Source organism: Nocardia sp. NPDC004718 (assembly GCF_053601535.1).
In genome coordinates this window covers 1-56,381 of sequence record NZ_JBSGCA010000035.1, presented here as the reverse complement: position 1 = coordinate 56,381, position 56,381 = coordinate 1, and the positions used below count along the sequence as shown (strand labels likewise).

The 56,381-nt window shown below is 68.5% G+C and carries 55 protein-coding genes and 1 pseudogene (1 of these 56 running past the window's edge); 30 read left to right on the top strand and 26 right to left on the bottom strand.

Annotated features, from left to right (window positions below):
• Together tal and tkt are read right to left on the bottom strand one after the other, a co-directional pair.
• Window positions 1–370 carry the beginning of a transaldolase gene (gene tal / locus ACWEH3_RS24705; protein ID WP_450014968.1) on the bottom strand. The gene continues 767 nt to the left of window position 1, outside the view, so the window shows 370 of its 1,137 coding nt (coding positions 1–370); the start codon lies at window positions 368–370; its stop codon lies beyond the left edge, outside the window.
• Window positions 371–376: 6 nt separating this feature from the next.
• A complete protein-coding gene (tkt, locus tag ACWEH3_RS24700; protein WP_450014967.1) occupies window positions 377–2,518 on the bottom strand; it encodes a transketolase in 2,142 nt (713 codons plus the stop codon).
• Between the two features lie 786 nt (window positions 2,519–3,304).
• Between tkt and ACWEH3_RS24695 the strand changes: the two genes are divergently transcribed.
• Complete coding sequence (locus ACWEH3_RS24695) at window positions 3,305–4,294, top strand: heme o synthase (RefSeq protein ID WP_450014966.1); 990 nt, start codon at window positions 3,305–3,307, stop codon at window positions 4,292–4,294.
• On the opposite strand, the gene ACWEH3_RS24690 is transcribed toward ACWEH3_RS24695, so the two are convergent.
• Complete coding sequence (locus ACWEH3_RS24690; protein ID WP_450014965.1) at window positions 4,287–5,702, bottom strand: FAD-dependent monooxygenase; 1,416 nt, start codon at window positions 5,700–5,702, stop codon at window positions 4,287–4,289. The two genes, ACWEH3_RS24695 and ACWEH3_RS24690, sit on opposite strands and share 8 nt — an antisense overlap.
• An 84-nt stretch (window positions 5,703–5,786) precedes the next feature.
• On the opposite strand from ACWEH3_RS24690, the gene ACWEH3_RS24685 reads away from it, so the two are divergent.
• Window positions 5,787–6,389 (top strand): TetR/AcrR family transcriptional regulator, encoded by a 603-nt coding sequence (locus ACWEH3_RS24685; RefSeq protein WP_450014964.1) that lies wholly within the window; start codon window positions 5,787–5,789, stop codon window positions 6,387–6,389.
• A 42-nt stretch (window positions 6,390–6,431) separates the two neighbouring features.
• Here ACWEH3_RS24685 and ACWEH3_RS24680 read toward each other — a convergent pair whose 3' ends face one another.
• The gene (locus ACWEH3_RS24680) at window positions 6,432–7,397 is read right to left on the bottom strand and encodes a quinone oxidoreductase family protein (protein WP_450014963.1); all 966 of its coding nucleotides are present in this window, start codon (window positions 7,395–7,397) and stop codon (window positions 6,432–6,434) included.
• Between the two features lie 61 nt (window positions 7,398–7,458).
• On the opposite strand from ACWEH3_RS24680, the gene ACWEH3_RS24675 reads away from it, so the two are divergent.
• Window positions 7,459–7,809 (top strand): hypothetical protein, encoded by a 351-nt coding sequence (locus tag ACWEH3_RS24675; protein ID WP_450014962.1) that lies wholly within the window; start codon window positions 7,459–7,461, stop codon window positions 7,807–7,809.
• 3 nt (window positions 7,810–7,812) lie between these two features.
• Window positions 7,813–8,616, top strand: a complete 804-nt coding sequence (locus ACWEH3_RS24670) for a transporter substrate-binding domain-containing protein (RefSeq protein WP_450014961.1) — start codon at window positions 7,813–7,815, stop codon at window positions 8,614–8,616.
• Window positions 8,617–8,862: 246 nt separating this feature from the next.
• On the opposite strand, the gene ACWEH3_RS24665 is transcribed toward ACWEH3_RS24670, so the two are convergent.
• The 3 genes from ACWEH3_RS24665 to ACWEH3_RS24655 form a co-directional block, all read right to left on the bottom strand.
• Entirely contained in the window at window positions 8,863–9,399 is a 537-nt protein-coding gene (locus ACWEH3_RS24665) for a flavoprotein (RefSeq protein WP_450014960.1), read from the bottom strand.
• 87 nt (window positions 9,400–9,486) lie between these two features.
• The gene (locus ACWEH3_RS24660) at window positions 9,487–9,705 is read right to left on the bottom strand and encodes a hypothetical protein (protein ID WP_450014959.1); all 219 of its coding nucleotides are present in this window, start codon (window positions 9,703–9,705) and stop codon (window positions 9,487–9,489) included.
• 128 nt (window positions 9,706–9,833) lie between these two features.
• The gene (locus ACWEH3_RS24655; RefSeq protein ID WP_450014958.1) at window positions 9,834–11,066 is read right to left on the bottom strand and encodes a helix-turn-helix domain-containing protein; all 1,233 of its coding nucleotides are present in this window, start codon (window positions 11,064–11,066) and stop codon (window positions 9,834–9,836) included.
• 52 nt (window positions 11,067–11,118) lie between these two features.
• On the opposite strand from ACWEH3_RS24655, the gene ACWEH3_RS24650 reads away from it, so the two are divergent.
• The 5 genes from ACWEH3_RS24650 (at window position 11,119) to ACWEH3_RS24630 (ending at window position 15,025) form a co-directional block, all read left to right on the top strand.
• The gene (locus tag ACWEH3_RS24650) at window positions 11,119–11,244 is read left to right on the top strand and encodes a hypothetical protein (protein ID WP_450014957.1); all 126 of its coding nucleotides are present in this window, start codon (window positions 11,119–11,121) and stop codon (window positions 11,242–11,244) included.
• A gap of 22 nt (window positions 11,245–11,266) precedes the next feature.
• Window positions 11,267–11,641 (top strand): hypothetical protein, encoded by a 375-nt coding sequence (locus ACWEH3_RS24645; protein ID WP_450014956.1) that lies wholly within the window; start codon window positions 11,267–11,269, stop codon window positions 11,639–11,641.
• Window positions 11,638–12,096 carry a DNA-directed RNA polymerase subunit beta gene (locus ACWEH3_RS24640; protein WP_450014955.1) on the top strand — a complete coding sequence of 153 codons (459 nt, stop codon included), beginning with the start codon at window positions 11,638–11,640 and terminating at the stop codon, window positions 12,094–12,096. Before ACWEH3_RS24645 ends, ACWEH3_RS24640 begins: the two co-directional genes overlap by 4 nt.
• Window positions 12,093–12,317: a hypothetical protein gene (locus ACWEH3_RS24635; protein ID WP_450014954.1), complete on the top strand. Its 225-nt coding sequence runs from the start codon at window positions 12,093–12,095 to the stop codon at window positions 12,315–12,317. The genes ACWEH3_RS24640 and ACWEH3_RS24635 overlap by 4 nt, the downstream gene beginning before the upstream one ends.
• 470 nt (window positions 12,318–12,787) lie before the next feature.
• Window positions 12,788–15,025 (top strand): serine/threonine-protein kinase, encoded by a 2,238-nt coding sequence (locus tag ACWEH3_RS24630; RefSeq protein WP_450014953.1) that lies wholly within the window; start codon window positions 12,788–12,790, stop codon window positions 15,023–15,025.
• Between the two features lie 164 nt (window positions 15,026–15,189).
• Here the strand turns inward: ACWEH3_RS24630 and ACWEH3_RS24625 are convergent, their stop codons facing one another.
• Both ACWEH3_RS24625 and pip read right to left on the bottom strand, forming a co-directional pair.
• On the bottom strand, window positions 15,190–16,074 hold the full coding sequence (locus ACWEH3_RS24625; protein WP_450014952.1) for a universal stress protein: 885 nt from the start codon (window positions 16,072–16,074) through the stop codon (window positions 15,190–15,192).
• 137 nt (window positions 16,075–16,211) lie between these two features.
• Window positions 16,212–17,195 carry a prolyl aminopeptidase gene (gene pip / locus ACWEH3_RS24620; protein ID WP_450014951.1) on the bottom strand — a complete coding sequence of 328 codons (984 nt, stop codon included), beginning with the start codon at window positions 17,193–17,195 and terminating at the stop codon, window positions 16,212–16,214.
• 308 nt (window positions 17,196–17,503) lie between these two features.
• On the opposite strand from pip, the gene ACWEH3_RS24615 reads away from it, so the two are divergent.
• Window positions 17,504–18,334: an SDR family NAD(P)-dependent oxidoreductase gene (locus ACWEH3_RS24615; protein WP_450014992.1), complete on the top strand. Its 831-nt coding sequence runs from the start codon at window positions 17,504–17,506 to the stop codon at window positions 18,332–18,334.
• Between the two features lie 132 nt (window positions 18,335–18,466).
• Here ACWEH3_RS24615 and tsaA read toward each other — a convergent pair whose 3' ends face one another.
• The 6 genes from tsaA to mptB all read right to left on the bottom strand — a co-directional run bounded on the left by tsaA (window position 18,467) and on the right by mptB (window position 23,862).
• Window positions 18,467–18,871, bottom strand: coding sequence for a tRNA (N6-threonylcarbamoyladenosine(37)-N6)-methyltransferase TrmO (tsaA, locus tag ACWEH3_RS24610; protein ID WP_450014950.1), 405 nt, complete (start codon window positions 18,869–18,871; stop codon window positions 18,467–18,469).
• Window positions 18,868–19,221, bottom strand: coding sequence for a YceI family protein (locus tag ACWEH3_RS24605; protein WP_450014991.1), 354 nt, complete (start codon window positions 19,219–19,221; stop codon window positions 18,868–18,870). Before ACWEH3_RS24605 ends, tsaA begins: the two co-directional genes overlap by 4 nt.
• A 123-nt stretch (window positions 19,222–19,344) precedes the next feature.
• Window positions 19,345–20,319, bottom strand: coding sequence for a COX15/CtaA family protein (locus tag ACWEH3_RS24600; RefSeq protein WP_450014949.1), 975 nt, complete (start codon window positions 20,317–20,319; stop codon window positions 19,345–19,347).
• 66 nt (window positions 20,320–20,385) lie between these two features.
• A complete protein-coding gene (locus ACWEH3_RS24595; RefSeq protein ID WP_450014948.1) occupies window positions 20,386–21,177 on the bottom strand; it encodes an ABC transporter permease in 792 nt (263 codons plus the stop codon).
• The gene (locus tag ACWEH3_RS24590; protein ID WP_450014947.1) at window positions 21,174–22,106 is read right to left on the bottom strand and encodes an ABC transporter ATP-binding protein; all 933 of its coding nucleotides are present in this window, start codon (window positions 22,104–22,106) and stop codon (window positions 21,174–21,176) included. Before ACWEH3_RS24590 ends, ACWEH3_RS24595 begins: the two co-directional genes overlap by 4 nt.
• 73 nt (window positions 22,107–22,179) lie before the next feature.
• Window positions 22,180–23,862 carry a polyprenol phosphomannose-dependent alpha 1,6 mannosyltransferase MptB gene (gene mptB / locus ACWEH3_RS24585; protein ID WP_450014946.1) on the bottom strand — a complete coding sequence of 561 codons (1,683 nt, stop codon included), beginning with the start codon at window positions 23,860–23,862 and terminating at the stop codon, window positions 22,180–22,182.
• 94 nt (window positions 23,863–23,956) lie between these two features.
• On the opposite strand from mptB, the gene ACWEH3_RS24580 reads away from it, so the two are divergent.
• From ACWEH3_RS24580 to ACWEH3_RS24535, 10 genes are all read left to right on the top strand, one after another.
• Complete coding sequence (locus ACWEH3_RS24580; RefSeq protein ID WP_450014945.1) at window positions 23,957–24,637, top strand: TetR/AcrR family transcriptional regulator; 681 nt, start codon at window positions 23,957–23,959, stop codon at window positions 24,635–24,637.
• A gap of 39 nt (window positions 24,638–24,676) precedes the next feature.
• Complete coding sequence (locus tag ACWEH3_RS24575) at window positions 24,677–25,696, top strand: zinc-dependent alcohol dehydrogenase (RefSeq protein ID WP_450014944.1); 1,020 nt, start codon at window positions 24,677–24,679, stop codon at window positions 25,694–25,696.
• A 306-nt stretch (window positions 25,697–26,002) separates the two neighbouring features.
• Complete coding sequence (locus tag ACWEH3_RS24570; RefSeq protein ID WP_450014943.1) at window positions 26,003–26,812, top strand: helix-turn-helix transcriptional regulator; 810 nt, start codon at window positions 26,003–26,005, stop codon at window positions 26,810–26,812.
• Window positions 26,809–28,245 (top strand): Fe-S cluster assembly protein SufB, encoded by a 1,437-nt coding sequence (sufB, locus tag ACWEH3_RS24565; protein WP_067801810.1) that lies wholly within the window; start codon window positions 26,809–26,811, stop codon window positions 28,243–28,245. Before ACWEH3_RS24570 ends, sufB begins: the two co-directional genes overlap by 4 nt.
• Window positions 28,245–29,423, top strand: a complete 1,179-nt coding sequence (sufD, locus tag ACWEH3_RS24560) for a Fe-S cluster assembly protein SufD (RefSeq protein WP_450014942.1) — start codon at window positions 28,245–28,247, stop codon at window positions 29,421–29,423. Before sufB ends, sufD begins: the two co-directional genes overlap by 1 nt.
• Window positions 29,424–29,460: 37 nt before the next feature.
• Window positions 29,461–30,246 (top strand): Fe-S cluster assembly ATPase SufC, encoded by a 786-nt coding sequence (gene sufC, locus ACWEH3_RS24555; protein ID WP_450014941.1) that lies wholly within the window; start codon window positions 29,461–29,463, stop codon window positions 30,244–30,246.
• 1 nt (window position 30,247) lies between these two features.
• Complete coding sequence (locus ACWEH3_RS24550; protein ID WP_450014940.1) at window positions 30,248–31,501, top strand: cysteine desulfurase; 1,254 nt, start codon at window positions 30,248–30,250, stop codon at window positions 31,499–31,501.
• 3 nt (window positions 31,502–31,504) lie between these two features.
• Window positions 31,505–31,972: a Fe-S cluster assembly sulfur transfer protein SufU gene (sufU, locus tag ACWEH3_RS24545; protein ID WP_379251864.1), complete on the top strand. Its 468-nt coding sequence runs from the start codon at window positions 31,505–31,507 to the stop codon at window positions 31,970–31,972.
• Between the two features lie 82 nt (window positions 31,973–32,054).
• The gene (locus ACWEH3_RS24540) at window positions 32,055–32,393 is read left to right on the top strand and encodes a metal-sulfur cluster assembly factor (RefSeq protein WP_355071057.1); all 339 of its coding nucleotides are present in this window, start codon (window positions 32,055–32,057) and stop codon (window positions 32,391–32,393) included.
• A gap of 303 nt (window positions 32,394–32,696) precedes the next feature.
• Entirely contained in the window at window positions 32,697–33,125 is a 429-nt protein-coding gene (locus ACWEH3_RS24535; protein WP_355070838.1) for a DUF4189 domain-containing protein, read from the top strand.
• A 1-nt stretch (window position 33,126) separates the two neighbouring features.
• On the opposite strand, the gene ACWEH3_RS24530 is transcribed toward ACWEH3_RS24535, so the two are convergent.
• Genes ACWEH3_RS24530 through ACWEH3_RS24520 form a run of 3 tightly spaced genes read right to left on the bottom strand, consistent with a single transcriptional unit; the run spans window position 33,127 to window position 35,686 of the window.
• Window positions 33,127–33,789, bottom strand: a complete 663-nt coding sequence (locus ACWEH3_RS24530; RefSeq protein WP_195042705.1) for a methionine ABC transporter permease — start codon at window positions 33,787–33,789, stop codon at window positions 33,127–33,129.
• An 11-nt stretch (window positions 33,790–33,800) separates the two neighbouring features.
• Entirely contained in the window at window positions 33,801–34,817 is a 1,017-nt protein-coding gene (locus ACWEH3_RS24525; protein WP_450014939.1) for a methionine ABC transporter ATP-binding protein, read from the bottom strand.
• On the bottom strand, window positions 34,814–35,686 hold the full coding sequence (locus ACWEH3_RS24520; protein WP_450014938.1) for a MetQ/NlpA family ABC transporter substrate-binding protein: 873 nt from the start codon (window positions 35,684–35,686) through the stop codon (window positions 34,814–34,816). The genes ACWEH3_RS24525 and ACWEH3_RS24520 overlap by 4 nt, the downstream gene beginning before the upstream one ends.
• A gap of 130 nt (window positions 35,687–35,816) precedes the next feature.
• Here ACWEH3_RS24520 and ACWEH3_RS24515 point away from each other — a divergent pair, with 130 nt between their 5' ends.
• The 3 genes from ACWEH3_RS24515 (at window position 35,817) to ACWEH3_RS24505 (ending at window position 38,876) form a co-directional block, all read left to right on the top strand.
• Window positions 35,817–36,683, top strand: a complete 867-nt coding sequence (locus ACWEH3_RS24515) for a MetQ/NlpA family ABC transporter substrate-binding protein (protein ID WP_450014937.1) — start codon at window positions 35,817–35,819, stop codon at window positions 36,681–36,683.
• Between the two features lie 148 nt (window positions 36,684–36,831).
• Window positions 36,832–38,163 (top strand): NAD(P)/FAD-dependent oxidoreductase, encoded by a 1,332-nt coding sequence (locus tag ACWEH3_RS24510; protein WP_450014936.1) that lies wholly within the window; start codon window positions 36,832–36,834, stop codon window positions 38,161–38,163.
• Between the two features lie 101 nt (window positions 38,164–38,264).
• Window positions 38,265–38,876: a hypothetical protein gene (locus tag ACWEH3_RS24505; RefSeq protein WP_452358388.1), complete on the top strand. Its 612-nt coding sequence runs from the start codon at window positions 38,265–38,267 to the stop codon at window positions 38,874–38,876.
• Window positions 38,877–38,908: 32 nt separating this feature from the next.
• Here the strand turns inward: ACWEH3_RS24505 and ku are convergent, their stop codons facing one another.
• Window positions 38,909–39,892, bottom strand: a complete 984-nt coding sequence (gene ku / locus ACWEH3_RS24500; RefSeq protein WP_450014934.1) for a non-homologous end joining protein Ku — start codon at window positions 39,890–39,892, stop codon at window positions 38,909–38,911.
• Window positions 39,889–41,043, bottom strand: coding sequence for a lycopene cyclase family protein (locus ACWEH3_RS24495; protein ID WP_450014933.1), 1,155 nt, complete (start codon window positions 41,041–41,043; stop codon window positions 39,889–39,891). Before ACWEH3_RS24495 ends, ku begins: the two co-directional genes overlap by 4 nt.
• Before the next feature lie 416 nt (window positions 41,044–41,459).
• Between ACWEH3_RS24495 and ACWEH3_RS24490 the strand changes: the two genes are divergently transcribed.
• Complete coding sequence (locus ACWEH3_RS24490) at window positions 41,460–43,670, top strand: MMPL family transporter (RefSeq protein ID WP_450014932.1); 2,211 nt, start codon at window positions 41,460–41,462, stop codon at window positions 43,668–43,670.
• 231 nt (window positions 43,671–43,901) lie between these two features.
• On the opposite strand, the gene ACWEH3_RS24485 is transcribed toward ACWEH3_RS24490, so the two are convergent.
• On the bottom strand, window positions 43,902–44,666 hold the full coding sequence (locus ACWEH3_RS24485; RefSeq protein WP_450014931.1) for an SDR family oxidoreductase: 765 nt from the start codon (window positions 44,664–44,666) through the stop codon (window positions 43,902–43,904).
• Between the two features lie 167 nt (window positions 44,667–44,833).
• Here ACWEH3_RS24485 and ACWEH3_RS24480 point away from each other — a divergent pair, with 167 nt between their 5' ends.
• Window positions 44,834–46,465 carry an ABC-F family ATP-binding cassette domain-containing protein gene (locus tag ACWEH3_RS24480; RefSeq protein WP_356961853.1) on the top strand — a complete coding sequence of 544 codons (1,632 nt, stop codon included), beginning with the start codon at window positions 44,834–44,836 and terminating at the stop codon, window positions 46,463–46,465.
• A gap of 81 nt (window positions 46,466–46,546) precedes the next feature.
• Complete coding sequence (locus ACWEH3_RS24475; protein WP_355070859.1) at window positions 46,547–46,777, top strand: helix-turn-helix domain-containing protein; 231 nt, start codon at window positions 46,547–46,549, stop codon at window positions 46,775–46,777.
• A gap of 342 nt (window positions 46,778–47,119) precedes the next feature.
• Here ACWEH3_RS24475 and ACWEH3_RS24470 read toward each other — a convergent pair whose 3' ends face one another.
• From ACWEH3_RS24470 to ACWEH3_RS24460, 3 genes are all read right to left on the bottom strand, one after another.
• Window positions 47,120–48,049 (bottom strand): hypothetical protein, encoded by a 930-nt coding sequence (locus ACWEH3_RS24470; protein WP_356961855.1) that lies wholly within the window; start codon window positions 48,047–48,049, stop codon window positions 47,120–47,122.
• 44 nt (window positions 48,050–48,093) lie between these two features.
• A complete protein-coding gene (locus ACWEH3_RS24465; protein ID WP_450014930.1) occupies window positions 48,094–48,549 on the bottom strand; it encodes a hypothetical protein in 456 nt (151 codons plus the stop codon).
• A gap of 382 nt (window positions 48,550–48,931) precedes the next feature.
• Window positions 48,932–49,435 (bottom strand): cupin domain-containing protein, encoded by a 504-nt coding sequence (locus ACWEH3_RS24460; RefSeq protein WP_450014929.1) that lies wholly within the window; start codon window positions 49,433–49,435, stop codon window positions 48,932–48,934.
• A gap of 72 nt (window positions 49,436–49,507) precedes the next feature.
• On the opposite strand from ACWEH3_RS24460, the gene ACWEH3_RS24455 reads away from it, so the two are divergent.
• Both ACWEH3_RS24455 and ACWEH3_RS24450 read left to right on the top strand, forming a co-directional pair.
• Window positions 49,508–50,014: a MarR family winged helix-turn-helix transcriptional regulator gene (locus ACWEH3_RS24455; RefSeq protein ID WP_450014928.1), complete on the top strand. Its 507-nt coding sequence runs from the start codon at window positions 49,508–49,510 to the stop codon at window positions 50,012–50,014.
• A 159-nt stretch (window positions 50,015–50,173) separates the two neighbouring features.
• Window positions 50,174–50,968: a hypothetical protein gene (locus ACWEH3_RS24450; protein WP_450014927.1), complete on the top strand. Its 795-nt coding sequence runs from the start codon at window positions 50,174–50,176 to the stop codon at window positions 50,966–50,968.
• 6 nt (window positions 50,969–50,974) lie between these two features.
• Here the strand turns inward: ACWEH3_RS24450 and ACWEH3_RS24445 are convergent, their stop codons facing one another.
• Both ACWEH3_RS24445 and ACWEH3_RS24440 read right to left on the bottom strand, forming a co-directional pair.
• Window positions 50,975–51,541 carry a TetR/AcrR family transcriptional regulator gene (locus ACWEH3_RS24445; RefSeq protein ID WP_039798681.1) on the bottom strand — a complete coding sequence of 189 codons (567 nt, stop codon included), beginning with the start codon at window positions 51,539–51,541 and terminating at the stop codon, window positions 50,975–50,977.
• Window positions 51,542–51,652: 111 nt separating this feature from the next.
• Window positions 51,653–54,472, bottom strand: coding sequence for an aconitate hydratase (locus tag ACWEH3_RS24440; protein ID WP_450014926.1), 2,820 nt, complete (start codon window positions 54,470–54,472; stop codon window positions 51,653–51,655).
• Window positions 54,473–54,758: 286 nt separating this feature from the next.
• Between ACWEH3_RS24440 and ACWEH3_RS24435 the strand changes: the two genes are divergently transcribed.
• Both ACWEH3_RS24435 and ACWEH3_RS24430 read left to right on the top strand, forming a co-directional pair.
• A complete protein-coding gene (locus ACWEH3_RS24435) occupies window positions 54,759–55,328 on the top strand; it encodes an Rv1476 family membrane protein (RefSeq protein ID WP_450014925.1) in 570 nt (189 codons plus the stop codon).
• A gap of 483 nt (window positions 55,329–55,811) precedes the next feature.
• Window positions 55,812–56,381 (top strand): annotated as a pseudogene (locus tag ACWEH3_RS24430) (NlpC/P60 family protein); the annotation flags it as partial.

The following is a 56,381-nucleotide window of genomic DNA, read 5'->3' as shown; positions in this document are numbered from 1 at the left end:
CGGTCCGGTCGGTGTCGAACGCCAGGCGGGGGTCGACCTCGATGGAGACCCGGCCGTCCACGCCACCGGTCGCCTCGAAGACCGGAGCGAACACGTCGCAGGCCGCGCGGACGTCATCGGTGGTGATGGTGCGGATCGCGGCGTCGGCGTCGGCACCTTGCGCGGCAAGCTCTTTCAGCTGGCCGTCGTAGGCGTGGCCCTGGCTGAGCGCACCCTGGAAGATCGTCGGGTTGGTGGTGACCCCGACGACGGACCGGGTCTCGATCAACTCGAGCAGGTTGCCGGACTGGATCCGGTCCCTGGACAGATCGTCGAGCCATATGGACACTCCCGCCGCCGAGAGGGCGGCGAGATTCTCGTTCTGAGCCATGAGCGCTTATCCCTTCACGTTCTCGAGCGTGCGCTGCGCGGCGGCAACGACGGCTTCCGGAGTGAAGCCGAATTCGCGGAACAGGGTCTTGTAGTCGGCGGAGGCGCCGAAGTGCTCGATCGACACGATCTCGCCCGCGTCACCGGCGAACCGGTGCCACGGCATCGCGATACCGGCTTCGACGACCACGCGCGCGGCGATCGCGGGCGGAAGCACTTCGTCCCGGTAAGCCTTGTCCTGCGCGTCGAACCACTCCACGCACGGCATCGACACCACGCGGGTGGCGATGCCCTGCTCCTCCAGCGTAATGCGGGCGGCGACCGCGAGCTGGAGCTCCGAACCGGTGGCGATCAGGATCACTTGCGGTGCGCCCGTGGACGCCTCGGCCAGGATGTAGCCGCCCTTCTTCACGCCTTCGTAGCTGGTGCCTTCGAGAATCGGCAGGTCCTGGCGGGTCAGCGCCAGCCCGGACGGGCCGTCCTGGTGCGGCGGCTCGGACACCGAGAAGTGCGAGCTGTGCTCGCTGCTGTCGCGCTCCAGGATGGTGCGCCAGGCGTAGGTGGTCTCGTTGGCGTCACCCGGACGGACCACGTTGAGGCCCGGGATGGCGCGCAGCGCGGCGAGCTGCTCGATCGGCTGGTGCGTGGGGCCGTCCTCACCGAGACCGATGGAGTCGTGGGTCCAGACGTAGATCGCGGGCACGCGCATCAGCGCGGCCAGGCGGACCGACGGGCGCATGTAGTCGCTGAACACCAGGAAGGTGCCGCCGTACGGACGGGTCGGGCCGTGCAGGGCGATGCCGTTGAGAATCGCGCCCATCGCGTGCTCGCGCACACCGAAGTGCAGGGTGCGGCCGTACGGATCGGCCTTCCACATGCCGGTGGAGATCGACTCCGGCCCGAAGCTGCGCTGGTCGGGCATGGTGGTGTTGTTGGACTCGGCCAGGTCGGCCGAACCGCCCCACAGCTCCGGCAGCACCGGCGCCAGCGCGGCGAGCACCTTGCCGGACGCCTTGCGGGTGGCCATACCCTTCGGATCCGGTTCGTAGCTGGGCAGATTCGCGGTCCAGTTCTCCGGCAGGCGCCGCGCGAAGAGGCGGTCGAACAGCGCCTTGTTCTCCGGGTTGGCCGCGGCCCACGCGTCGAACGACTGCTGCCACTGCTCGTGCGCCTTCCGGCCGCGCTCGATGGCCTTGCGGGTGTGCTCGATGACGGCCGGGTCCACGTCGAAGCTCTTGTCCGGGTCGAAGCCGAGGATCTTCTTGGTGGCGGCCACCTCGTCGGCGCCCAGCGCCGCGCCGTGGGCGGTGCCGGTGTTCATCTTGCTGGGGGCGGGGTAGCCGATGATGGTGCGCAGCACGATGATCGAGGGCTTGCCGGTCTCGGCCTTGGCGGCTTGCAGCGCGGCCTCGATGGCGACGACGTCCTCGCCGCCCTCGACCACCTGCACGTGCCAGCCGTAGGCCTCGTAGCGCTTGGCGATGTCCTCGGTGAACGCGATGGTCGTGTCGTCCTCGATGGAGATCTTGTTGTCGTCGTAGATCACCACGAGGTTGCCCAGCTGCTGGGTGCCCGCGAGCGACGACGCCTCGGAGCTGACGCCCTCCTCGAGGTCACCGTCGGAGGCGATGACGTAGATGAAGTGGTCGAACGGGCTCGTGCCCGGCGCGGCGGCGGGATCGAACAGGCCGCGCTCACGACGCGCCGCCATCGCCATGCCGACCGACGAGGCCAGGCCCTGGCCGAGCGGGCCGGTGGTGATCTCGACGCCGTCGGTGTGCCGGAACTCGGGGTGCCCCGGGGTGAGCGAGCCCCACTTGCGCAGGTTTTCGAGGTCGTCGAGTTCCAGGCCGTAACCCGCCAGGTACAGCTGGATGTACTGGGTCAGGCTGGAGTGACCGGCCGACAGCACGAACCGGTCCCGGCCGACCCAGCTCGGATCGCTCGGGTCGATGCGCATGGTCCGCTGGTACAGCGTGTACGCCAGCGGCGCCAGGCTCATCGCGGTACCGGGGTGGCCGTTTCCGGCGTTCTGCACCGCCTCGGCGGCCAGGACCCGGATGGTGTCGACAGCCTTGGTGTCCAGATCCGTCCAGTCGTCCGGGTGGTTCGGCTGAGTGAGGGCGCGGATGTCGTCTGTGATCGACACGACCGAGGTTCTCCTGACATTGATTCGTCGACGGCGGGTGGGTTTCTGACGGCGATGATCGCGCGGCAGCACGGCGTGCTAACCGGGTATACCCACTTACCCTAGTTGTGCCCGGTGACCGGCACACCATTAACCCTGTGTTGGTTTCGCGGCGCCCGTTGCGCTGCGCGTTCGCAGGTGGTTCGCACGGGCCACGACTGCGACGGCGGTGTGTTGGCGGCCTTGCATCAGCGGTGCCGGAACGGGTGGGCCGGGTGTCTTCGGCGCTCGCGTCACGCGCATGCCGGACGCGAGACGGGTTGTGAACGCCCTCGTAGGGCGCGTGTTCGGTGTGATGGGAAAGTATTGAGCAAGCGACTGCTTTGTGGCATGCGCCGGTGCGGTGGCGAAAGTTGCCGCACCACGCGGTCCGAGGCATGCGGTGGGTTCGCCGGGTTGGGTGGGGTCGATGAATTTTTTTTCCGCGGCGCGGAATCCACGCCGCGCGTGCGCGCGGCTCCGCGCGAGTCGAGAACGTGGACAGGGAAGGGCAAGCGGCTCCGATCCGGGTGCCGCGGACGAGCCGAACGAGCCGTCGCCCCCGTCACATTCCGGTCCTCTAGCGCGGGGGCGACGGGAGGGGCGGGCGCGGCGGGGGTCTACCATCCTTTGTAGTAGTAGTCGCGCCGCACCGGTCGGAAGGGGCGCCGGGGCGGACGGAAGTCCGGCGCGGGCGCACCCGTACCACCGGGACGAGTGCACTGCTGGTCGATGCCGGATGCGATGCACAGCGTGCGAGGAGAGACAGTGCGGATTGGGCAACAGCCGGGTGGCGATGGTGCGCACGGCTCCTCCGCGACGGCGCTGGCCGACCGGTTCACGGGTCCCGGCCTACCGTCCCGGCTGATTCGACGGGTACTGGCCTACGTCGCGTTGACCAAGCCCAGGGTCATCGAGCTGTTGCTCGTCGCCACGATTCCGACCATGCTGCTGGCCGACCGCGGCACCGTCGACATCCGCCTGATCCTCGCGACCCTGTTCGGCGGCTGGATGGGGGCGGCGAGCGCGAACACGCTCAACTGCGTCGCGGACGCCGACATCGACAAGGTCATGAAGCGCACCGCCAAGCGGCCGCTGGCCAGGGACGCGGTGCCGACCCGCAACGCGTTCGTGTTCGGCGTCGTGCTCGGGGTCGGCTCGTTCGCCTGGCTGTGGTGGCAGGCCAACCTGCTCAGCGGCGTGCTCGTCGTCGCCACGATCCTGTTCTACGTCTTCGTCTACACGCTGGGCCTCAAGCGCCGCACCTCGCAGAACGTGGTGTGGGGCGGCGCGGCAGGCTGCATGCCCGCGCTGGTGGGCTGGTCGGCGGTGACCGGCGGCATCGGCTGGCCCGCAATCGCGCTGTTCGGCGTCATCTTCTTCTGGACGCCGCCGCACACTTGGGCGCTGGCCATGCGCTACAAGGAGGACTACCGCGCGGCGGGCGTGCCGATGCTGCCGGTGGTGGCCACCGAGAAGACCGTCACCAAGCAGATCGTCGTCTACACCTGGCTGACCGTGCTCACCACGCTCGCCCTGGTGCCCGCCACCGGCGTGATCTACGCGGCCGTGGCGCTGGTGGCCGGAGCGTGGTTCCTGCTCATGGCGCACCAGTTGTACGCGGGCGTGCGGCGCGGCGAGTCGGTGAAGCCGCTGCGGCTGTTCCTCCAGTCGAACAACTACCTGGCCGTGGTGTTCTGCGGCCTCGCGGTGGACTCGGTGCTCGGCTGGGACACCGTCGGCAGCTTCTTCAGCTGAGCGCGCCGACGTAGCCGTCCGGGCGGACGAACACCCGGGTGCCCTCGGCCGCGGCATAGGCCGCGTGGGCATGCCCGTCGACATCCACCACGTGCGGCCCGTCCACCTGCGCACCGGGACGCACCACCGCGTACGCGTGCGGCCCGGCTTCCGCTTGGGCGCCGAATGACAGCACCGTCGCGTGGGGCCCGCGGAACAGATCGAACAATCGGACGGGCCGTCCGTGCTGGTCTTTCACCGGCGCGTCCGGCGCCCGGTCGCCGACGGCGAACCAGCCGCGCTCGGCCGGGTCTCGATAGCTGATGTCCAGTTGCTGGGTTTCCGCTCCGCGTTCCATCGCGTCCTCGTCGCCGTCGACCAGTTTGTCCAGCAGTTCGGAGCTGAGCCCGAGCACCTTGGCGGCCACCGTTCTGCGCTCGGTCTCGTAGCTGTCCAGGAGCGTGTCGTCCCCGGCGAGCGCGGCGGCCAGCTTCCAGCCGAGGTTGTAGGCGTCCTGGATGCCGGTGTTCATGCCTTGGCCGCCGGTGGGCGGATGCGCGTGCGCGGCGTCGCCGGCCAGGAACACCCGGCCGTCGCGGAAGCGCTGCGCGAGGCGGATATTCGGACGCCACACGGTCACCCAGGTCAGGTCGGTGAGGGTGACGTCGTCGCGTCCGCAATAGCGGTCCACGTATTCCTGGAGCAGCTCGAGGCTCGGCTCCGCGTCGCCGGTCGACGGGGCGGCGAATTGGAACTGACGCCCACCGGGCAGCGGGGACAACGCGATGCCCCGCATGGGCTCGTCGGCGGCGGCGAACCAGTAGCCGAACTCGTGGTCGAGCGCGTCGGCGCGCACGTCGCCGAGCAGCATGCGCAGGGATTCGTCGGTGCTGCCCTCGAACGGGATGCCGAGTGTCTTGCGCACGGTGCTCTTGCCGCCGTCCGCGCCGATCAGGTAGGCGGCGCGCACGGTCTCCGGCGTGCCGTCGTGTTCCAGTGTCACGACGACACCGTCGTCGTCCTGTGTGAAGCCGGTCAACGCGGTGCCCAGTTCCACGTGCACCCCGAACTCGGCGAGCCGCTCGCGCAGGATGGCCTCGGTGCGGGACTGGCCGAGCACCCACAGATTCGGGTAGGGGACGGCGGGCGTCGGCTCGACCGGTTCGCTCATTCGGCGTTCGGTGACGAACTCGCCGCCCAGATGTACGCGCATCACCGGTGTCGGCATTCCGGCCGCCAGCACCGCGTCCAATAGCCCCAGGTCGTCGAACACTTCCAGGGTGCGCGGCTGGATGCCGTCGCCGCGCGAGCCCGCGAAGAACGTGGGCGCCTTGTCGACGATCCGGACCGGGATGTCCCGGCGAGCGAGATCGAGGGCGAGGGTGAGGCCGGTGGGTCCGGCGCCCGCGACGAGAACGAGCTGTGCCATGACGTACTCCTGATGAATTTATATTCACTGAATGCATATTCAGTGTCATGCTTGGTACGTTGCCTTGTCAAGGAGGTGAGGTGGGTGTCGCTGAGTCGCAAGGAGAAGTCGGCCGAAACCGAGCAGGTGTTGAAGGCCGCCGCGCTGCGGTTGTTCGCCGAGCGCGGCTACCTGAACACCAAGATCACCGATATCACGACGGCCGCGGGACGGGCGGCCGGGTCGTTCTACAACCACTTCGCGAGCAAGGAAGAATTGCTCCAGGCGCTGCTGAGCGATCTGGCCGCGGCGGGGGACGAGCGCGCGGAAGGACCCGATCACAACCCGGATTTCAGCGACCCGGAGGCGGTGCGTTACCACGTCGCCGGGTATTGGACCTTCGCGCGGGAGCACGGGCCCGTGCTGCGCGCGGTGAATCAGGCGGCCCTGGTCAACGAGGAATTCGCGCAGATGGTCGCGCGGTTCGGCAGACAACAGCGCGCGGACATCGCCGACCATGTCGAACGATTCGCCGACCGGGGCCTGCGGCTGCCGAGCACGCCCGACGCCAGCCTGGCGATGATGTTCATGCTCACCCAGAGCCTGCTGGCCGCGGTGGAGGAGGGGAGCGTCGAGCTGACCGACGAACAGGCCGTGGAGGGCCTGACCCGTTTCATCTATCGCGGTCTGACCGGCCGCGACTACTGAGCGGGCGGTGGACGGCCCCTCGGACCGCCCCCCGCTCGTGGCTCACGGAAGCAGGACGATGGAACCGGTGGTCTTGCGGCCTTCCAGGTCGCGGTGTGCCCGCTCGGCGTCGGCGAGCGGGTAGGTCGCGCCGATCCGGATGTTCAGCGTGCCTCGCGCGATGGCGTCGAAGACGTCACCCGCGCGCCAAGTGAGTTCGGCGCGGTCCCGGATGTAGTGCGCCAACGTGGGACGGGTGACGAACAGCGAACCGGCCCCGCCCAGCCGTTGCAGGTCGAACGGCGGCACCGGACCGCTCGCGCCCCCGAAGAGGGCGAGCGTGCCCCGCACGCGCAGCGCGGCCAGGCTCGACTCGAAGGTCGCCGCGCCGACGCCGTCGTAGGCCGCCGCCACGCCGACGCCGTCGGTGAGCTCGCGCACGCGATCGGCCAGTCCGTCGCCGTAACGCAGCACCTCATCGGCTCCTGCCGCGCGCGACAGCGTCTCCTTCTCGTCGGAGGACACCGTCGTGATCACCCGGACGCCGCGCGCGTTGAGGAGCTGGGTCAGAATCAGCCCGACACCGCCCGCGCCCGCGTGCACGAGCACCGCGTCCCCTGGCTCGGGCCGGTAGACGGACTCGATGAGATAGTGCGCCGTCATGCCCTGCAACAGCGCCGACGCGGCCACGGGCGGATCGACGCCGTCCGGTACCCGGATGGCGACGGCGGCGGGCACCGCGACCTTCGGGGCGTAGCTGCCCGGGGCGGCGGCCCAGGCCACCCGGTCGCCGACCGCGAACTCCGTGACATCCGAGCCGACCTCGGCGACGACGCCGGTGCCCTCCGCGCCGGGAACGTAGGGGACGTCCTGCGGATAGCGCCCGGTACGGATGTAGGTATCGATGAAGTTGACGCCGATCGCCTGGGTGTCGACCAGGAGCTGGTCCGGGCCGATCCGCGGATCGGGCACCTCCACGTACTTCAGGACCTCGGGACCACCGTGTTCGGAAACCTGAATGGCGTGCATGAGATCCAGTTCTACACCCGAGCGGCGGGCACACTGCCTACCGGTCGGTAAACTGCGTGCCATGAGTTCTGAAACCGCCACGGCGCCGCAGAAGCTGTCGGGCGCCCTCGTCGAGTCCGTCAAGGGGTTCGTCGCCGATCACGGACCTTCCGCCACGGCAGTGCTCCAGCGGATCGGTCGTGCTGGTGTGCGGGTCACGCTGGTCGGTTCCGACGGTGTGCTCGGTGACCGCGTGGTCCCGGACCTGGAGACGGCCAAGGAACTGGTCGCCACGATCGACGGTCTCACCGAGGCCGACGAATGGGATCGTGAGCTCACCTCGATCGTCACCCCGCGCAAGGGCCACTGGGCCAAGATGGCGGGCTGGGTCGCCAAGCAGGCCCGTTTCCCCAAGGCGCGCAACGAGAAGTGATCGTTGCGTAGCCGAGTGACGCTGCCCGGCCGGATCGGCGCGGCGGTGATCGCCGCGTGCGCGCTTCTCGTCGCGGCAGCGATTCCGGCGGCCGCGCAGCCGCCGGAGACTCCGAACGCGCTGCGCGCCTGCACGCCCGGCGACTATCCGCCGTACTCGATCAGGGACGCTGCCGGCGACCACCGCGGTGTGGACGTCGATCTCGCGCGGGGTTTCGCCGCGCTGCTCGGCCGTCCGGTCGAATTCGTGCCCGTGACCTGGGCGACGCTGAAGACGGACTTCGCCGAGCGGAACTGCGATATCGCGGTCGGTGGCATCTCCGACCTGCCGTCGCGGCGCGCGTTCGCGGACTTCTCGATCACCTACGGGACCGATGGCAAGGCCCCGATCACCCATCGCGCGAACGGCACCGCGTACTCGACCATCGCGGAGATCAACCGTCCCGGCGTCCGGGTGATCGCCAATCGCGGTGGCACGAACGAAGAATTCGCGCGCAAGAACTTCCCCGACGCGCAGCTCACCTTGTGGCCGGACAATCTGACGATCTTCGGCGAGGTCGAGCAGGGCCGCGCCGACGTGTTCGTCACCGATTCGGTCGAGGGCCGCTACCGCGTCCGTCAGCATCCGGACCTGCAAGTGCTGCATCCCGAAGCGCCGTTCGACTCGTTCGGGAAAGTGCTGCTGGTGCGCAAGAACGATCCGGTGCTGTCGGCCTTGCTGGATGCCTACTTGACCACCCAGCTCGCGACCGGCGCGGTGGACCGGTTGTTCGACCAGTGGATCGGACCGGGCGCTACCGTCCGCTGAGTGACATACCACCATCGGCCCGGACGCCTGGAGTCTCATCAAGGTGATGACCGGCCCCGTGGTCACCGGGCTCGGTACACAGTGCCGACCGTCAGGCGGCTGCCACCTTCCGTAGTGCCCGGTGCGCTGAATGCGACACCGGCGTCGGGCGATGAGAAGTGCCCCGGGTCAACGTGTGCGGCCATGCGCGATACTCGGCGAGGAAACGAGTCGGATAACGGCGAAATCAGGCGGCCGAGGCCGTGGTCAGTTCGGGGCGGAGCGCTCGGCTCCATCCCGGCGCGGATGCTCCAGGAGCGCCTTCCACGCTGCCTGCCAAGGGAACAGGGGGAGGCGTGCTTCTCCGGTGCCCCGCTCATGCGGCTCGCCTTCGCCGATCACCATGGTGATGCCCCATTCGGACAGTTTGCGGATCCCCTCCTGGATCGCCGGAAAGCTGATCTGCGCGCGGTTCGAGTACGGCACCCCCACGATCGGCAGCCCCTTGCCGAGCCCTTCGACCAGCAGGCCGAGCAGGAGCGTATCCGAGATCCCCGCAGCCCATTTCGCGATCGAATTGCCGGTGAGCGGTGCGGCGATGATGCCGTCGGCGGGCGGCAGCACGTCCGGCGTGCCCGGTTGCTTGTACTCGCTGCGCACGGGATAGCCGGTCTGCGCCCGGATCGCGTCGGCATCGATGAAACCGGTGCCGGACGGCGAGGCGATCACGCACACCTCCCATCCGTCCGCCTGTGCCAGGGTGATCAGCTTGCCGACATCGCGTGCGGCGGGCGATCCGGTCACGAGGGCGTACAGCACGGGATTTCCGTTGGCGTCCACGGGTTCATGGTGCCACGCCGCCTAGGTCGTCTCGACCCGGCCGGCGGGTGGTTATCGTCGATGGACCGAGATGGCGCGGCACGCGAATCCTCCCTGTGGGGTCGGTTCGATCTCGACACAGACCGATAGGCCCTCGGCGATCGTGGTGATGTTCAGATCACCGCAGACAGCCGACACGTGGAACCACACGAGCGTGTGGTCGGTGTCGTCGAGCTCGATCACGCCGGTGCCGCTGCGGGGCTTCCAACGCCATACGGTGCCGCTGTCCATCGTCGCCCTCTCTCGTGTTATGCGGTCGGATGCGGTGCCTCGGCGCAGAGTGTTGTGCCGCAACGGATTTCGTCCGCAGGATGCGCTGGGCGCTCTCGGCGATGGTGCGGAGTCGCCGACCTGCGGATTCATGCCGGGACCGCGCCGATGCGTTTGGCGAGGCGGCCGAGGTCGCCGGTGGTGAGGTTGCGGTGGGCGGTGCGCATCATGTGACCGACGAGTTCGCGGACGTGTGTCATGCCCCGGACTTGTTGGGGGGCGATGTGTTCGGCGCGCAGTAGGGCGTGCAGGGAGTTGTGGTAGTCGCGGCGGAGGGCGTGGGCGCGGCCGATCTCGACGAAGTATTGGGCTCGGCGGCCTTCGGCGGGGATGGTGTGAGGGTTGAGAGTCGGGGCGAGTTCAAGGACTTGACCTGGTTCGCGTTGTTCCATTGCCGCCGACATGCGCCACAGGATCACGTTCGCGGCATCGAATGTCGGATTGCGCAAAGTCGCGGTTTCCTGGGGGACCTGGTCGAGCCGCACCACTTGCTGGCTCGCTTCGTTCAAGTGGTCGCCCGGATCACCGCCGAGTGCGGAGGTGACGAGCGCGGCTTGAAGGTGCAGCATGCCGTAGGTTTCGATCTCGCCCCGACTGCGCACATCTGGGCCGAGGCGCTCGGCAGCGTTGGCCGCGCCGTCGAGCGCGGCGGTCAGTGAGCCAGGGCGCGACAAAAGGATCTGGCTTCGAGTGAAGGCTGCGGTAGCCGGACCTGACGTGCCGCCGATGTGCACGGTGGCGCGCTCGATCTCCTGCGCTGCTGTCCAAGCCAGCGCCGAATACCCTCGCGCCTTCAAGGACGCGGCTGTCGTGTATGACGCCGCCGCAAGCACGTCCCACGCCGAATCTCGATCGGCTCCAGTCGAATCACGAGTGTGTCGATAGCAGTCGGTGAGCAGGGCGGGCAACAGCGGACCGAGCGCCGCGTAGTCGCATGCACGTCGCAAATGGGCAGCGTGACGTGCTGTCGCCGCGAGTTCCGTGAGACTGCGGGGTCGTGCAGTCGGAGTGGTGTCACCACGGGTCCAAAGTGCGGTTTCGATGGCGGGCACTGCGGCGTGGAATCCTGCCGACGACGGGTCGAACCGGTCGTCCTGATCGCCGGTCAGATCACCGACCGCGACGCCGAGCGCCTGGGCAAGGGCGTGCAGGGTCCGCCGGGAATCGATCGGTCGCTCACCGTTCTCGTATTTGGCGATCGCACCACGGCTGACACCGACCCGGTCGGCCAACACCTGCTGCGAGATGCCACGGCGCGCGCGGATGGCACGCACCTGTCGGCCGATGTACCGGCCCTCGTCTTTCCCCAGATCCTCGCTCATCGGCTCTCCCTCGCCGGATGCTGACCGAACCTCATGCTAGACGCGTCGCCACGTGTCCCGCACCGGGACAGCGCCGCTCCGGCGGCCCGCCAAGCTGGTGCGAGCACTCGCCCTCGGGACGGGCACGTCCGCGCGCGACAAGCTGGTCGCGCTCTCGCTGCGGGTGCTCACAACGTGATGAGCAGGGGAAGGCGAACGTGATGCGGGGAGAGGCAGTCGGTTTCGCGCGGCACGACATGTTCGTGAAGCGGCACGGTGACGCGATCGCGGTGCGGGCGACTGGTGACCGATACGAACTCGGCGCGATCGGCAAGCCGGTGGTGTTCGAACCCGGCCCGACGCTATTCCTACCGAATGCCCCGCGCCGCGTGCGTCCTGCGACCGATTCGCTACAGCGACGAGCGGTGATCCGGGGCTCCGGATCACCGCGCGACGTTTTCTACGGGGGAACCGTCCGTGGGTCCGCTCGCCTCGGCGCGATGGCGTGGCGGCTGCCGCGCGGACGTGACTCGCGCACTGTGGCCTCGCACCGCATCGAACCTCTCGGCGCGGCAGTGGGGGAGAGCACGCGGTGAGCGAACCATGCTTTCCGGCGGCCGACACCCCGGCCAGCCGGTGCCGCTTCTACCGGCAATGCGGGCTCGCGGCGGCCGTGCAGCCGGAACTCGGCCGCATCATCGTGCCCGCGGGTCGGGTGGGCGCGATCACCATGCCCGCGCGGCTCGGACAGGAGGTGAAGGCGCTGATGCAGGTCCGGCGGTCCGCGCTCGGGCCGATCATCTCGCATCCGCGTTCGAAGCGCTGGACCTATCTGGTGCGGCCGGACCTGCCCGACGAGGTCGGCTTGTTTGCCGAGCTGTTCCGGCTGGACGTGTCGGTAGCGCGTTGCGGCGCGCAGATCGCATTGCCGTCACCCGCCGACCGGTCACCGTGCTTCCGCGTCTGGGTCGAACCGCCGCGCGATACGTTCCGGCCGTCCGGCTCGGTCGTGGTCGCGGCGATTCGTGTTCGCGCTCGGCGGTGGTGGTGACCGGACCGGAGCAGCGGTCGCCGCGGCCGCACGAGCGGGATGTCCATCTCTCGATCCAATTCCACGACGTGCGCTTGAATTTCGCGGCCTGCGCGAGCGCCGCCGCGCTGTTCGTCCAGGAATGGCGCGCCCGCCACTACGAGGACGCGGTCACGGTGCTGCCGGGCGATCCGGCCGGTCTGCCCCGCCTCCCGAACGAGCGGTTGTTCCTCGACCCGTGAGCGGCGGTCGGCCAGGGAGTGGACGCGGCCGCAGGTCCCCGCTGGTCTCTTGCGCCGTGGTCGTCGCGGGTCCGGCACGCCGCGCTAACTCGGCGGTCTCGCCATCCCGGTGGTGCGGGTACCTCGGCGGACCGTTCACCCCGCTGGTCGCGGTCATGGCGGGCGCGCTCACGGCGGTGCCGCGTCCTGGGCCTGCCCGGCGTCCGCGTCATCGATCCGTCCTCGGGTGTCGGCGGCGACAGAACACGAGTCGGGCATCGACTCTTGGCACCAGGAGCGGTGGAATGGCGAATTGTCCGCAAAGTGACCTGTCCGCCGCATCTCGCGCAGATGCGGCACCGCCCTCTTCGGAGGGCGATACCCTTGAGCAGGGTAATTCGACGTCAAGGAGCTGATGTGGAACACCTACGAGGCAAGGCGCGACGTGTGTAGCCGCCGTATGGCTGACCGTGGCTGACTCCGAGCTACCGATGCGTGATCCCATCGATCTTGCCGATTCGGCGGAACGGACCCGTGCGACACTCGCCGCCGCTGTGGCGCGATTCTCCGAGGCTTGGGCATCGGGACTCCCGCCCGATCTGTCCGCCTACCTGCCCTGCGAGCCGGCCGAGCGGCACACGGCGCTGATCGAATTGATCAAAGTCGACCTCGAATTCCGCTGGCTTCGCTACCCCTTCCCGAAGCGGCTGATCGACTACCGCGCGGAATTCCCCGAGCTGCGGAACGGTCCGTTGCCCGCCGATCTGGTGTACGAGGAATTCCACGCCATGCGCCGCAGCGGCCGCCGCGCCGACGCCGCCGATCTGGCCGGTACCGCTACCGCCACGGCGGCCCACCCGGATCTCGACCGGATCACCAGCGCCTACCGCAGCACGATGATCGCGCGGCCGAGCGCCCAAGTCGCGCTCGACGCCATCGACGTCGGCGATCGCGTCGATGATTTCGACCTCTTGATGCGGATCGGCGTCGGCGCCTTCGCCCAGGTGTACCTCGCGCGGCAGCAGTCGATGCAGCGACTGGTCGCGGTCAAGATCTCGCACAACCACGGCAACGAGCCGCAGACGCTCGCCCAGCTCGACCACGAATACATCGTGCGCATCTTCGATCAGCGACTCATCGCCGACGGCGAGTTGAAACTGCTCTACATGCAGTATCTGCCCGGCGGAACGCTGCTCGACGTGCTGCGCTTGTCGCGCACGACGCCGCGGGAACGTCGTGGTGGACAACTGCTGCTCGACGCCATCGACAAGGTGCTCGCCGACAAAGGCGAGGTTCGGCCGACCGAATCGGCTGTCCGGACCAGGATCGCCGGATTGACCTGGCCGGAGACCGTGGTGTGGCTGGGGCGCCGGCTCGCGGACGCGCTGGAGCACGCGTCCGAACGTGGGGTGCTGCATCGCGACATCAAACCGGCGAACGTGCTGCTGAGCGCCGAGGGAATTCCGAAGCTGGCCGACTTCAACGTCAGCTTCAGCAAACGTGTCCGAGGCACCAGCCCCCTGGCGTACTTCGGCGGGTCGCTGGCATACATGTCGCCCGAGCAACTCGAAGCGTGCCACCCCGACCTGTCTGCGACCGCCGCGGAACTGGATACGAGAAGCGACATCTTCGCGCTGGCCGTCATGCTGTGGGAGTTGCTCACCGGGCGCCGCCCCTTCGCGGACGAGACGTCGGCGGGCGATTCGCAGACGTCGCTGGCCCACATGATCGCACTGCGGCGCCGGCCCATCGGTCCGGCGTTCCTGTCGCAGCTGCCGCCGGACTGCCCGATGGCGCTGCGCCGCGTGTTGTTGAAGTGTCTGTCACCCGACCGTGCGGACCGCTACTCCTCCGGCTCGGAATTGGCGCAACAGCTCGATCTGTGCCTGGAGCAGCGGGCCCGTGATCTCGTCTATCCACCCCCGGACAGCTGGCGCGCACGGCTCGCGCGCAGACCCACCCCCATCCTGTGGTTGTCCTCGCTGGTCGGTGTCGGCCTGGCGACGATCTACATGGCCGTGCACGTGCAGGACCTGATCAGGGAGCGCCTGACCGATACGACAAACTCGCAGCTCAACATGGGTGTGTACGTCTTCGTCCTCATCGCCTGCCCGCTGTCCATCGTGATCTACGCGTATATGTCGCGTGATCTGCTCGCTGTTCCGCGCGGCTTGCGCGAGGGCAGACGCTACGACGAGGCACTGCTCGCGCGAGTGCGGTCGCGAACACTGTTCTGGGGGGACATGTGTGCGCTGAACACCTTTCAAACCGGGATTACGGCGACGGTGACGGGGGTGTTCCTCTGCCTCTGGCTCACCGATCTTCCGGCGCGACTGGTGATCCATGCGGCGATGACCGTTTTCATGGCGGCTGTCATCTCCGTCGCCTACACGTTCTTCCTGTCGACGTTCTACATCGTCCGCTGTGTCTATCCGGTCTATTTGCGTTACAGCCGCACGACGGCGCACGACTTCGGCGTCATCCGCACCCTGCGCCGCAGAACCACGATCTATCTAGCGGTCACGGCGTCCGTGCCACTGGTCGGGGTGCTGGCCGGATTCAGCCTGCTCGAACCCGAGGAACTTCCGCTGGTGCGTGATTCGGTCCTCGGGCTGTGCGCGGTCGGCGGGCTCGCGTTCGTCGCCGTGTACTGGCTGTTCCGCACGCTGGACGCGGACCTGCGCGCGCTCCAGCGGGTGGTCCAGGCGTCAGCGGCGGACGTGGACTGATCCGCGCGCACGCCCACGACCCGAGCGACCTCACAGGGCCGACTCGGGCCGATCGGCGAACTCCTGTTCCCGCCACCGTGCACTCAGGTGTCGCGGGAATGATCGCCCCGGGTGCTCGACTCCCCAACGCACCCGGTCGCTATGGCGAGAAATAGCCCGCTGTCCTACCTCTCACGGCAGATCACCACCGGGCTCGCTGCGTGATGCAGCAAGTTCTGGCTCGTCGATCCGAGGACGAGTCCGGTGAGGCGGTTGTGCCCACGACTGCCGGTCACCAGCAGTTGGGCTTTCTCGGTGTGTGCGAGCAGCGCCTGCGCGGGCGTGTTCTTCTCGATCACTTTGGTGACCGTGACGTCCGGGTATTTCTCGCACCATCCGGCCAAGCATTCGGACAGTAGTGCCTCCTCCTGCTGAGCCAGCACATCCCACGCGTCGGGCACCGGGGTCCACTGCAGCAGGTCCGGGTCGTTCCACGCGTGCAAGGCGGTCACTTCGACACCGAGTGTGGACGCCAGCTCGAACGCCTCGCCGAGCGCCGCGGAACTACCTGGGCTCCCGTCGACGCCGACGAGCACGGGCCGCTCGTCCGGCTGTGGCCGGTCGAGCCTGCCTCGCCACACGGTCACCGGACAGGCCGCCTTGTTCGCGACCGTGAGCGCGGTCGATCCCAGCAACAGCGTGGAGAGCCGGTCCTGGTGTTTCGCCGCGACGACGACCATGCGCGCTTCCGCGCTGTGCTTGATCAACTCGCGCGCGGGCGAGCCGTCCTCGACGGTCCGGTGGATCTCGATGTCCGGCTGATCGGCGCGCACGGCGTCGAATGCCTCCTCGACCTTCTGCTTCGCCGCCGCTCGGAGTTCGGGTAGCAGATTGACCTCGGCCAGGGCGGAGGATGTCATGGGGTAATCGAGGGCGGGAACCACGCCCAGCAGCACCAGCGTGGCGCGCTGCCGATTCGCGACGGCTCCGGCCCAGCGCGCTGCACCCACAGCGGTCGGGCTGCCGTCGATTCCGACGACGATCGACTGACGGTCGGCTGGTGTGCTCATTTCGTCTCCGTTTGCGGCTGCGACAGGATCACTTCCACATTCGCAGCGGGGACCCGGTCCGCACCGGGGGCGGTGGCCCCTGATGGTCGGGACTTAAGGCCCTCACCGGGCGAATTCCCGGCCGAGGCCGGAGCGGGCTACCGAGCGAACCGGGCGATCGCCCGCAGGACGGCGGCGCCCATGGCCGTGCTGCCCGTGTGACCGGAATCGTCGATGACCTGTAGTTCCGCCTCGGGCCACGCCTGGGCCAGCTGCCAGGCGGTGTACAGCGGGGTGCTCAGGTCGAGTCGGCCGTGGATCAGCACGCCGGGAATGCCCGTGAGCCGATGCACGTCGCTCAGCAGCTGCCCGTCTTCCAGCCAGGCCGCGTTGGCGAAGTAGTGCGTGCAGATTCGCACGAAGGCCATTCGCGCCGCGTCCGGCTTCGCGCTGTATTGCCCTGGGCTGCCCAGGTTCTCGTGCGCGATCACCGCGTCCTCCCAGGCACACCACCGCCGCGCCGCCGACTCGCGGGTCTGCACGTCGGGGCTCTCGATCAGTCGGTGATAAGCGTCGACGAGGTCGCCGTGGCGGTCGGCGAGGGGAACGCCGGTGCGGAAGGTCTCCCACTGTGCTGGCAGGAGTTTCGCGATGTCCCGGTAGAGCCAGTCGATCTCCTCTTGCCGGGTCATGGTCACCCCGACCAGCACGATCTCGCTGACCCGCTCGGGGCAGCGCTGGGCGTAGGCGAGGATCAGCGTCGAGCCCCAGGAACCGCCGAAGAGCAACCACCGGTCTATTCCGAGGTGTTCGCGCAGACGTTCCATGTCCGCGATCAAGTGATGCGTGGTGTTGTGCGTGAGGTCGACCGACGGGTCGGAGGCATGCGGCAGACTCTCGCCGCAGCCACGTTGATCGAACAGGACGATTCGGTAGGCGGCCGGGTCGAAACTCTTCCGTGAACCGCGCCGCCCGCCGCCGCCCGGCCCGCCGTGCACGACCAGCGCGGGTTTCCCGTCCGGGTTACCGCTGGTCTCCCAGTAGATCCGTTGGCCGTTCCCGACGTCCAAGAGTCCGTGCGCATACGGCTCGATGTCGGGAAAGGGCTGCGGCGCATCGGATCGCGCGTGTGGCGTGGACACGGTCGACCACACTACCGGCGAGCAACCGGGTGACCTGGTGTTCGGCAACCGCGGGCTGCGCGAACAGGGCTGGTCGGAATCGTGTCGGACCCCGGCCGGATGACCACGCCCCGCAGTTCGCCGAATCGGTGAGCGAGGCCGCCTTTCAGTCCGGCCCGCGACAGGCGGCGGTGACGCACGTCACGCCGCGGTTTCGTTACGAAGAGCGGGTCTGCGACATCTTGTGTCCGTCCAGTGCGGCAGCACGGGACATCGGCAGTGAGGGGGCCTCCTCGCTGCGCTCGCCACTGCAGAAAGAACGGAAGGACATCATGAGCAAGGTCTGGTTCGTCACCGGTTCCTCTCGCGGTCTGGGCCGAAACTTCGTCGCGGCCGCGTTGTCTCGCGGCGACAAGGTGGCCGCCGCCGCTCGCAGTACCGAACATCTCGCGGAATTGGTCACCGCCCACGGCGACGCGGTGCTTCCGCTCGAGCTGGATGTGACCGACAGGGCAGGAGCCTTCGAGAGCGTGAAGCATGCCCACGCGCATTTCGGCCGGTTGGACGTCATCGTGAACAACGCGGGTTACGGGCTACTCGGCGCGGTCGAGGAGCTGACCGAGCAGCAACTGCGAGATCAGTTGGAAACGAACTTCTTCGGCGCGGTATGGGTCGTCCAAGCCGCGCTGCCATATCTGCGCGAGCAAGGGAGAGGGCACATCATCCAGATCTCGTCGGTGGGTGGTCTCGCCGCTTGGCCGCTCGGTGGTGCGTACCACGCTTCCAAGTGGGCGCTGGAAGGCCTGAGTGAATCCCTCGCCCAGGAGGTCGCCGGCTTCGGTGTCAAGGTGACCTTGGTCGAACCCGGCTCCTACGCAACCGAGGGCGCCGCCGGAGCGGTCCACGCCGAGGCCGACCCGCGCTACGAAGGCCTCCGCGCGGCGTTCGCCGCCTACGCGCAGAGCCTCGATTCCGGAGACCCGTCCGCCGCGGGCCGGGCGTTGCTCGAGATCGCGGACTCCGCCAACCCGCCCCTGCGCGTGTTCTTCGGTTCCGGGGGAAATCAAATCGTTCCGCAGGTCTACGCCGACCGGCTCGAGACCTGGGCCGAGTGGAGGGATCTCGCGGTGGCGGCGCAAGGCCACACGCCCGCAACCTGACTCGGTCCGGCGGGACCGGCCTGCGGAACGATCCCGCCGCGGTCGCGCTCGAACTGGCCGGATTCCTCGGACCGCGCTAGCTCACCGCCCGTACCGGGCCGGTTGCGGCCCGGTACGGCTCGTCCACAGCGGTCAGCGGTCCTCGGTGAGAACAGGTTTGAGATCGAGGATCGGTGTGCCGTGCACAGCTTCGAGGTTGCGGACGTGGATGCGGGTTCCGGTGACAGCCAGGACGTGGACGCTGTGCAGACCGATCGGATTGGGCCGGTGCGGGGCGCGGGTGACGAAGACGCCGGTGGTCGCGCGACTGGCGTCACCACGCGGGTGGATGGTGAGGGTTTCGCGGTCGGCACGATCGAGCCAGGTCAATACCAGGATGTCCATGCCTGTGGTGAGTCCGTCGAGGGCGCGGGCATATCGGTCATCGATGACCAGCCAGGCCGGCGGGGCTCCTTCATCGGGTTGGCGGGGAGCGGTGGCGGGGTCGGTCAGCGCGGATTCGACGTGCCCGATCGGGCGCAGCGTGTAATCGGTCATGAATGTCCTTGCCGTTCTCGCATGGGGTTCGAGCCCGTTGCCTTCGGGCGTCGAATCACCCGAGCGCGACGGGCTCGGCCTTCAGAATATTGCCGAGTGAAAAGACACGGCTGTTTCCTCTGAATCAGGACTGCCGGATCGCCGCGAGAAGCGACCATGCCCGCCGCCGGGTTCCAGTGCACCCTCCAGTCCTTGCGGTTGATCGTGGTGGTGCCGGTGAAACCGACTGGGAGGGCGCCCGTCGGGTCGTTCTGCACGCTGGTCAGTTCGAAGTCGACGGTGACCGGCTTGGTGACACCGCGGATGGTCAGGTCGCCGGTGACCTCGACTTCGCTCTCGCACCAAGGAATAACAACAGGTGATGCAGTTCACTGTCTCGTCAGAGCCGACGGCGAACTCACCGCTCGCAGTCGCGGCAGCGACGCGTCGTCCAGCGTGTGGCCTGCCGAATCACACGGTTCGCGCGGTGTTCGTCAGGCCGCCTGTACCGCGGGGTCCGGCTTCGGGGCGGCGACCCGTTCCCGGGTGCGCAGCGAAGCCCACAGTGCCGCGGTGGCGGCGGTGCACGCCGCGGCCCCGCCCACGTGCACGACGACCAGCGCCGCGGGGACGTCGGTGAAGTACTGCACGATGCCGACCAGACCCTGTGCGCAGACCAGTCCCAGCAGCACGAAGAGGCGGGTGCGCACGGCGGGTGCGATGCCGACCGCGAACAGGCCGAACGCCAGGCCGATCAGCAAAGCAAGGTAGCCGACGAGCAGTTGCGAGTGCAGATGCACCAGGGTGACGATCTCGACCTGCAACCGCTGGACAGGACGTTCGATGCTCTTGTCGCCCGCGTGCGGGCCCGCGGCGGTCACCAGGGTGCCCGCGACCAGGACCGCCGCGAGCGCGACCCCGGCCAGTGCGGTGAGCCAGCGCAGCGGCGCGGGAGCCTGCACGGTGTCGATGCCGTCGTCGGGTTCGCCGATCTTCGCGTACAGCACCACCGCGAGCCACACCATTGCCATGGACGCGAGCAGGTGCGTCGACACGGTCCACCACAGCAGTCCGGTGCGCACCGTGATGCCGCCGATGACCGCCTGCACGACGGTGCCGCCGGGCATCAGCCACGCGTACACCAGCACCTCACGGCGGCGGCGCGCCCGGGTCACGGCCAGCACGATCGCCGCCGCGCACAGCGTGACCACAAAAGTGAGCAGCCGGTTGGAGAACTCGACCGCCTGGTGGAGGGCCGGTACCTCCGACACCGCGACCGGCGTGAAGCTGCCGGGGAAGCACTGCGGCCAGGTCGGGCAGCCCAGGCCGGACGCGGTGACCCGCACGACGGCGCCGGTCACCGAGATGCCCGCCTGGGAGAGGATGACCGCGAGCGCGATCAGGCGCTGCACCCGCGAGGAGGGCAGCGGCAGCTTGTCGACGAGTCGCAAGAACGCGCGATACAGCACGTCGAAAATGGTAGCCGGGCCGGATCCGGCGGTTTCATCCGGTCTACTACATTTCGTCGTTGAAGCTCAGTGGAAGCGGAACAGGCGGGTGGCGGCGACGCCCGACACCACGCCCCACACCGCGAGCACGGCGATCCCGAACCAGTCGACGCTGGTGTGCATCGCGCTCTCCAGCGCTTCCGCCAACGCCCCCGAGGGCACCAGCCGGGCGAGCACGCTCACCACCGTGGGCAGGTCGTCGGAGGCGAACACGATGCTGGCGACGCCGAGCATGACGAACCACAGGATGTTCGCCAGCGCGAGCACCACCTCGGCCTTGAGAGTGCCGCCCAGCAGCAGGCCCATCGCCGCGAACGTCGCGGTGCCGAGCGCGATCACCGCCGCGCCGAGCAGCAACCCGAGCGGTTCCGGCCGCCAGCCCAGCGCAAAGCCGATGAGGCCGAGCAGCACGGCTTGCAGCACGACCACGATGAGCACGGCCGCGCACTTGCCCGCGATGACGCCCCAGCGCGGCAGCGCCGTCGCGCCGAGCCGCTTGAGCGCGCCGTAGCGCCGGTCGAAGCCGACCGCGATGGCCTGACCGGTGAACGCGGTGGACATGACGGCCACCATCATCACCGCGGGCACGATCTTGTCCACCCGGTCCGCGCCGAGGTCGCCGAACGGCAACAGGCTCAGGCCGACCAGCAGAGTGATCGGGATGAACATGGTCAGCAGCAGTTGTTCGCCATTGCGCAGCAACAGGATCAGTTCGAGCCTGGTCTGCGCGAGCAGCATCGCGGCGCGGGTGCTCGGGCGCGGGGCGGGAGCGAAAGTGCCCGGCGCGAAACGGTTGGCGGTCCGGTCGTGCTCGCTCATCCGCGCAGGTCCCGTCCGGTCAGTTCGAGGAAGACGTCCTCGAGGCGGCGCTGGTCGATCCGGATGTCGGTGGCCAGCACGTCCATCCGCGCGCACCACGCGGTGACGGTGGCGAGCACCTGCGGATTGATCTCGCCCTCCACCAGATAGGTGCCCGGCGTGGTCTCCCGGGGCGCGAAGCCTTCGGGCAGGGCGTTGGCCAGCAGTTCCAGGTTCAGTTTGGGCGGGGCGCAGAAGCGCAGCTGCCCGGCCGCGCCGTGCGCGGTGACCTCGGCCGGGGTGCCGGAGGCGACGATGCGGCCGTGGTCGATGATCACCAGCTGGTCGGCGAGCTGCTCGGCCTCGTCCATCATGTGCGTGGTCAGCACGACGGTCACCCCGTCGCGGCGCAGGGCATCGATCAGCTCCCAGACGATCAACCTGGCCTGAGCGTCCAGCCCCGCGGTGGGCTCGTCGAGGAACACGATTTCCGGCTTGCCGACCAGCGCGCAGGCGAGGGCGAGCCGCTGCTGCTGGCCGCCGGAGAGACGCCGGTACGGGGTGCGGCGATTGTCCTGGAGGCCGAGCGTGCGCAGCAGCCAGTCGGGGTCGAGCGGGTCCGCGGAGTAGGCGGCCACGAGGTCGAGCATTTCCCCCGCCCGCGCACCGGGATACGCGCCGCCGCCTTGCAGCATGACGCCGATGCGAGGGCGCAGCCGTTCGGAATCGGCGACGGGGTCCAAGCCGAGTACGCGCACCGTGCCCGCGTCCGGCGCGGCGAATCCCTCGCACATCTCCACCGTCGTGGTCTTGCCCGCGCCGTTCGGGCCGAGCAGCGCGAGCACCCGCGCGGGCTCCACCTCGAACGTCAGGCCGTCCACAGCGGTGAGCTGGTCGTACCGCTTGACGACGCCGTCCACGCTGACAGCCGGCCTGGAAGCTGTGGTCACGACGCCGCCTCGCCGGCGTTCGATTCCGGCGCACCCGGTGATGCTGTGTAGATGGCTCCCTCGCCACGCTCGGTCACGATGTCACACCGTAGGAGGTGGGCACTTGTGACGGAGCCGACACCCCCGTCTGCCCGCGCCAGGGTAGCGAGTTGCGCGTGATCACGATGAACAGCACCCCGACGATCACGGTGGCGATCGCCGCGCCCACGATCTGGAACACCTCGAGATCGGCGCCGCGCGGCATGAGGATTACGCTCACGATCGCCGAGAACGCCACCGCCGGAACGCGGAACACCGGCCTGGTCGCCCACGCGGCCATCGGGACGATCGCCCACAGCAGATACCAGGGCTGCACCACCGGGAAAAGCAGCACGATCGCGCCGAGCGCTACGCCGAGCGCGCCGACCGGATGCAGCCGCCCGGTGCCGGTGGCGACCAGCATGCGCACGGTGAAGAAGCCCGCGACCAGTGCCGCGATCGGGCGGGTGATGCTCAGCAGCGCGGTGGTGTGGTCGCCGAGCCCGAGCAGTACGCCGCCGAATCCGGTGATGATGCCCAGCACCGTGGGCAACGACATCCAGCTGCGCACCACGCTCGCGGTGTTCAGCGTGTAGATCCAACCGAATCCGAGCCCGCTCACCGAACTGATGAAAAGCGTTGTGCCGATGGCTATCGCGCCGAGCATGGCGGCCGCGATGGCCACCGTGCGCAGCGAGGCCCCCCACCTGCGAGCCAGCGCCATGCCGACGAAACCGAGCGCGATGATCGAGGTGAACTTGATCGATGACGACAGCGTGATGATGACCGCGCCGCCGATCAGCCACGCGTAGGCGCGGCCGTCGAACGGGTGGGTGTCCTCGATGGCGCGCAGGCAGAACTCCAGGCCCGCCAGCATCAGGCCGAGCATCAGCGCGTCGTTGTGCACGCCGCCGACCAGATGGAACAGCACCAGCGGGTTGGCCGCGCCGAGCCACAGCGCGCTGACCGGCGCGACGCCGCAGCGCACCGAGAGCCGGGGCAGCGCCCAGACGATCAGCGCGACGCCGCCGAGCGCGAGGATCCGGTGCACCCACACGCCCGCGATGATGTTGTCGCCGGTGAGTTCGGCGATGCCGCGGCCGATCCAGAGGAACAGCGGGCCGTAGGGAGCGGGGGTGTCACGCCAGATGGTCGGCACGTTATTGGTGAGAACGTTGTCGATCCCGAGCCCCGCGACGGGGCCTTCCTGGTAGGGGTCGATGCCGCGCGCGGCGATCTCGCTCTGCGCCAGATAGGAGTAGACGTCGTTGCTGAACAGCGGGGGAGCGACGCTGAGCGGGATCAGCCACAGCAGCAGCGTGCGATCGAGTTGCGAGCGGGTCAGCCGGTGCACGGGGGAGCCGCCGATGCCGCCCACCGCGAACCGGCCCAGCAGCAGCCAGGCCAGCACCACGACGACGGTGCCGGTCATGCACATGGCCAGCGATCCGGTGTGGGCGCGGGCGAAGATGCCGAGCACCCGGACGCCGGACGTGGGGTTCTGGTGCACCGGCTGCGCGCCGATGCCCAGCGCGCTGATCGCCATCAGCACCGTGCCGGTCGCGCCCATCAGGCGGATCCGGTCGAGCTGCGCCAGCTCCTTGCGATCGAGACCGGGCACCTCCGACTCGTCGCGATGCAGCACCGCGATCGTGTGATCGGCCGCGGGCACGTCGAGTCCGAGTGCCCGGCGCCCGAACGCCAGTGTCCTGCGCCGCGCGCCGTCCAGTACCGCCACGCCACGAAGCCTAGTTCGAACGGCGGGCGCACACCGCGAACGGACCCCGGTCGTTCCGCCCGGGCCCGCCCCGCTCACGCGGCACAATCGACGCATGGTTTCGGAGTCCAGGCGGCGGATCGAGGTGGCCGCCTCCGGGCTGCTGGCGCGGCACGGGTATCACGGGTTCGGTCTGAAGGCGTTGAGCGAGGCGGCCGAACTGCCGTATGGCTCGATCTACCACCACTTTCCGGGTGGCAAGGAAGAGATCGCGGTCGCGGCGATCACCGGGACCGGCGTGCTGACCGGCCGGATGATCCGTCAGGCGCCGACCGACGTGTCCGCCACCTTGGCCACGCTGTTCGAATTCATGGTGGGCAAGCTCGCGGACTCGGAATGGACCGACGGGTGCCCGATCGGGACGCCCGCGCTGGACGGCGGCAGCGACGTGGCGGCGGTGCGCTCGGCCTGTGTGCGCGCCTTCGACACGATGGAGCAGGCGTTCGCCGGGCTGCTCGCCGAACTCGGCCTCGGCGGGGAGGACGCGGCCGAGCTGGCCGCCACGGTGGTCGCCGCCTACGAGGGCGCCACCATCCTGGCCCGGATCCGCCAGACGGACGCACCGCTGCGCACGGTCGCGAAGTCGATGGAGCGGCTGATCCGGGCGAGCTTCGCGGCGGCGGGAATCGGTGGCGCGGTCTCGGCGGCGGAAGGTTCGGATGAATTCGAAGCCGATATGACATCGCTGCCCGGAAATTTTCCGGAAATACCTGCCGAGCAGGGAGATCAGACGTGAGCCGTTGACTAGAAAGAACGTTCTAGCGACACTCGGACGATGAAGCGACTGATGCTGACCGGCCCCGGTGCGATGCGCTGGGAAGACCACCCCGAACCCGTCCTGAGCGGGCCCGATCAGGCGCTCGTGCGGCCGGTCGCGCTGGCCACCTGCGACATCGATCCGGCCGTCCTGCGCGGGGCTTTCCCGCTGCCGGGGCCGTATCCCTTCGGGCACGAGGGAGTCGCCGAAGTGGTCGAGGTGGGCCCGGAGGTCCGCGACGTCGCGGTGGGCGATCTCGTGGTGGTGCCGTTCCAGATCTCGTGCGGTGCCTGCCGGGCGTGCGCGCGCGGGCGGACCGGGAACTGCACCAGCCATCCGCGGCTGTCCAGTTTCGGTCTCGGCCCCATGGGCGGGCTGGACTGGGGCGGGCTGTGGGCCGACCTCGCGCTCGTGCCGCATGCCGACGCCATGCTGGTCCGCCTGCCCTCCGGCGTCGACCCGGTCGCGGTGGCCAGCGCCAGTGACAACATCCCGGACGCCTACCGTTCGGTCGGACCCCAGCTGGCCGACGATCCCGCCGCCGAAGTGCTGGTGATCGGGGGCCCCGCCGCGCCATCGATCGGCCTGTACGCCGCGGGGCTCGCCGTCGCCCTCGGCTCCGCCCGTGTGGTCTATCTCGACGACTCGGCCCAGCGGCTCGAGATCGCGAAATCGCTCGGAGCGGAGCCGATCGAAGGCCCGCGCGACGCCCGGGTCGGACGGTTCCCGATCGTGGTGGAGGCGGCCGGTGGGGCGAAGGCGCTGCGCGCGGCGATCGATGCGGCGGCGTACGACGGCCGGTGCACGAGCGTCAGCGTGCAGTCGCAGGACGTCGCCCTGCCGATCCTGGACATGTACACCCGCTGCTGCACCTTCCACACCGGTCGCGCCCACGTCCGCCCGGTCATTCCCGAGGTGCTCGATCTCGTCGCCGCGGGTCGTTTCGATCCCTCGCTGGTCACCACGGTCACGGCCGAGTGGGACGAGGCGGTGGACGCGCTGCTGGAGACGCCGATGAAACTGGTCGCCGTGCGCTGAGCGCCTGTGACGAATCGCACTGCGTGCCCCGGCCGGACCGGCGCCGCGCCGCGGCGAGGGGATCGGACGCGCGATGCTCGACGCTCGGTGTCGTGCGGACTCGGCTCGACCTGCTCCGATCGGCGTTTCCTCTGCGCAGGTCAGCCGGGGAAGTCGGGCTGCGGCCGGGCTCCGCGCCGAGTGGACACCTGTCCGGAATGCCCGGGGGCGGTTTCCCGCCACGCCGGAATCCCCGCAGGTCGACCGTGCCGCTGACTCAGGGCACCCTTATTAGATTTCGGGAACGAATTCCGCCACACTTATGTTGTGAAAACCGTGGGTTTGCGGAGAAACGACGAAGGAGCCGGTCGCAGGGCCGGCGCCGGGTCGGCCGCTGCGCCCGCGGCGGTCGGCGGCGAAGGGCATACCCGAGCGGCCATCGTCCAGCTGCTGCTGGAGGAAGGACCGATCACCGCCACCGCCATCGGGAGCAAGCTCGGCCTGGCCCCGGCGGGCGTGCGCAGGCACTTGGACGCGCTGATCGATTCGGGTCAGGCGCGGGCCAGCCGATCGGCGCCCTGGCAGCAGAAAGGCCGGGGCCGCCCGGCCAAGCAGTACCAGCTCACCGCGGCCGGACGCGGCAAACTCGGCCACGCCTACGACGATCTGGCCGGAGCCGCCATCCGGCAGCTCGGAGAGATCGGCGGCGAACAGGCCATCACCGAGTTCGCCCGCAAACGAGCACGCACTATCGTGGCCGGGATCGAACCGGTCGGTGAGCACACCACGGAACAGACCGCGGCCAAAGCCGAGGAGATCGCCGAGGCGTTCACCGACGCCGGGTTCGCGGCCACCACCCGCAAGGTGGGCACCGGCGTGCAGATCTGCCAGCACCACTGCCCCGTGGCGCACGTCGCCGAGGAGTTCCCGCAGCTGTGCGCGGCGGAACTCGAGGCGTTCCGCGAGCTGCTCGGCACCCACGTGCAGCGGCTGGCCACGATCGCCAACGGCGACTGCGCGTGCACCACGCACGTGCCGCTGCTCGTCCTGCCCGCCGAACGGACCGGAACTTCAGCACCAACCGCTGCACAGCCCGCAGCGGTACGAACGAACGACTCCGGAAGGAGTGCCGAATGACGACGACCACCGACCAGGTGCAACCGCTCACCCAGGAAGAGGCCATCGCTTCGCTGGGCAAATACGGTTACGGCTGGGCCGATTCGGATGTGGCCGGCGCCAGCGCGCAACGAGGTCTGTCCGAGGCGGTTGTCCGCGACATCTCGGCGAAGAAGAACGAGCCGGAATGGATGCTCGAACAGCGGCTGAAGGCGCTACGCATCTTCGATCGCAAGCCCATGCCGATCTGGGGCTCCAACCTCGACGGCATCGACTTCGACAACATCAAGTACTTCGTGCGCTCGACGGAGAAGCAGGCCGCGTCCTGGGACGAGCTGCCCGAGGACATCAAGAACACCTACGACAAGCTGGGCATCCCCGAAGCGGAGAAGCAGCGGCTGGTCGCCGGTGTCGCCGCCCAGTACGAGTCCGAGGTCGTGTACCACCAGATCCGCGAGGACCTGGAGGCCCAGGGCGTGATCTTCCTGGACACCGACACCGGTCTCAAGGAGCACCCGGAGATCTTCCAGCAGTACTTCGGCTCGGTGATCCCCGCGGGCGACAACAAGTTCTCCGCGCTGAACACGGCCGTGTGGTCGGGTGGCTCGTTCATCTACGTGCCGCCGGGCGTACACGTCGACATCCCGCTACAGGCCTACTTCCGGATCAACACCGAGAACATGGGCCAGTTCGAGCGCACCCTGATCATCGTCGACGAGGGCGCCTACGTGCACTACGTCGAGGGCTGCACCGCGCCGATCTACAAGTCGGACTCGCTGCACTCCGCGGTGGTGGAGATCATCGTGAAGAAGGGCGGGCGCTGCCGCTACACCACCATCCAGAACTGGTCGAACAACGTCTACAACCTGGTCACCAAGCGGGCCAAGGCCGAGGCGGGCGCGACCATGGAGTGGATCGACGGCAACATCGGTTCCAAGGTCACCATGAAGTACCCGGCGGTCTGGATGACCGGCGAGTACGCCAAGGGCGAGGTGCTGTCGGTGGCGTTCGCGGGCGAGGGCCAGCACCAGGACACCGGTGCGAAGATGCTGCACCTCGCGCCGCACACCTCCTCGACCATCGTGTCGAAGTCGGTGGCGCGCGGCGGCGGCCGGGCCTCCTACCGCGGCCTGGTGCAGGTGAACAAGGGCGCCCACGGCTCGAAGTCGACGGTGAAGTGCGACGCGCTGCTGGTCGACACGATCAGCCGCTCCGACACCTACCCCTACGTCGACATCCGCGAGGACGACGTGACCATGGGTCACGAGGCGACCGTCTCGAAGGTCTCCGAGGACCAGCTGTTCTACCTGATGAGCCGCGGCCTCACCGAGGACGAGGCGATGGCCATGGTGGTGCGCGGCTTCGTGGAGCCGATCGCCAAGGAACTGCCGATGGAATACGCGCTCGAGCTGAACCGCCTGATCGAGCTGCAGATGGAAGGAGCCGTCGGCTGATGGCCGTGGAGAACGTAGCCGAAGCCGCCGAGGCTCGTACCCCTGCGATCAACAAGGGCGAGGTCTTCACATCGTTCGACGTGAACGCCTTCGAAGTGCCTTCCGCCAAGGACGAGGCGTGGCGGTTCACCCCGCTGCGCCGTCTGCGTGGACTGCAGGACGGCACCGCGGTCCGGGACGGCCGCGCGAGTGTCGAGGTCGCGGCGGCCGAGGGCGTCACGGTGGAGACGGTCGAACGCTCCGACGCCCGCCTCGGCGAGGCCGGCGTGCCGTCCGACCGCGTTGCCGCGCAGGCGTACTCGGGCTTCGAGCAGGCCACCGTGGTATCGGTCGGCAAGGAGGTCGAGGTCGCCGAACCGGTGACCGTCACGATCACCGGGCCCGGCGAGGGCAAGACCGCCTACGGGCACCTGCAGATCCGGCTGGAGCACTTCGCCAAGGCCACCGTGGTCATCGACCAGCGCGGCAGCGGAACCTACGCGGAGAACGTGGAATTCGTGCTCGGCGATTCCGCCAAGCTGACCGTGGTGGCCGTGCAGGACTGGGCCGACGACGCGGTGCACGCCACCGCCCACCACGCGAAGCTCGGCCGCGACGCCACGCTGCGGCACACCTCGGTCACCCTGGGCGGTGATCTGGTGCGGCTGACCGGCAACGTCCGCTACGACGGCCCCGGCGGCGACGCCGAACTGCTCGGCCTCTACTTCGCCGACGCGGGCCAGCACTTCGAGCAGCGTCTGCTCGTCGACCACGCCGTGCCGAACTGCAAGTCGAATGTGCTGTACAAGGGCGCGCTGCAAGGCGATCCGCACTCGCCCAAGGGCGACGCCCGCACCGTGTGGGTCGGCGACGTGCTCATCCGCGCCGCCGCCGAGGGCACCGACACCTTCGAGGTGAACCGCAACCTGGTGCTCACCGACGGCGCGCGGGCGGACTCGGTGCCGAACCTGGAGATCGAGACCGGCGAGATCGTCGGCGCCGGACACGCGTCCGCGACCGGCAGGTTCGACGACGAGCAGCTGTTCTACCTGCGCGCCCGCGGCATCCCGGAGGACGCCGCCCGGCGCCTGGTGGTGCGCGGTTTCTTCCACGAGATCATCCAGAAGATCGCGGTGCCCGAGGTCCGGCAGCGGCTGGAGGCGGCCATCGAGGCCGAACTCGCCGCCATCGGCGCCTGATCAACGACCCCATACCTGGCAAAGGAATTCGAATTCGATGACCACCCTGGAAATCAAGGACCTGCACGTCGAGGTCGCCAATCCCGACGAGTCCGGCGAGCCCATCGAGCCCATCAAGATCCTCAAGGGCGTGAACCTCACGGTGAAGTCCGGTGAGACGCACGCCATCATGGGCCCGAACGGCTCCGGCAAGTCGACGCTGTCCTACGCGATCGCCGGTCACCCGAAGTACACGGTGACCTCCGGCTCGATCACGCTCGACGGCGAGGACGTGCTGGCGATGTCGGTGGACGAGCGCGCCCGTGCGGGCCTGTTCCTCGCCATGCAGTACCCGGTCGAGGTTCCCGGCGTCTCGATGTCGAACTTCCTGCGCACCGCCGCGACCGCCGTGCGCGGCGAGGCCCCCAAGCTGCGGCACTGGGTCAAGGAGGTGAAGGAGTCGATGAGCGAACTGGAGATCGACGCCGCCTTCGCCGAGCGCAGCGTGAACGAGGGCTTCTCCGGTGGCGAGAAGAAGCGCCACGAGATCCTCCAGCTCGGCCTGCTCAAGCCGAAGATCGCGATCCTGGACGAGACCGACTCGGGTCTCGACGTCGACGCGCTGCGCATCGTCTCCGAGGGCGTCAACCGCTACAAGGAGCGCGAGAACGGCGGCATCCTGCTGATCACGCACTACACCCGCATCCTGCGCTACATCCAGCCGGAGTTCGTGCACGTCTTCGTCGGCGGCCGCATCGTCGCCGAGGGCGGCGCCGAACTCGCCGAGGAACTCGACGCCAACGGCTACGTTCGTTTCACTCAGACCGCTACCGCTGGAGCTTGATATGACCGCTACGGTCCGCACCCTCGACGTGGCCCGTATCCGGGCCGACTTCCCGATCCTGAACCGCACGGTCCGGGATGGGAAACCGTTGGTGTACCTGGACTCCGGCGCGACCGCGCAGCGGCCGATCGAGGTGCTCGAAGCCGAACGCGACTTCCTGATCACCAGCAATTCGGCGGTGCACCGCGGCGCGCACCAGCTGGCCGAGGAGGCGACCGACGCCTACGAGGGCGCGCGGGCCGACATCGCGCGGTTCGTCGGGGTGGACGCGGGCGAGATCGTGTTCACCAAGAACGCCACCGAGTCGCTGAACCTGGTGACCTACGCCTTCGCCGACGACCGGTTCCCGCACCACCTGGGCCCCGGCGACGAGATCGTGATCACCGAGCTGGAGCACCACGCGAATCTGGTGCCCTGGCAGGAGCTGGCCCGCCGCACCGGCGCCACGCTGAAGTGGTACGGCGTGACCGACGAAGGCCGGATCGACCTGGATTCGCTGGAACTGTCGCCCGCCACCAAGGTGGTCGCGTTCACCCACCAGTCCAACGTCACCGGCGCGGTCGCTCCGGTCGAGGAGCTGGTCCGCCGGGCGAAGGCGGTGGGCGCGCTGGTCGTGCTCGACGCCTGCCAGTCGGTGCCGCACATGCCGGTCGACTTCCGCGCGCTCAATGTGGATTTCGCCGCGTTCTCCGGGCACAAGATGCTCGGCCCCTCCGGTGTCGGCGTGCTCTTCGCTCGCCGCTCGCTGCTGGAGGAGATGCCGCCGTTCATCACCGGCGGGTCCATGATCGAGACGGTCTTCATGGACCACAGCACCTACGCGCCGCCGCCGCAGCGCTTCGAGGCGGGCGTGCCGATGACCTCCCAGGTGGTCGGACTGGGCGCGGCCGTGCGGTATCTGGAAGAGATCGGCATGGACGCCGTCGCCGCGCACGAGCACACGCTGGTCGGCGCGGCGCTGGACGGGCTGGCCGGGATCGACGGCGTGCGGATCATCGGGCCTGCCGAGAACGTCGATCGTGGCGGCGCGGTGTCGTTCGTGGTGGACGGCATCCACGCCCACGACGTCGGACAGATCCTGGACGACGAGGGCGTGGCCATCCGGGTGGGCCATCACTGCGCGTGGCCGCTGCACCGGCGTTTCGGCGTCGCCGCGACCGCGCGCGCCTCGTTCGCGGTCTACAACACGCTCGCCGAGGTGGACGCGCTGGTCGCCGCGGTGCGGAAGGCCCAGAGCTTCTTCGGGGTTGCATAAGTCATGCGCATGGAGCAGATGTACCAGGAAGTGATCCTGGATCACTACAAGCACCCGCACCACCGGGGGCTGCGCGAGCCGTTCGGGGCCGAGGTGCACCACGTGAACCCGACCTGCGGCGACGAGGTGACCTTGCGCGTGCAGCTCGACGACAACGGTGACGTCACCGACGTCTCCTACGACGGCCAGGGTTGCTCGATCAGCCAGGCGGCCACCTCGATCCTCACCGATCAGGTGATCGGGCTCCCGGTGCAACAGGCGCTGAAGGTGGTCGACTCCTACAGTGAGATGATCTCCAGCCGCGGCACCATCGAAGGCGACGAGGACGTGATCGGCGACGGCGTCGCCTTGGCAGGCGTCTCGAAATACCCAGCGCGGGTGAAGTGCGCGTTGCTCGGGTGGATGGCGTTCAAGGACGCCGTCCTCAGGATCGGCCCCGAGCAGCCCGCGCCCGCCGCGGAAGAGAACTGAACCGTCCGATGGAAAACGGGGAAGCGTCATGAGTGACACACCGGCCACCGAGCAGACCGAACAGGCCGCGCCGGCCGCCGATTTGCCCGAGCTGTCCGCCGAGGACATCAAGCTGCTCGAGGACATCGAAGAGGCGATGCGTGACGTCGTCGACCCGGAACTCGGCATCAACGTCGTCGACCTCGGCCTGGTCTACGGATTGCGCGTCGAGGAGGACAGCACCGCGGTCCTGGATATGACGCTGACTTCGGCGGCCTGCCCGCTGACCGACGTCATCGAGGACCAGTCCCGCAACGCGCTGGTGCGCAGCGGCCTGGTGGAGGACTTGAAGATCAACTGGGTCTGGATGCCGCCGTGGGGTCCGGACAAGATCACCGAGGACGGCCGCGAACAGTTGCGCGCCCTCGGCTTCACGGTGTGATTCGCCGCAACTGATGCAGCCGCCGGTAACGCCTGAACAAGGCGCCCGGCGGCTGAGTCGTATCCGCCGCCCGGGCCTACCCGGCGGAGCGCTCGGGGACGATCATCGACGCGTTCCGACCTGAGCGCGCACGGCCGAATCGACCGGCGCTCCGCTTCCGGCGAAGACGGAAGCTCGGAAAAAAGGGGGTCGTCGCGCGGGTCGGCGCACCCGCCGATGGTGGGAAGTGCCCATTTCGACAAAAGTGCACGGGCCGAATGAAGATTTGAGCTTCGAGTCGTTCGGAACGGGGAGGATCCTCACATGTCGGTGCCGCACAAGGCTGCGCTCGGACTCGCGGCGGTCTCCGCCGCCACCTGCGCCGTGGTCGGCGCTCCCGCGGGTGCGGCGCATGCGGCGACCTACTATGGCGCGCTGGCGCTGTCGCCCAGCACCGGCGCGGTCACATCGGCGGTGGACTATGCGAGCGCGGCCGCCGCCGACGCTGCGGCACGCGCCCAATGCGGTGTCACCGATTGCCAGACGGTCGTGCAGTTCTGGAACGCCTGCGGGTCTGTCGTGCGCGGCGCCGACGGCAAGCACGGATGGGCGTGGGGACCCACCCGTGCTGAAGCCGAACGCCGGGCCATCGATGTCCTCGGTCCCAGCGCCCCGCCGTTCCCGAGTCTCGGCAGCGCGATTCCCCGGCCCGCGAGCGTGCGCTTGACGGCGTGCACCTCGACCGCCGGGTAGCTCAGCGGCGCAGAACCTTTCGCGCCAGCCAGTTGCCGAAGAACTGGATGCCCTGTACGCCCGCGATGATGATCAGCGTCGCGACGAGCGTGACCTGCCAGTCGAAGCGTTGATAGCCGTAGACGAGGGCGAAATCGCCGAGACCGCCGCCGCCGACGGTGCCCGCCATCGCGGACATGTCCACGATGGCGATCACCACGAAGGTGTAGCCCAGGATGAGCGGCCCGAGCGCCTCGGGGATCAGCAGCGTCAGGATGATGCGCAGCGGCCCCGCGCCCACCGCGCGCGCCGCCTCGATCACGCCGGGATCGACGGTGACCAGGTTCTGTTCCACGATGCGCGCGATGCCGAACGACGCCGCGACGATCATGACGAACGCCGCCGCCTCGGTGCCGATCGTGGTACCGACCACCTCCAGCGTCACCGGACCGAGCGCGGCGAGCAGGATGATGAACGGGATCGGGCGCACCACGTTGACGAGCACGTTGAGCAGCAGGTTGATCGGCGCGTTGGCCAGCAACCCGCCCTTGCGGGTGGTGTAGAGCGCGGTGCCGAGCAGCAACCCGATGAAGCCGCCGACCACGAACGTGAGCGCCACCAGATAGAGCGTGGTGCCGATCGCTTCGTTCAGCACCGGCCGGAGTTTGTCCCAATCGGTATGCATGACAACTCCTTTCAGGCCGACCGGCGCTCGAGTTCGGCGACCACCTTGTCGACGGCGTCGTCGGGGCCGTGCAGCGCCAGGGTGAGACTGCCGAAGGTCTTCTCCTGCAGGCTGCTCACCCCGCCGTAGACCACCTCGAACCCGACCTCGGCGTGCGCCGCGGCGGCCAGCGCAGCGCCTATGCCGCGCTCGTCGTCCACGTCGACGGTGATCAACCGGCCCCCATGGCGACCGGCGAGGCGGCGCAGTTCCTTCTCGGAGGGGCGGTTGTGCAGGACGGTCTCGACGAAGGAGCGGGTGGGGGCCGCCTGCGGCGTGGCGAACACCTCGAAGGTGTCGGCGAGTTCCACGATGCGTCCTTCGGCGAGCACCGCGACGCGGTCGGCCACCGCGCGGATCACGTCCATCTCGTGGGTGATGACCACGATGGTGACGCCCAGTTCGCGATTGATCTTGCGCAGCAGCCGCAGCACCTCACCGGTCGTCTCCGGGTCCAGTGCCGAGGTGGACTCGTCGGCCAGCAGCAAGGACGGCGACGTGGCCAGCGCCCTGGCGATGCCCACCCGCTGCTTCTGGCCGCCCGACAGCTGATCGGGGTAACTGCGCGCCTTGTCGGACAGCCCGACGAACTCCAGCAGTTCGGCTACCCGCGCCTTGCGTTCGGCGCGCTTCCAGCCCGCCACCTTCAACGGATATTCGACGTTTCCCGCGGCCGTGCGGGAGCGGAAGAGATTGAATTGCTGGAACACCATTCCGATGTCGCGCCGCAGCCGCCGCACCTGGCGTTCCGGCACGCCGGTGATGGGTGTGCCGGAGATCTCGACCGTGCCGCTCGTCGGCTTCTCCAGCGCGTTGATCAGCCGCACCAGCGTGCTCTTGCCCGCGCCGGAATACCCGATCACGCCGAAGATCTCGCCTTGCTCGATGCGCAGGTCGATGTCGTCGAGCGCCACATTGCGCTGCGCGCCCTTGCCGAAAACCTTGGTGACCGAGCGGAACTCGACGGCGGGAACGGCCGCGTCGCTCACTTGCCGTCGCGGATGGTCTGCTGCACCCGCTGCAGGATCTGCTCGAGTTCCTGGCCGCTGCGCCGCACCTCGACGGCGGTGCCCTTGGTCACCTCGTCGTGCGCCTTCTGCACCTCCGGGTCGTGCCACAGCTCGGCGAGCTGCAGATAGACCGGATTGTTCTTGTCCTCGGCGCGGGTGACCAGCGCGTTGATGTACGGCTCCGTGGCGGGGTTCTTCGGATCGTCCTTGTACAGCGCCGAATGCGGATCGATGCCGGAACGCTCCAGGAAGGTGTTGTTGATGATCGATCCGTCGACCGAGGCCAGCGACAGCGCGGTCTGCGCGGCGTCGACGGGGGTGACGCGCACTTTGGACGCGCCCTTGTCGATGTCGGCAGGGGTCGGCGCCTTGGTGTCGGACGACAGTTTCAGCAGCCCCGCGGCTTGCAGCACGAACAACGCTCGCGCCTGATTGGTGGGGTCGTTCGGGATCGCGATCTCCGCGCCCTGCGGAATGTCGGCCACCGACTTGTGCTTCTTCGAGTAGAGACCCAGCGGCACGATGTAGGTGGAACCGATCGGCGTCAGGGTGTCGTTGTTCGCGACGTTGTAGGCGCCCAGGAATTGCAGATGCTGGAACAGATTGATGTCGATCTGTTTCTGCGACAGCGCGAGATTCGGTTGCTTGTAGTCGGAGAAGTTGGTGATCCGCAGCGTGATGCCCTTGTCCTTGGCGCGCTGCTCGAAGACGTCCCAGGAGTGATCCTTGTCGGTGGTGCCGATGCGCACTACCTTGTCCGAAGAAGCGTCGTCACCGCCGCAGCCGGTCAGGGTCAAGGCCGCGGTCGCTACCAGGACCGGGATCGCCAGTACCCGATGGAATTTCACTCGTGCTCCCGATTGCTCGTCGCGATATGACCCGGTAATCCAAGCGACGGGGCGCGGCGGGCGACAACGGTTTCGATTGTGGTGAGCGAAACCCTCCGCACGAACTGAACGAGCGTCTAATTTGCTGATAATGCGCTCGCGTCTCCGGCTGTTGCTGATCCCGCTCGTGTCCGTGTTGGCCGTCGCCGCGGCGGGCTGCGGTGGTGAAGACCGATCCGACGCGGTGCGAATCGGGGTCAACGATCTGTCGCTGCCGCACTGGGAGGTCTACCGCAAGAAGGCGGCGGAGCAGGGCATCACGGTGGAGTTCACCAATTTCACCGACTACAACCAGCCGAATCCGGCCCTGGCGCAGGGACGCATCGATCTCAACAAGTTTCAGCACGTGCGGTACCTGGCCAATTACAACGTCCGCAACAACGACACGCTGGTGCCGATCGGCGCGACCGAGATCTTCCCGCTGACGCTGTACTCGCGCAAGCACAAGTCGGTGGCCGACATTCCGAAGGGCGGCGAGATCACCCTGAGCAACAACCCGGCCAACCAGGTGCGGCCCCTGCTCGGCCTCGCCGCGGCCGGGCTCATCGTGCTGAAGGGCGGCGCGAGCTGGGACTCCAAGATCGAGGACGTCGACCCGGTCGCCTCCCGGGTGAAGCTCACGCCCATCGATCCGACGCTGACCGCCCAGTCGCTCGGCAGCGTGGACGCCGCCTTCGTCGACGACACCTTCGCCCGCCCCGCCGGACTGACGTCCAACGAGGTGATCTACACCGACGACCCCGAACGTCCGGAACTGAAGCAGTACATCAACGTCTTCGCCGCCCGCGCCGCCGACAAGGACAACCCGACGCTGCTGAAACTCGCGCAGCTCTATCACGACCCCGACGTCGAGGCCGCGGTCCGCGCGGAAACCGGGTACCAGGGCATCTTCAAAACCAACAGTCCGGCCGATCTCCAGGCGACGCTCGCCGAACTGGAGGCTCGGTTCCGGAAGTAGGGAACCTGCCCCGCGCCCTCTCGGCCTGCCGAACCCCGAATCGGTCCTGTCGATGGGCCGGTCGGCGGAGCCACGGGCGACCGGTAGCGCGGTTTCGGACTCGCCTGAGCGGGAATCGCGTCGGAGAGCTGACGCCAAGGAGGTCTCCGTGCCGGACGGGAACACTGCGAGCCCGCATCGGGTCGTGATCGTCGGGAGCGGGTTCGCGGGGTTCACCTGCGCCCAGAAGCTCTGCCGCATCGTGGCCAAGGCGAACCGCGACATCGAGATCGTGCTCGTCACGCCCAACGACTACATGCTCTATACGCCGCTGCTGCCGGACGTGGCCGGCGGCCTGATCGACCCTCGGTTCGTCGCCATCTCACTGGCGGATTCGCTGCCGCGGGTCCGGTTGGTGGTGGCCAACGCTCGGTCGGTCGATCTGCGGAACAAGACGATCACGGTGGCCGGTGAGCATCATCCGCGGCGGCAGCTGTCGTGGGATCGGCTGGTGCTCACCCCCGGGTCGGTCACCCGCCTGTTCGACATACCCGGCCTGGCCGAGCACGCGCGCGGGCTCAAGACCGTCGCCGAGGCGCTGTACCTGCGCGAGCAGCTGCTGCGCCAGCTCGAACTCGCCGACGACGAGGAGGACCCCGAGGTGCGGCGCGCGCGCCGCACCGTGGTGGTCGTGGGGGCGTCCTACGCGGGCACCGAGCTCGTCGCGCAGTTGCGCGCCCTCGCCGACGCCTACGCCGCGCGCCGCGGGTTCGACCCCGCCGAAGTACGTTTCCTCCTGCTCGACACGGCGCCCAGGGTGATGCCCGAGGTCGGCGAGCGGCTCAGTGACAAGGTGCTGAAGGTACTGCGCAAACGTGGCATCGAGATCCGGCTGGAGACCTCGCTGACGAAACTCGACGAGAACTCGGTCGTGCTCACCGACGGCACGGTGGTGCCCACCCGCACGGTGGCCTGGGTGACGGGGGTGACCGGCGCACCGGTGCTCGGCACGCTCGGCCTGCCGCTGGAGAAGGGCCGCTTGGTCGTCGGCGCGAAACTGAACGTGCCCGGCCACCCGGACGTCTTCGCGGGCGGCGACGCGGCGGCGGTGCCCGACCTCACCAAGCCGGGCCGGATCACTCCGCCCACCGCGCAGCACGCCACACGCCAGGGCAAGACGCTGGCCAGGAACGTCGCGGCGAGCCTTGGCATCGGCACGGCCGCCGACTACAAGCACCGCGACATGGGTCTGGTCGTCGACCTGGGGCCGCGCTTCGCGGTCGCCAACCCGATGGGCATCCGCCTGTCCGGCCTGCCCGCCAAGGCGGTGACCCGCGCCTACCACACGTTCGCCGTGCCGCGAGCGGTCAACCGCTGGGCGATCACGGTCTCCTACCTGACCATCGCGGTCACACCCCGCCCTCTCGCTCTCCTTGGGCTCGTCAGTCACGAGGAAGCCAGCTTCGGCGCCAGCGAGGGAATTTCCGCGAACTCAGGATGAGGGAGAGCCGTCTTCGTGACAGCGCGGAGGCGACCGGCCGCTTCCCCGCCGAACCCGTGCGGTGGGGCGGCGGCAGCGGAGATGATTCGGGGGTGGACGAGATGACGTATCGGCGGTCGCGTGTCGGGCTGCACGCGGTCGCGGAGTTGCTGATCGCCGGGCCGCAGTATCGAGAATTCGGCACTATTCGGTTGGCAGTCGCGCACCGGGGTTTCGCAGGCGTGCGTTGGCCGGTTTCGGTGGTCGGGGAGGAACTGGTGTGGCCGGAAGGGCGGGTGCGGCTGAAGGGGACGTATCGGGAGGTTGCCGAGGCCGCGGGTTTCGAACCCGGGCCGCCGGAAGGGGTGTATGCGGACACCACCGGCGTGGATCCCGATTCGGCGATCGAAGTGGATCCCTCGGCGGCCGGGCTGATCGAGGACTGGTTCGCGCTGGGGGACAAGGCGTTGCGGTGCCTGGCGTCCGGCGTGACACCGGTGCTGTGGCCGGAGCATTTCGATCTGTCGAGCACAGTCGACGAGGTGAACTACGGGGTTTCGCCGGGAGACGACGCTCATCCGGGGCCCTACGCCTACATCGGGCCGTGGACTCCGCGAACCGGCGACTTCTGGAACGCGCCGTTCGGCGCGCTGCGGCCCCGCACCGCGGTGAACACCGTCGCGGCCCTGCTGGAGTTCTTCGAAGAGGGCAGGCAGCGCGCGGCACAAGACTGATTCGGCGGTCGTGGCGGCCCCGTCGTAGAAGATCAGGCGCCCTTGCGAGCCGGAGCCTTTTTGGCCGCCTTCTTCGCAGGCGTCTTCTTCGCCGCGCTCTTGGACGCGCCACTCTTGGACGCACTGCTCTTGGCTGCCGTGCTCTTGGCGGCGCCGCTCTTGCCTTCGGCGCTCTTGGCCGCGGCCTTCTTCGCGGCCTTCTTCGGCTCGGCCCCGTCGCCGCCCGCCGTCCTGCGCCCGCTGGCCTCCAGGCTGCGCTGCAACGCGGCGACCAGATCGACCACCTCGGCGTCCATCCCGCTCGGCGCGAGCTCCGGCTGTTCGGGCACCTTGCCGGTTCCGCTGGCGATCGCCTCGTCGAGCAGGCGTTTGAGCTCGATCTGGTACTCGTCGGTGAACTGCTCCGGATCGAAGTCGTCGGACATGGCCTCGACGAGCGTCTCGGCCATCTTGATCTCCTGCGGTCTGGGCTCGGCGACACCGTCGAGTGATTCGAACTCCACGGAGCGGACCTCGTCGGGCCACAGCAGCGTCTGAATCACCAGAATGCCGTCGCGCACGCGCAGCGCGGCAAGCCGGGTCTTCTGCCGCAACGTGAAGTACACCAGGGCGGTGCGTTCGATCTGCTCCAGCGTCCGGGCCAGCAGGACGTAGGCCTTCGGCGTGCTGGAGTCCGGTTCCAGGTAGTAGCTCTTTTCGAAGAGGATCGGGTCGATCTGGTCCGACGGCACGAACTGCAGCACCGGTATCTCGTGCTTCTCCGCTACCGGCAGCTTCGCGAAGTCCTCGTCGCTGAGCACCACCTTGTCGCCGTCCGGCGACTCGTAGGCCTTGTCGATCTCGGTGTACTGGACGGATTGGCCGCACACGCTGCAGACGCGGTCGTATTTGATCCGGCCTCCATCCTTGGCGTGCACCTGATGGAACCGGATGTCGTGGTCCTCGGTGGCGGTGTACACCTTCACCGGAACGTTCACCAGCCCGAATGCGATCGAGCCCTTCCAGATCGACCTCATACCCCCATCATGGCCGAAGCCCACCGGCCGCGCGAGGGAACCGGAACTCCGAGTGTCGCGGCCGCGACACGCCGACGCAGCTGTCCCGGGAGCGCGGCGAACAGTGCGCTCATCGCCGCGACCGTGCCGGCGAGGTCGGTGCGGCCGGACAGATACGCGCGTTGCGCGTCCGGGGGAAGCGCGAAGAACGTGTCGAAGAACAGCGGGAGATCGCCGGGCGGCAACGCCAGTAGCGCGCGTAGTCCGGCGCGGCGCAACCGGTGGACGACGCGCGCCGTGGCGGGCCACACGTCCCGGCCCGCGGCCACCGCGTCGGCAGCGGCCAGCGCGGCGCCGACGCTGTATCCGGTCGCCGGATGCAGGAAGCCGCCCGCGGCTCCGAACCTCCGTGATCCCGGACGGCCTCCTTGCACCGGAAAACGGACGTGCTCCACGGGTTCGTCACCGGTGAGCCGGACGTCCCTGGCGCGGAGCCGCTCGCACAAGCGTGCGTGCAGTTGCGCGCCGGTCAAGGCCGGACGGCCGGCCAGACAGGTCTCCTCGAGCAGCACCCGCTCGTCGTCCAGCGGAACGGCGTAGAGGAACGAACGCGGCGCGTCCGGGGCGGCGCCGTTGTCCGGACGCCAGTCCATGAACAGCGGTTCGAGCCCGGCGCAGTGCCGGGCGTCCACGATGACGCCATAGGCGGTCTGCTCGGCCCGGGCGGGCGAGCGGGCGAGTCCGCGCGCGTCGACCACCCGGCCGCCGGTGATAGTCGCGCCGGAGGCCAAGGTCACCCGGTCCGGGCCGACATCGATCGCGCGCTCGGAGACCACATTCGCGTCGGCCAGGTGCAGCGTCCTTTGCAGTCGTGGGGTGTCCAGCACCACGTACGGGCGGTCCAATTGGTGAGCGCGCGTTCCCCACGCCATCGGCCGGGGCACCGTCGCCGCGACGACCTGAGGCGACAGCCAATCAGGCAGTTCGTCGGCCCACATTGCGTAGGTGGCCGTCCACCGGCGCTCCGGCGCGGGATCGACCACGGTGACCGTGAGTCCGCGCTCCACTGCCCGGTGTGCGAGGGCGCGTCCGGCCGGGCCGAGCCCACAGACGACCACGTCCGGCTTCATGCCGGGCTCGTCCGGATTCGCGGAAGCATTGTTGCGATGCATGCGTTCGAGCCTCTCATCTGCTCGCTGGAGCGTCGCGCAGCCACGGCGTCGAACACGTTCCGGCGCGGAGGTCCGGACCCGCGAAGTGAACGTTCCGCGAAAGCTGTCGCGGGGTCCGGATCGCCCGCCCCGCGGGCGGAAGTGCGTCCGGCCTGGCTCGGTTGCCTTCCCACGCCGGAGCGTGCGGGCAGGTGGCCGGACCGGGCGCACCGACGGAATGTGTTCGGGCTCACCGCAGTTTGTCCCGCGTTGCTAGGATGCCGGGGCGCTGGCGTACGCATCCGGCTCCGGTGCCGAGTGCCAGGTGTCGGCGCACCGGCGTGCCGCGGATGGCACGCCGGGTAGGTTGCCGACCGGCGACCGCTGGAGTCCGAGCGCGAAAGCGGCACGACCGGAACGAGTTAGGGGTAGACGGAGTGTTCGAACTGACCAGGCGGCGCAGCCGGTGGATCCTGGCCGTGTTCGTGGTGCTCGCACTGGCGATGGGCACGCTGAGCGCGACGCTGTTCGACAAAGTGCAGGGCGGCGGGTACATCGACCCCGACAGCGAATCGAACCGGGCGACCGCGGTGCTGCGCGACACCTTCGGCGAGGCCACCCCGAATTTCGTGCTGCTGGTGCAGACTCGCCGGTCGGTGGACGACGACGCCGCGGCCACCGCGGCGACGAATCTGGTCACCGAGCTGAAGTCGGAGTCCGGCGTCGCGGGCGTCACGTCGTACTGGACCGACAAATCGCCCGCGCTGCGCAGCACCGATGGGACCAAGGGCCTGATCGTGGCCAGCATCCTCGGTGAGGAGGCCGACGTCGACAAGCGGGTGGGCGATCTCGCCGACCGATTCGGCGGCACCCACGGCCCGCTCGAGGTGCGCGTCGGCGGCTACGCCATGCTGCTGCACGAGACGGTGCAGCAGAGCGAGAAAGACGTCGTGCTGGGCGAATCCATCGCATTCCCGGTCACGCTGATCGCCCTGCTGCTGGTGTTCGGCGGCCTGGTCGCCGCCAGCCTGCCGCTGGTGGTCGCGATGATCACGGTGATGATCACCATGGGCGCGCTGTGGCTGATCGCGAGCGTCACCGATCTGGCGGCCACCGCGACCAACGTCGCCACCCTGCTCGGCCTCGGCTTGGCGATCGACTACAGCCTGCTGATCATCAGCCGCTACCGCGACGAACTGGTCGCCGGTCAGCAGCCCGCCGCCGCGGTGGCCGCCACCATGCGCTCGGCGGGCCGGACCGTCGCGTTCTCGGCTGTCACCGTCGCCGTCGCGCTGTCGGGCCTGCTGTTCTTCCCGCTGCTGGCCGTGCGGTCGATGGGCTACGCCGGCCTGGCCGTGGCGGTGATCGCCGCGACGGTGTCGCTGACCGTGCTGCCCGCGATCCTGTTCCTGCTCGGCACCAAGATCGACAACGGCCAGTTGTGGTGGTTCCTGCGCGCGGCCCGTCCCGCACCCGGTGAGGGCGCCTGGCACCGCTTGGCGCGGTTCGTGATGATGCGGCCGGTGCCCATCGGCCTCGGGGTCACCGCCCTGCTGCTCGTGCTCGGCGCGCCGTTCCTCGGAGTGAATCTCGGCTTCCCCGACGAACGGTCGCTGCCGGAGTCGATGAACAACCGCCAGGTCACCGAGACCATCCAGCGCGACTTCGCCGCCACCGAGCAGAACGGGCTGTTCGTAGTGCTGCCCGAAAGCGCTTACAGCGCCGCAGGCTTGGACGCCTACGCTCGTGAACTGTCGGAGATCGAGGACGTCCGCCGGGTCGACACCGTCACCGGCAGTTACAGCCACGGCGGTCTGCTCGTCGCGCCGACCGCGGCCGCCGACCGCTTCCGCGCCGAGAACGCCGCCTATCTGACGGTGGTCCCGGACACCACCGATCCCACGGTGCTGGACCGGATCGCCGCCGACGTGCGCGCGACGCCCGCCGCCTCGCCGGTGCTGGTCGGCGGCGTGGCGGCGGCCAACACGGACGCGATCGGCTCGGTCGTCTCGGCGCTGCCGTACGCGCTGGCCTTCGTCGTGCTGATCATGGTGGTGGTCCTGTTCCTGCTCACCGGAAGCGTCGTGCTGCCGCTGCTGGCCGTCGTGCTCAGCTTCCTGAGCCTCACCGCGACCTTCGGCGCGCTGGTCTGGATCTTCCAGGACGGGCACCTGTCCGGGTTGCTCGGCTTCACCGTCACCGGCGACCTGCCGCCGACCGTCCCGGTGATGCTGTTCGGCGTCGCGTTCGGTCTCGCCATGGACTACCAGGTGTTCCTGTTGGCCCGCATCCGCGAGGAATACGTGCGCACCAGGTCCAACGCGCTGGCCGTCACGTCCGGACTCGAGCGGATCGGCCGGATCGTCACGGCCGCCGCTGTCCTGATCTCGCTGGTCTTCCTCGGCTTCCTCGCCTCGGACATCACTTTCATGAAGGCATTCGGCATCGGGCTTCCGCTCGCCGTGCTGGTGGACGCGACGCTGGTGCGCGGCTTCCTGTTGCCCGCGGCGATGGAGTTGCTCGGCCACTGGAACTGGTATGCGCCCGGTCCGCTGCGCCGATTGCACGAGCGGTTCGGAATCGAGGAGGCTCCTGCCGCTCCGGCGACCGCGGGGCGCGAGGACTGGCTCCAGCCCGTCCGGCTCTGATTTCGAGGCGATCGGGCGAACTCGATCGGGTAGGGCCGCTCCGGCGGCTCGGGGAGGCCCGCGCGGGATGGGACGGCTGGCTGGGAGATGTGGGAGGGCGACCGGTGGTGACGCTGGCGACGGCCACCGGCGCGGTCGACGCCACGGCCGTCGAGAAGTACCTGCGCTACCGGCACGCCGACACCATCGGCGCATTGGCGTTCCGCTAGCGCAGGCGGCTCCCCTTCGCGGTCAGATTCCGCCCGTGGAGAGCAGCCCGCCGTCCACCCGGACCGTCTCGCCGGTGATCCACGCCGCCTCGTCGGAGACCAGGAATCCGATCAAGCGCGCCACGTCCTCCGGGCTGCCCAGCCGCTTCATCGGGTACACGCTCGCGGCGCGCTCCTCGTCGGTCGAGTACAGCGCGTCGGCGAACTTCGTCTTGATCACGCCCGGCGCGACCGCGTTCACCCGGATCTTCGGCCCCAGCTGCCAGGCGAGCTCACCGGTGAGATGGATCAGCGCGGACTTGGACGCGCCGTAGGCGGCGATCACGCCGGTCGAGCGGATGCCGGCAACGCTGGCCACGTTGACCACGGCGCCGCCGTGGTCGCGCATCCACGCCTGGTACGCCTCCTGGATGTAGCCGAGGGCCGCGACCACGTTCACGTCGAAGATCTTGCGCACGGCATCGAGGTCGGCGTCCATCAGGGAGCCGAAGACCGGGTTGATGCCGGTGTTGTTGATCAGGACGTCCAGCGAACCGAACTCGGTGACCGCGCGTTCGACCGCGGCGGACCGATCCTCGGCGACGCCCGAGTTGCCCGCCAGAGCGACGACCTGACCCTGGTGCCCCAGTTCGCGCAGCTCCGCGGCGGCTTCCTCCAGCGGATCCTTCTTCCGCGCGGTGATCAGCACGTTCGCGCCGCGGGCGAGCAACTCCGCCGCGACCGCCTTGCCGATGCCACGGCTGGCCCCCGTGACCAGAGCGCTCTTGCCCAATAGATCGGTACTCATGGCATCGCACGGTAGCGCAGGCCACCGCGGGGGCCGTTATCGCCGTCACATGCGGGGTGCTGGTATGTGGGCGCACCCTGCGCCCCGGGTAAAATCGGTGGTTCTTGTGCGCGTCGGGTCGCACAATCGAGCACGCGTCCAGCACCACGATCCGCGAGGAGAAGTTTGTGATCACCGCGACCGACCTGGAGGTCCGGGCCGGAGTCCGCACCCTGCTGTCCGCTCCCGGACCAGCGCTTCGGGTGCAGGCGGGCGACCGGATCGGGTTGGTCGGGCGCAACGGCGCGGGGAAGACCACCACGCTGCGCATCCTGGCAGGCGAGGGGGAGCCGTACGCAGGCAAGATCCTGCGCTCCAGCGATATCGGTTATCTGCCGCAGGATCCGCGCGAAGGAAACCTCGACGTGCTGGCCCGCGACCGGGTGCTGTCCGCGCGCGGCTTGGACACGCTGATCCGGGAGATGGAGAAGCAACAGGCGCTGATGGCCGAGGTCGCCGACGACAAAGAGCGGGAGAAGGCGGTCCGCAAGTACGGTCGGCTCGAGGAACGCTTCTCGGCGCTGGGCGGTTACGTCGCCGAGAGCGAGGCGGCGCGCATCTGCCACAGCCTGGGTCTGCCCGATCGCGTGCTCGGTCAGCCGCTGCGCACCTTGTCCGGTGGACAGCGGCGCCGAATCGAATTGGCGCGCATCCTGTTCGCCGCCTCCGACGGCAGCGGCGGGCGGTCGGACACCATCTTGCTGCTGGACGAGCCGACCAACCATCTCGACGCCGACTCGATCACCTGGCTGCGTGGCTTCCTGCAGAACCACGACGGCGGCCTGATCGTCATCAGCCACGACGTGGACCTGCTCGCCGACGTGGTGAACAAGGTGTGGTTCCTGGACGCGGTGCGCGGCGAGGCCGACGTCTACAACATGGGCTGGAAGAAGTACCTGGATGCGCGCGCCACCGACGAGCAGCGCAGGCGGCGGGAGCGCGCGAACGCCGAGAAGAAGGCGAGCGCGCTGCGCGCCCAGGCGGCCAAGCTCGGCGCCAAGGCCACGAAAGCGACTGCCGCACAGAACATGGCCAAGCGCGCCGATCGCCTGCTGGCCGAACTCGATGACGTGCGCGTCGCCGACAAGGTCGCCAGGATCAAGTTCCCCGAACCCGCCGCCTGCGGCAAGACGCCGCTGATGGCGGAGAACCTGACCAAGGTCTACGGCTCGCTGGAGATCTTCACCGGGGTCGACCTCGCGATCGACCGCGGTAGCCGGGTGGTGGTGCTGGGGCTCAACGGCGCGGGAAAGACGACGCTGCTGCGCCTGCTCGCCGGGGTCGAGCAGCCGACGGCGGGTGGTCTGGTGCCGGGGCACGGTCTGAAGGTCGGTTACTTCGCCCAGGAGCACGACACCCTGGACGACAACGCCACCGTGTGGGAGAACATCCGCCACGCCGCGCCGGACGCGGGTGAGCAGGAGCTGCGCGGCCTGCTTGGCGCGTTCATGTTCTCCGGCCCGCAGCTCGACCAGCCCGCGGGCACGCTCTCGGGCGGTGAGAAGACCCGTCTCGCGCTGGCCGGACTGGTCTCCTCGGCGGCGAACGTGTTGCTGCTGGACGAGCCGACGAACAATCTCGACCCCGTGTCGCGGGAGCAGGTGCTCGACGCCTTGCGCACCTATGCGGGCGCGGTCGTGCTGGTGACCCACGACCCGGGTGCGGCGGAGGCGTTGTCTCCGGAACGTGTGATCCTGCTCCCGGACGGGACAGAAGACCATTGGTCGGCCGAATATCTGGAACTTATTCAGCTCGCGTGAGATTCATCACAGGTACCCGTTGATCACGGCCTGCTGAGTGCTTAGCCTGGAAAGACGCTGCTCGGCGACTCGGAGGAAGCCATGAGCGACAGGCCACAGAGCAAGGCCACATTGGGTAAGGGCACACGCGTCACCGGCAAGTCACGCGATCGCCTACAGACCCAGCTGAAGAAACAGTACGAGGCCGGTGCGAGCATCCGGTCACTGGCGCGGTCCACCGGCCGCTCCTATGGTTTCATCCACAACGTCCTGGTGGAGTCGCATGTGCAACTCCGCAGCCGGGGTGGAGCCAATCGCCGCAAGAGCCCATAGCGCCACAACGGCGTGATGTGCCGCCGGACGGCTACGCGGCCGCCCCGGGCGGAGCCCCAATCGGATCGACGTCGACGCCCCCGAACTGGATGTCTACCTCGCCGAGCTGCACGGCGGCGTCGATGCCCAGGTCCTCGGGCGCATGTCGGCGATCGAGCTGAGCCGCAACGCAATTCAGCGGTGCTCGCGCTGTTGGTCGCCGCGCCGGACGGCGCGGGACCTGCCCGGGCTTCGGCTGCTGTTGTCGTCCGGTGGACCGCTGTGCGGCGAATGCGGGGCCGCCGTTGCCGCACACTGTGGCGTTCCCGGTCTCGGTATCGTGCCGCGGACCTGTGACCGGGTTCAGTAGCCCTCCACCATGCCGTCACCGTCCACCAGCAGGTTGGCCAGGCTGCGAAAGATCGGCAGCCCGGTCTTGATCTCCAGGTAGGCGAACTGGCCCTGCGGGTTGACCTCCAGGAAGTAGTACTCGCCATCACGGCCGAGCCGAATGTCGAGCACGCCGAAGGACAATCCGAGCGCGCCCATCAGCGTGGCCAGTGACTTGCTCACCGAGGCGGGCAGGTGATCGTGCGCGAAATCGACCGACGTGTCCAAGCGGGAGTCGACCTTGCCGACGCCCGCTTGGGAGTCGATGCGCACGGTCCATTCGACCCCGTCCACCCACACCACGCGCAGATCGCAGGTGGCGTCGACGTAGTCCTGGAAGGTGGTCGGCGCCGAACGGATCGCGGCCAGCCTGCCGAAATCGTCCCTGGAGATGATCCTGGTCTCGGCGAACTCCGCCCGGCTGGTGCCGGTGCGCTTGTAAACGACCGGGCCGGGCCGGGATTCGACGAAACTGCGCGCCTCGTCCGGATCGTTGGTGATCAACGTTTCCGGCACCGCGAACCCGGCCCGCAGCGCCGTCTCCAGCTGGACGATCTTGCGTGCCGCGGTGCGGTCGGCGCCCGGGTCGTTGACCCAGTGAGCGGGGATGGACCAGAGCAGCCCTTGAATGAATCCGTCGCACTCCGCCTGGCGAAACTCGTTGTCCGAGGCGCGGACACCCGCGGGCACCCGCGCGGGATGCGGGCGCCGCCACCACACCGACCGCACGTCGTCGAGGCCGATCAGGTGCGACAGCGAGCGTGTGGTGCCGAGCCGGTCCAGCCGGAAGCTGCCGGACTCCTGGGGGAAATCGCGCAGGTCGAGGTGGATCGGGCCGAGCCCGTGGTGTTCTCGCAGCGTCGCCGCCATCGCGGTGGCGTGTAGATCATCGGATTCGGACACGATCAGGACCGAACCGCGCCGGCGTGCGGCCATCCGCCTGCCGCTCAGTCGAGGCTGTCGCAGTTGATGCCGTCGTCGCTGCCGTTCATCGACTTGGTCTGGCAGTAGGTGAACGTCGCACCGCCCGCACCCGGGCAGTCGACGAGTTGCAGCCGGTCTGCCCAGGTTTCGGTGAGCCGGCGCAACTGCTCGTCGCCGAGCGCCTCCGACGGTGACTCCGGGATGGTCATCGGCCGATCGACCAGGTCGATCCGCAGCCTGCGGGTGAAATCGGCGGTGGCGCCCGCGCGAATGTCCACCAGCACCGGGCGCCCGTCCTGATCGGCGTGCGGCGCCGCGGAATCGACCACGCGCAGGACATCGGACCGACTGAAGGTCCACGTTCCCTCGGCGACGCGCACGCTGATCTGCCGGTCCGATTCCGCGACCAGCAGACCCTGGAGCGGAGGAACGCGCTCACCCCTCGGCGTCGTCCCGGGAAGGTGGATTGCGTCGGTCATAGCCGTTTCTCCGATCTGCTCGCGATTTGCCACGACCCCCAAGCGTGTGAGCGATCATATCGCGATGAGCGGCATTACCGGCTCGGATCGCGAGATTTCCCGGCCTGTGGCAAACCGAATTCCGATCCATAACGCCCGAGTACCGAAAGTTTTCCGGTAGCCTGGAAATGCTGAGATGGCAATCGAGAAGCTAATCTCCCGTGCGGCGCGGATGATGCTCATAGCCCGATATTGGCGGCTGTGCATCTGTACTCTCGTCCTGCTCGGCGCAGGTGGCCCGCGACGACCGCTGCTGTGCGGCATCGTATTTCCTCCCACGCCGCGCCGTGCTCGACTCGCTCCGAATTGATTGCCCGCGAACGGATCCGGAGGGGCGCCGACTTCACTTCCGGTTCGCGTTGCGCTCCGCCCACCAAGCGGGGGCGTCGACGAAGTGGTTGTCGAACTCGTCCTGAGCGGCGGCGAGATCGGTCATCGGGGATTCGCCCGCGGCGATTCGTTCCAGCAGTCGGAAGTACTCGAAGCGCTGCACGCCGGGCGTGAGCGCGATGAGGATCCGTGCCGTGCTGTCCGGTGCGGCGCCGAAGGCGTGCGGCATGAATTTCGGGACCACGATCGAACCACCCGCGCCGACGGTGACGATGCGGTCACCGGCGAGCAGTTGCAGTTCGCCATCCGCGACATAGAACAGCTCGTCGGAAAGCGTGTGATAGTGCGGCGCCGCGCCGTCCGCTCCACGGTCCATCTCGACCTCGAGTGTGCTCAGCCCCCCGCCCGCCTCCTCCGCGTCGATCAGCAGGCGCATGGTGACCGACGTGGTACGCAGGGTCTCCGCATCCCGCGGCTGACGGATCGCGACGTCCTTGCGTGGCGTGGGAATGGTCATCGGAGCCTCCAGATTAGTTCGGTGATTGATAATTCGGTACCGAACTATATCGTGCCGAATAAGATCCTGTCCATGACCGAGCGGAAAACGGACGCCGTGGACGCGATCGTGGCGCAGTGGCAGCGGGAACGACCCGACCTGGATCTGGAGGCGATGGCCGTGGCCGGACGTCTGGGCAGGCTGTTGCTGGTGGCGCAGCGGGAGATCGAGGCGGTGTTCGGCAAACACGGCCTCCAGCGCGGCGAATTCGACGTACTCGCCGCGCTCCGTCGTTCGGGCGCGCCGTTCGAGCTCAACCCGTCGGTGCTCGCCGACACGCTGATGTTGTCCAGGGCGGGCATGACCGGGCGGCTGGACCGGCTGGAGTCGGCGGGACTGGTGCGGCGCGTCGCGGATGCGCGGGACCGCAGGGCGGTGCGCGTCGGCCTCACCGAGGCAGGACGGGCACTGGTCGACACCGTGGTCACCGAGCACACCGCGAACGAGACGAGGATGCTGTCCGTGCTCACCGCGGGGGAGCGACGGGAACTGGACCGACTCGCGCGAATTCTGCTCAGCAGCATGGAACCGGACGCGTAGCCGCGGTAGCTCACGCACCCTTCGATCCGCTGAATCGGGCTCTACATGGGGCAACTCGTGCCGCGATGAGGTAGCTCGATACTCGTGCCGAGCGGGCGCTCCTGCTCTACCTTGAGATTCCGTACCGAAGGGGCCGGTGCGGTGGGCAAGGAGGCCTCGATGATCGACATCATCACTCTCCGCGGCACCGGGGAGCCGCGCAACTCCGACGGAACGCCCGCGGGCATGCTGCACGACGTCGTGAAACTACTCGACACCGGGAAGTTCAGCTGCTTCGAACCGGATTGGCCCGCTTCCGTCGGCCCAGTGCCGGAGGTCTGGGGTCCTTCGCTGGAGACGTCGGTACGGCTCGGCATCGCCACCGGGGTGCGGGCGATCCAGGACTCGCCGAACGTCTGCGGCCTGCTGAGTTATTCGCTCGGCGGCATCTGCGCCAGCCGGATCCTGGAGGGCGTGCGGTCCGGGAAGTACAAGAACACCGACGGAACGCCGCTGGAGATCGCCTTCGTGGTGAACATCGCCAACCCGTTGCGCCGAGCCGGGCAGTCGGTCGGAAACCTCTGCCCGGCGAATACGTTCGGCCTGCACGGGCAGCGCGGCGCGTGGCCCGCGTCGATCGACGTGCGCGAGTACGCGAATCCCGGCGACATCATCACCGCGTCGCCCGCGGATTCGCCGTTGCGCGTCATCGACGTGGGTATCTCGCCGTTCTCGTTCGTGGAGGGGGCTCGGATCGGCAACGTCGCGCCGCTGATCTTCGCCGAACTGCTCGAAGTCCTGCTGCGCGACCCGATCGCGAACCTCGAGCGCTACACGACGGCCGTACGCGGCGTCATCGGCTATCTGACCCCGTGGCCCGACGGTCAGCACGTGCTCTATTCCGGACGGAACATGCCGGGGACGAACGTGCTGTGGACTACGCACGCCGCGGAGTACCTCAACGCGGCGTACTAGCCGCCCTCACTGCTTGCGCCGGACCGACGCCTCGACCAGATCCAGTACGGCGGAAAGGTTCTCGTTGGTGTGGCCGGAGGCGATCCGGGCGATCAAACCGTCGAGGACGAGGTCGAGGTAGCCGAGCAGCACGTCGGTGGGCACGTCGTCGCGCAGCGCGCCCGCGGCCTTACGACGTTCCAGTCGGGCCAAGGTGGCGGCGGTGAGTTCGGCCGAACGCTGGGTCCAGCCCGCCCGGAATTCGGGGTCGGTGCGCAGCCTGCGGGCGATCTCCAAACGCGTTCCGAGCCAGTTGAACTGCTCGGGGTGGGCGAGCATGTCGCGCATCACCTGCACGATGCCCTGATTGGCCGCGACATCGGCCATGCGTTCGGCGTCTTCCTGGGCGAGGGCGAGGAACAGCGCGTCCTTGTCCCGGAAGTGGTGGAAAATGGCTCCTCTGGACAGCCCGATCTCTTCCTCGAGGCGGCGCACGGTGGCGCCGTCGTAGCCGTACTCGGCGAAGCAGCGGCGTGCTCCGTCGAGGATCTGGCTGCGCCGGGCGGCGAGGTGATCGTCACTGACCTTGGGCACGGAATCCTCCAGCGGGGAAACACGGACCCCCGCGTCGGCGGTAGACCGACGCGGGGGTTGTCCGACACGAGACTTCAGTGGCGCGAACACGCGCTACCGAAGGTGGCGCGATCAGGCACGGATCATGTTGCGCAGCACGTACTGCAGGATCCCGCCGTTGCGGTAGTAGTCGGCCTCGCCGGGGGTGTCGATGCGGACCACCGCGTCGAAGGTGATCTTGTCACCGTTCTCCTTGGTGGCGGTGACCTTCAGGGTCTTCGGGGTGGCACCCTCGTTCAGCTGGGTGATGCCCTCGATGTCGAAGGTCTCGGTGCCGTCCAGCTTCAGCGACGCGGCCGACTCACCCGCCGGGAACTGCAGCGGGATGACGCCCATGCCGATGAGGTTGGAGCGGTGGATGCGCTCGAACGACTCGGTGATGACGGCCTTCACACCCAGCAGGCTGGTGCCCTTGGCGGCCCAGTCGCGCGAGGAGCCCGAACCGTATTCCTTGCCGCCGAGCACGACCAGCGGGATGCCCGCGGCCTGGTAGTTCTGCGAGGCGTCGTAGATGAACGCCTGCGGGCCGCCCTCCTGGGTGAAGTCGCGGGTGTAGCCACCCGAGACGTCGTCGAGGAGCTGGTTGCGCAGCCGGATGTTGGCGAAGGTGCCGCGGATCATCACCTCGTGGTTGCCGCGCCGCGAGCCGTAGGAGTTGTAGTCCTTGCGCTCGACGCCGTTGGCCTCCAGGTACTGCGCGGCCGGGGTGCCGGGCTTGATGTTGCCCGCCGGGGAGATGTGGTCGGTGGTGACCGAGTCGCCGAGCAGCGCGAGCACCCGGGCGCCCTTGATGTCGGTGACCGGCTCCGGGGTCTGCGGCATGCCTTCGAAGTACGGAGGCTTGCGCACGTAGGTCGACTCGGCGTCCCACTCGAAGGTCTTGCCCTCCGGGGTGGGCAGGCTGCGCCAGCGCTCGTCACCCCGGAACACGTCCTTGTAGTCCTCGAGGAACATGTCGCGGCTGATGACCCGGTCAATGGTGTCCTGGATCTCCTGCGGCGAGGGCCAGATGTCCTTCAGGAAGACGTCGTTGCCCTCGGTGTCCTTGCCGAGCGGGTCGTTCTCGAAGTCGAAGTCCATGGTTCCCGCGAGCGCGTAGGCGATGACCAGCGGCGGGGAGGCCAGGTAGTTCATCTTCACGTCGGGGGAGATGCGGCCTTCGAAGTTACGGTTGCCCGACAGCACCGCGGTGACGGTGAGGTCGTTGTCGTTGACCGCCTTGGAGATCTCCTCCGGCAGCGGGCCGGTGTTGCCGATGCAGGTGGCGCAACCGAACGCGACCAGGTTGAAGCCCAGCTTGTCCAGGTACGGCCACAGGCCCGCCTTCTCGTAGTAGCCGTTGACCACCTGCGAGCCCGGAGCCATGGAGGTCTTCACCCACGGCTTGCGGGCCAGGCCCTTCTCCACCGCGTTGCGGGCCAGCAGGGCCGCGCCGAGCATGACCGACGGGTTGGAGGTGTTGGTGCAGGAGGTGATCGAGGCGACCACGACGGCGCCGTGGTCGAGCACGAAGTCGCCGTACTCCTCGCTGCGCACCGTCACCGGCTTGGACGGACGGCCCTCGGCGCCGTTGGCGGCCGACACCAGCGACTCGGCGCCGTCGTCGGCGAAGGACAGCACGGCCGGGTCGCTCGCCGGGAAGGACTCCTCGACGGCCTCGTCCAGCTTGCTGTGCGGGGTGTCGGCGGCGGGGCCGCTCTCCGCGTCGTTGGTGTAGTTGTGGATGTCCTTGCGGAACGCGATCTTGGACTCCGACAGCAGGATCCGGTCCTGCGGGCGCTTCGGGCCCGCGATGGACGGCACCACGGTGCTCAGATCCAGTTCGAGGTATTCGGAGTAGGCGGGCTCGGAGTCGGCATCATGCCAGAGGCCCTGCTCCTTGGCGTACGCCTCGACCAGCGCGACCTGCTCGTCGGAGCGGCCGGTCAGGCGCAGGTAGTCGACGGTCACGTCGTCGATGGGGAAAATCGCGGCGGTGGAACCGAATTCGGGGCTCATGTTGCCCAGGGTGGCGCGGTTGGCCAGCGGCACCTCGGCCACGCCCTTGCCGTAGAACTCGACGAACTTGCCGACCACGCCGTGCTTGCGCAGCATGTCGGTGACGGTCAGCACGACGTCGGTGGCGGTCACGCCCGGCTGGATCTCACCGGTCAGCTTGAAGCCGACGACGCGCGGGATCAGCATCGAGACGGGCTGGCCGAGCATGGCCGCCTCGGCCTCGATGCCGCCGACGCCCCAACCGAGGACGCCGAGGCCGTTGACCATGGTGGTGTGCGAGTCGGTGCCGACACAGGTGTCGGGGTAGGCCTGGCCGTTGCGGACCATGACGACGCGAGCCAGGTGCTCGATGTTGACCTGGTGCACGATGCCGGTGCTCGGCGGGACGACCTTGAAGTCGTCGAACGCGGTCTGGCCCCAGCGCAGGAACTGGTAGCGCTCGCCGTTGCGCTGGTATTCGATGTCGACGTTGCGCTCGAAGGCGTCGGCGCGGCCGAAGACGTCGATGATCACGGAGTGGTCGATGACCATCTCGGCGGGGGCGAGCGGGTTCACCTTGTCCGGGTCGCCGCCCAGGGTGGCCACGGCCTCGCGCATGGTGGCCAGGTCCACGATGCACGGCACGCCGGTGAAGTCCTGCATGATGACGCGGGCGGGCGTGAACTGGATCTCGGTGTTCGGCTGCGCCGTGGGATCCCAGCTCGCGATGGCGCGGATGTGATCGGCGGTGATGTTGGCACCGTCCTCGGTGCGGAGGAGATTCTCCGCGAGGACCTTCAGTGCGTACGGGAGTTTCTCGGTGCCGGGCACGGCGGAGAGGCGGAAGATCTCGTAGGAGTTGCTTCCCACCTCGAGGGTGCCCTTGGCGCCGAAAGTATCGATACTTGTCGTCACGTCAGCTCCACTCGTCTGTGCGGGCGGCCACCGGCGGGGCTGTGCCGGCGGCCGAGTCTTCGGAGGTGCTCCGGCGCCGCTCCGGCGCTGGTTCCTCGCGCCTACGACCTTAACAGTACGCTTGTCCTGTGAAACACCAGGGGGCGGTTCGGCGTGCCGCGCGCGCGAGATGCGACACTCCGTCGCGTACTGTGCTTTCGAGCCAGCAAGGGGGATCTTGCTCGCCCTGCAGTGTTGGATGCCCGTCGCTTCGGTTGCCGATGCGGCTCGACAGACCGGATGGAAGATGACCGCCCCGCACAACTCGGTTTTCACCCCTATGGCCGCCGAATTGCCGCCGAATGTCACCACCGACACCGTGCGCTCGCTCAACGCCGATCTGGCCGATGATCACGTCGCGACACTGACCGGTAAGGACAAGAAGGAACTGGCCGCCATCGCCGCGGAGGCGCGATCGCAGGGAATCCCGCTGAGCATCGTGGTCGTCCCCGGCAATCCAGGACACGATTCGAGCCTACGGGACTTGGCCACCGAGGTGGGTAAGACGCAGCACGGCACCGTGGTCGTTCTCAGCGACGACTGGGTGGGCACCTACAGCGACACGATCAGCCGGGTGCGGCTGGAGTGGGCCGAGGACGCCGCTAAGGGCACGCAGGGTAAGAGCGCGGAAGCCGCGAGCATCTTCACCGCCCGCTTGGAGACGCCGGAGTCGATGTCCTGGACCGCCATCACCTGCGCGCTGCTGGGTGGAACGGCGGCGGTCATCGCCGGACTGTACTGGGTCAAGGTCCGGGGGGCGGCGGCCGACGGTCCGGAGCGTGTGGCGAGCGACCGGCGGACGCCGGAGGGCGAGTAGTCCGACGCGCGCGCCATCTGGGGCCGCGGCGCCTTTCCGTGAAGCAGGCTGCGGCCGATTCGACATTCTCGTGGTATCACCGCGCGGGTAACGGCGCGGTTGTCCATCGCCACTCGGCCCCAGGCGGGGTACGTCTGCGCGTCGCAGGCGTGCGTCGCTGACACCGCCTTCGCTCGATGCGAAGCCGAGCTATGTCCGATCTAGGGCGAAATCGGGCCAACAGCATCCATGTAGCTAATTTTCCGAACGGTTGGTCTGTTGCGCTCGAAGAAAGCATGGCGCGCAGTGCAGCAAATTTCTAGCAATGAAGAAGATGTGGGCGGCAACGTGATCGATGCCGTTTTGTCGGTGACGTAAGTGTCGTACGGTTCGAATGGTCCCTGATGGGGAATAAGTGTTCCCAGAGGCCATCTGTCGACCACTGTGCATCCTGGTTCGCCTGATGCCCTCGAGGATTGCCGGAATCCGGTCCTTGGAGGTGTGATGCGCAACAACGGCGGGCTCACCAACCGGCGCCGACTATCGGTTGCTGCTGGATTGCTGATAGCGATCGCTGTAGTGGTCACGACTGGACCTGTCGCTGCTGTACCACCTCCTCCGCCAAATCCCAGCGACGGCGAGATCGCCCAGGCGGGCGCGCAGGTGGACGCCGGTGTCGCCGAGGTCGGCACCCTGATCAACCAGGTCGCCGTGGTCGATCAGCAACTGGGACAACTCGACGACGCCGTCGCGCAGCGCCGGGAGGACGTCAACCGAGCGCTGGTTGACCTGCAGACCGCGCGCGACGCCGCCGACGCGGCCGCCGTCGTGGTGGTCGACACCCAGCTCGACCTTGCCGATGCCGCCGCCAAGGTGGGCCAGGCGCGACGCAACTTCGATCAGTTCGCCACCCAGGCCTATACCAATCCGGGCTCCGGCTCGATGGTCACCTACCTCGCCGCGGCCACCCCCGCGGTCGCCGTCGCGAACGGCCGCGTCGAGGACTACACGGTGGCGGGCCACGACTCGATCGTCCTCGGCGTAGCCGGCCGAGACCAGCACCAGCGTGGGCAC

Excerpts from the sequence above, each read along its gene's own strand:
- ACWEH3_RS24535 (WP_355070838.1), top strand. The coding sequence starts at position 32,697 with ATGTCGGTGCCGCACAAGGCTGCGCTCGGACTCGCGGCGGTCTCCGCC.
- ACWEH3_RS24575 (WP_450014944.1), top strand. The coding sequence starts at position 24,677 with ATGAAGCGACTGATGCTGACCGGCCCCGGTGCGATGCGCTGGGAAGAC.
- ACWEH3_RS24485 (WP_450014931.1), bottom strand. The coding sequence starts at position 44,666 with ATGAGTACCGATCTATTGGGCAAGAGCGCTCTGGTCACGGGGGCCAGC.
- ACWEH3_RS24630 (WP_450014953.1), top strand. The coding sequence starts at position 12,788 with ATGCGTGATCCCATCGATCTTGCCGATTCGGCGGAACGGACCCGTGCG.
- ACWEH3_RS24460 (WP_450014929.1), bottom strand. The coding sequence starts at position 49,435 with ATGACCATTCCCACGCCACGCAAGGACGTCGCGATCCGTCAGCCGCGG.
- ACWEH3_RS24475 (WP_355070859.1), top strand. The coding sequence starts at position 46,547 with ATGAGCGACAGGCCACAGAGCAAGGCCACATTGGGTAAGGGCACACGC.
- ACWEH3_RS24680 (WP_450014963.1), bottom strand. The coding sequence starts at position 7,397 with ATGCACGCCATTCAGGTTTCCGAACACGGTGGTCCCGAGGTCCTGAAG.
- ku (WP_450014934.1), bottom strand. The coding sequence starts at position 39,892 with ATGAGGTCGATCTGGAAGGGCTCGATCGCATTCGGGCTGGTGAACGTT.
- sufD (WP_450014942.1), top strand. The coding sequence starts at position 28,245 with ATGGCCGTGGAGAACGTAGCCGAAGCCGCCGAGGCTCGTACCCCTGCG.
- ACWEH3_RS24495 (WP_450014933.1), bottom strand. The coding sequence starts at position 41,043 with ATGCATCGCAACAATGCTTCCGCGAATCCGGACGAGCCCGGCATGAAG.
- sufB (WP_067801810.1), top strand. The coding sequence starts at position 26,809 with ATGACGACGACCACCGACCAGGTGCAACCGCTCACCCAGGAAGAGGCC.
- ACWEH3_RS24625 (WP_450014952.1), bottom strand. The coding sequence starts at position 16,074 with ATGAGCACACCAGCCGACCGTCAGTCGATCGTCGTCGGAATCGACGGC.
- ACWEH3_RS24580 (WP_450014945.1), top strand. The coding sequence starts at position 23,957 with ATGGTTTCGGAGTCCAGGCGGCGGATCGAGGTGGCCGCCTCCGGGCTG.
- ACWEH3_RS24530 (WP_195042705.1), bottom strand. The coding sequence starts at position 33,789 with ATGCATACCGATTGGGACAAACTCCGGCCGGTGCTGAACGAAGCGATC.
- ACWEH3_RS24515 (WP_450014937.1), top strand. The coding sequence starts at position 35,817 with ATGCGCTCGCGTCTCCGGCTGTTGCTGATCCCGCTCGTGTCCGTGTTG.
- ACWEH3_RS24450 (WP_450014927.1), top strand. The coding sequence starts at position 50,174 with ATGATCGACATCATCACTCTCCGCGGCACCGGGGAGCCGCGCAACTCC.
- ACWEH3_RS24675 (WP_450014962.1), top strand. The coding sequence starts at position 7,459 with ATGAGTTCTGAAACCGCCACGGCGCCGCAGAAGCTGTCGGGCGCCCTC.
- ACWEH3_RS24550 (WP_450014940.1), top strand. The coding sequence starts at position 30,248 with ATGACCGCTACGGTCCGCACCCTCGACGTGGCCCGTATCCGGGCCGAC.
- ACWEH3_RS24455 (WP_450014928.1), top strand. The coding sequence starts at position 49,508 with ATGACCGAGCGGAAAACGGACGCCGTGGACGCGATCGTGGCGCAGTGG.
- ACWEH3_RS24690 (WP_450014965.1), bottom strand. The coding sequence starts at position 5,702 with ATGGCACAGCTCGTTCTCGTCGCGGGCGCCGGACCCACCGGCCTCACC.
- sufC (WP_450014941.1), top strand. The coding sequence starts at position 29,461 with ATGACCACCCTGGAAATCAAGGACCTGCACGTCGAGGTCGCCAATCCC.
- ACWEH3_RS24645 (WP_450014956.1), top strand. The coding sequence starts at position 11,267 with ATGCGGGGAGAGGCAGTCGGTTTCGCGCGGCACGACATGTTCGTGAAG.
- ACWEH3_RS24660 (WP_450014959.1), bottom strand. The coding sequence starts at position 9,705 with ATGGACAGCGGCACCGTATGGCGTTGGAAGCCCCGCAGCGGCACCGGC.
- ACWEH3_RS24655 (WP_450014958.1), bottom strand. The coding sequence starts at position 11,066 with ATGAGCGAGGATCTGGGGAAAGACGAGGGCCGGTACATCGGCCGACAG.
- ACWEH3_RS24595 (WP_450014948.1), bottom strand. The coding sequence starts at position 21,177 with ATGAGCGAGCACGACCGGACCGCCAACCGTTTCGCGCCGGGCACTTTC.
- ACWEH3_RS24435 (WP_450014925.1), top strand. The coding sequence starts at position 54,759 with ATGACCGCCCCGCACAACTCGGTTTTCACCCCTATGGCCGCCGAATTG.
- ACWEH3_RS24465 (WP_450014930.1), bottom strand. The coding sequence starts at position 48,549 with ATGACCGACGCAATCCACCTTCCCGGGACGACGCCGAGGGGTGAGCGC.
- tsaA (WP_450014950.1), bottom strand. The coding sequence starts at position 18,871 with ATGACCGATTACACGCTGCGCCCGATCGGGCACGTCGAATCCGCGCTG.
- sufU (WP_379251864.1), top strand. The coding sequence starts at position 31,505 with ATGCGCATGGAGCAGATGTACCAGGAAGTGATCCTGGATCACTACAAG.
- ACWEH3_RS24505 (WP_452358388.1), top strand. The coding sequence starts at position 38,265 with ATGACGTATCGGCGGTCGCGTGTCGGGCTGCACGCGGTCGCGGAGTTG.